Source organism: Mesobacillus sp. ABV4_180 (genome assembly GCF_056158485.1).
Genome location: NZ_JBSWTJ010000001.1, coordinates 2,102,869 through 2,159,599, shown reverse-complemented (window position 1 = coordinate 2,159,599; position 56,731 = coordinate 2,102,869). Strand labels below are relative to the sequence as shown.

Genomic DNA, 56,731 nt, shown 5'->3' with positions numbered 1-56,731 from the left:
GTGCGATTAGCTTTATTTCTGGTTTCTTTTTATCCAAAGTGTACCTCCATTAGTTACTGTTATTGATACTGTCGATTGCCTGTTTTACTGTGGCGAATGTATTGATGCTTGAAAAATCCACTCCGCCCTCTACTGCAGCCTGGGCAAGCTCCGGTCTCATGCCCGTTGCTATTGAATCAACTCCCAGCAAGCGTAATACATTGTGGATATCAAAAATATGTTTGGCAATCGTGGCATCGATGGTAACAATACCTGAAAAATCAATGATCAAACATTGGATTTTTTGTTTTGCGACAAGCGGTACAGCACGCTCCATTATTAATACTGCTCTATCGTGGTCCATTTTTCCAACCAGAGGCAGTACAGCGACATTTTCCTGGACAGGCACAACAGGTGCCGACAAAATATTCACTTCATCCTGTACTGCTTTCATTATTTGTTCATTATGCCTTTCGAAGGCAAAGACCGTTTCGTTTATGCTTATATCCAGCATATTGTTTACTCTTTTATTGATCCAGATTAAGTCTTCGGTACTAACTCCATGCTTTAGGCTGATTTCAGCCATTTTATCAATAAATACAAGCCTGGTTGGAGGATATCTCAGAATGATGTCAGAAATTCTTCCACCTTTTGCTGCTTCCCGCTCTCCATTATTCCTGCTCCAGGCCAGTAGCGCTTCTGGTGTTGAGTCATCCGCATTCTTGATGGAATCCCCAAGAAAACCAAAATATTCAGTATAAACTTCAACAGCTTGATCAATTTCTTTCTGTGGTATTTCAACCCCGATTTTTTCAATTATTTTTTCTACCATTTCCTTCGCGATCGGATCGGAATTTTGTTGTAGTTCATCTGCAACCGCTAGAATTGAGTTCACCAAGGTCACTTCCTCTTCAGTCGTTGGATAGGTTAAGGGCATCTGCAGGTATCAAATATTCAACCTGCTAATTAGCACTCTTTGTAATTTTAGGATAAAAAAGTACTTACGATTAATATCATTATTTAACAATAGAATACACTTTATTTAAGATAAATTCCTCTGATAAGCTGTTAAGCTTTAGGGTTAATATGAAAATAATCAGGTTGGCCTAGGTAAATGATACTCATTTTAACTTGTGAAATGCAAATAGTAACAAAACAAAAAAATCCTCCTTAAGTTAATCAGGAGGATTGGATGGATGCCTAGTACTCTTTGGAGATTCTGGTCAATTCGAAGAACTCTCTTTCTGGCTTCATCCACTTTGTTCCTTTCTCAGATACAAGATAGATTCCTTTATCCAGTTCATAGTAGACCTCTACTTTGATTGTACCAAAATCCATGACGCTTTTCTCGGCATAAGGGACCTTGTCTTTGTTCCATTCAAATGCCTCATTCACCATGGCTGCCACCTGTTCAATTGATTCTTTATCAGACATTTTAAAACAATCGTCATTTCGGTCCGGCTGTTCATTGATACAAATTTCTGCAGGGGCGGTTTCAATCCACTTCTCCGCTGATAGCCTCCCGATTTTGTCAAAAATCACTTCAGTCTGATTACTATTTTTAAAGTAAGCAGCACCGATTGTAAGATCCCACTGCTGACCTTCTTTTTGCCATGTTGACATGAAACCTGCTCCATCACCCTCGGTCTCTGGCGAAAGTTGAATCATAACTTCAGACCATCCGTTTTCTGGCAATTCAGCCCTATAGAACGACAAAATGTCTTCCCAATGATTGCCTTCAATGATGTATTCCGGACTATCTGGCTCCAATCCCTTATAGAGAGGAACATCCTCTGATTTTTCAGGTACAAAGGTAAGTCCTGCGTATTTAGCTTCATGATTCAAATAATAAATAATATAGCTTCCTGCAATGACTAAAATAGCTAGAGATAATATAATGGAACGTCTAATTTTCAAGCAAATCCCTCTTACCCTTTTTGTTTCATCATAATACATAAACTGGTAAGATTCTATACCGTTAAATCTCACAATTCCCTTTTATGAAAAAAAAGTTTATAATTGATGTACCAAAATTTAGTTCAGGAGGACTGTATGACAAACGAAAATGAAATCCCAAAAAAGAAAATGAGCCTTCAGGATGCTATTAAACAGCAATTAGAAAACAAGAAAAAGAATGCTGCGGGCGGCAAAGGTGCCATGAATCAGCAGGATACAACGAAGAAGATGAAAAGCCAGCAGACGAAAAAGGTAAGCAACCAGCGTCGAAAGATGGGAGTTTAATGAACGGTCAGAATCGCAATGAAATATCTCCCGGCCAAAAAGTGAATATTGTCCTTAAAAACGACCAGAGGACTGGGAAGCTTACAACCGGAGTGGTAAAGGACATCCTTACCAATTCAAGCAGACATCCACATGGGATCAAAGTCAGGCTTGAAGACGGTCAGGTTGGCAGGGTAAAGGAAATTCTAGAAAGATAAAAGCATGAAAGGAAAACCCCTTTCATGCTTTTTTTTACCCAGTTTTCTCCCTGACCTTATCAATAATTAATTTATTCAGGCGTGGAGCCAACTGAAAAAGGATGGTCCCTATGAACGCAATGACCAATATATAAACACTCGCAAACATCTTTAATTCGCCTGACGCAAGGGCGGCAATGATAACCGAAAATTCTCCTCTTTGTGTCAAGGATAGTCCTGCTTTCAGCGAATAGCTTCTTGGAAGGCCATACCATTGACCGCCAAAATAACCAACAATCAGTTTATGGATCAGCGACCACAGAACAAGGACGACTAACAATCCTAAATAAGGGATTTCATCAGACAGCTCAATATGAAGCCCAAAGTTGAGGAAAAAGAAAGGAAGAAATATATTTCTTACTGGCAATGCGACTTTTTCTACCTTGTCTTTGATTGTCAGCTCTGAAAGCATCATTCCAGCCAGGAAAGCGCCAATCACCTCTGAAAGTCCAAGAAGCATCGCGATACCGCCGTAGGTCAGAGCGATACCGGTTATTAATACGATAAAAATATCATCTTGTTTAATATCTTTTAAAATAGATTCTGCCTTTTTGAAGACGATTCTCGCAAAGAATACGGCAACTCCGGCGAGCAAGGCAATTTTGAGAAGAATGAACAAAAAGTCTTTTACTGTAAACCCTTCCCCTGTTAATCCTATCAATACAGTTACAAGGATTGGTGCAATCAAATCTTCAAATACAAGTATGAGCAGCATGAATTCTGATTCTTTGTTTTCGGTCCTGTTTTTATCTTCGAGCAGCTTTGCTGTGATGGATGAGCTTGTGGCGTAGACAATCCCCCCTACTATTAACGAGGAAACCCAATCAAGTCCAAAAAGATAGCAGATTCCTGCGGTTACGAATATGCCTAGAACTGCATCCAGCAAACCGCCTTTCCAAACTTTTGCGCTATTTCTGATAAGCCTGCTTACCGGGAATTTCATTCCAAGGAGGAAAAACAATAAAACCAGGCCGATTTCCCCTGCGACCTCGATCACTTTGGACTCCTTAATAAATGCGGATATAAAGAGTCCCAGCAATATATATAATAATATATCTGGTATTTTTATCAGCTTGATTCCAATCATGCCTATGAAAAAAAGAACCAGTAAAAATAGCCCGATGGCTAAAGTCAAATTCAACCTGCAACAACACCTTTATTTATTTTTTAAAGTGTTCTATCTTATCTACTACCCAATTTATACGGCACCAACACTGACAAATGAAAATGTCTCAGGTCTTTATTTTCCGTCAAATCTGGAATAATATGATAAAATTATTTAAACAGTATATATGGATTAACATTGTAAAGGGGGGAGTATATGAACAGCATTCCAGCAGCTGCTCTTGCTCAACAACAGCATAAAGGCATAACGAAAACAAAATTAGCAAAAAGGATTTTTTTCATCATTTTTGGTGCGATTTTGATGGGGGTCGGGATTGAGGAATTTCTCGTTCCAAATCGAATTCTTGACGGTGGAATCGTAGGTATTTCAATTATCCTCTCTCATTTGACTGGCTGGCGACTTGGCCTATTTATTTTCATCCTTAACATCCCATTCTTTTTCATCGGTTATAAGCAAATAGGTAAAACATTCGCATTATCGACCTTATTGGGTATCACGGTCTTGTCTTTAACCACTACTTTTCTTCATACTGTCCCTGTTTTTACAGAGGATTTACTCCTGGCTACTGTTTTTGGCGGCATTGTACTTGGAGCTGGTGTAGGCATTGTCATCAGGTATGGCGGCTCCCTTGACGGTACTGAGATTTTGGCCATACTTGCCAATAGGAAGCTTCCCTTCTCTGTTGGTGAAGTGATCATGTTTTTTAATATCTTTATTTTTGCTACTGCCGGTTTTGTTTTTGGCTGGGATCGGGCCATGTATTCAATACTTGCATATTTTATCGCGTTTAAAACAATAGATGTTGTCATTGCCGGTCTTGATGAATCAAAAGCGGCCTGGATCATCAGTGATCAGCATAAGGAAATAGGAGAAGCAATTCTTGCCCGCCTAGGGAGAGGAGTTACCTATTTAACTGGAGAAGGTGCATATACTGGCGATGACAAAAAGGTCATTTTTTGTGTCATTACACGTCTAGAAGAGGCAAAACTGAAGTCCATTGTGGAGGAATTGGATGAAACAGCTTTCCTCGCTGTTGGGAATATTGCAGAAGTCCGTGGAGGCAGATTCAAGAAACGGAATATTCACTAATGAAAATGAGGAAAGAGTCGCAGCTCTTTCCTCATTTTTTTATCAAGGCGTAAACATTGGTATCATACGAAACGTCATTTTGGATGATATAACTCCTCAAAATGCCTTCTTTTTGAAATCCTGACTTTAATAGCAACTCATTCGAAGCAAGATTGTCGCGGAATACAATTGCGCCAATTCGCATTAAGCCCATTTCTACCACTCCATACTCGACAGCTTTGCTGATTGCTTCCTTCGCATAACCGTGTCCCCAGTATGCCTGGTTAAGCTCATATCCTATCTCTGCTCTTTTATGTTTGATTGACAAAGCATGAAAACCAACTGAACCGATCAGCTTCCTGCTGCTTTTGATTTCAATCCCCCACCTTATTCCTTTATTCTCATCAAAGTTAACCTGAAAGGAATGAATTAAGGCTGTCGCTTCTTCTACATTTTCCATTTGTTCAGATCCGTAATGTTTCATGACCTCAGGGTTTGAGAAATTTATAAATAAATCATCTGCGTCCTCCTCATTGATTTTTCTGAGGATAAGCCGTTTTGTTTCCAAAATAGGGAATTCCATAAAGTCCTCCAAAGTAAAAAAGATTATCTTAGAGTAATTCTTTCTTAAAGGCATTTTTTCCTCCATAAAAAAACCGCCCTTAAAGGACGGCTTGAATTATTCTTCTGCTGGGGCTGCATCTACTGCAATTTGATAGGCATCAAGGAGATTCGATTTATCGAGTTCATTGTTCAATCCGACCAGGAATTGATCCCCTTCCTGTTCTTCTACTCGCATCAAAACTGTTCCCTCATCATTCCTTAACATTGCAAAGGACTCTCCATTCATCTCAAATAAAGCCTCTACTTCAAATTGTTTCTCACGGCCTTGGTCATCTGTAACTATAACCAGGTCCCGGATTGAATCATGATCCAAATGTATTCACCTCCGCTAATTACCCTTTTACTTTTCCCATCCGCTCGACTGTATATGACAAAAACAGATTTATTTCAAAGTTCACCTCAAATCTAAATTCTTAATTAATTTAAAATAAACTTTTAAATTTACTTCTTTTCTTTCATCTATATACTATTCCTAACACACTTGTTTTTTGGAGGAGTCATTGTGAAGGCAGCAGGAATTATTATCGGCTCAATAATCGTTTCATTTGCATTTAATTTTTTCTTAATACCGCATGGAATCATGAGCAGCGGAATCAGTGGCTTATCGATTATTTTCTCTATGCTCACTTCCATAAACACAGGCGTTTTTAATTTCTTGTTGAATTTCCCTTTATTGGTGCTTGGATATTTAAAATTAGGACGGAAATTCATCCTTTATACGATTCTGTCTGTTGTGGTGATCTCGATTACCCTTTATATCATTCCTGTATTTCAACTTGCGAAAAGCCCGATTCTTTCTTCGATTTTTGGCGGAGCGATCGCCGGTCTCGGAATTGGCATCATTTTTCGATCATCAGGTTCATCTGGAGGGTTTGACATAATTGGCATGTTGCTTACAAGACGCAAGGATTTTCCGATGGGAACCCTATTATTTGCAATGAATTCAGTCGTCATTTTATTATCTGGCTTCTTGTTCAGCTGGGATGCTGCGCTGAATACACTTGTTTCTATCTACGCACTTGGCAAAGTAATTGATAAGGTACATACTCATCATGTGAAGTTAACATTGATGATCATCACCAGAAAAGGTGAGGAAGTTAAACAGCATTTGTTACAAAATGTGTATCGTGGAGTCACGGTCATCGATTCTGTTGGAGGTTTTTCCAATGAAAAAAGCAATGTCATCATTACAGTCATTTCACGATATGAACTGACAGAAGTAAAAACGCTAATTGAAGAGATTGATCCTGACGCATTCGTCAATATAACGGAAACTTTGGAAGTCATGGGGCTATTTCATAGGAAACACCATTAAAGAAAAAAGGAGAGAGTTATTCAGCATTAACTTTCTCCTTTTTTATTATTTACAGGAAAATTTATCTTGAAATTTTGTGCCGTATGTCATATAATAATTGAGTCGCAACATTAATGTATATACTTGTCCCAGTAGCTCAGTACGCCCGAATAAACTTCCATGAAATTACTTCAGCGTACTCATCGAGTTGCATCTTGGTTAAGCTTTCTGAGATGAGGACGGGATATATCTGAATTGTGAACTTGCACGAAACTACATCATTATTTCTAATCTTGTCCCAGTAGCTCAGCAGGATAGAGCAACAGTTTCCTAAACTGTAGGTCGGGAGTTCGAATCTCTTCTGGGACGCTTAAAAACCTTGATTTTAATCAAGGTTTTATTTTTTTGCTCTTTTGCTTATTTTCGCACATTGCTTTCCTCCGTTCTGTTCTATCCATCCGTTTGCCACAAACCATTAAATACTTTAAAAAGTTAATTTTGCTAGTCCCTTGGAACTAAATCCCCTTTCATTACGTCTATATTTTTGTAAATGATGAATAGGAAATCCATTCCATTCCATTTGATTTTGGATTAAAAAAGAAAGATTGTGGTATTTAAGATTAAGAGTTTTTATGTAAAAGGAGATATTTAATGAAAGCTAAATTGAAAGAAACACCATATTTATTATTTTTGCTGGTGATGCCAGTATTAGGATTGATTTATAAAATATTGAATACCAATCCAAGAGAGGCGGTCATCCTGTCCACCGAATTTGATGGGTTTATACCGTTTCTTCCAGTTTTTATTTTGCCATATATCATCTGGTATGCGTTTATTTTGGGTTATTTGCTTTACTTTTGGTATAAAGATACACGTGTATATTTAAAAACGCTTAGTGTAATCGTAATCGGTGAATTAGTATGTTTTGTGATTTATTTTTTCTTTCAGACAACAGTACCAAGGCCAGATCTAGTTGGTAATGGAATACTAATCGATCTTGTAGGGATGATTTATAACCATGATCGACCGTATAATGCATTCCCCAGTATTCATGTTTTAACAACGTTTGCAATTCTGCTTGGCAATATAAATATTAAGAATAAGCATATTTTTCATTCCGTTTTTGTTCCTGTAATGGGAACGTTGATTATTATTTCGACCCTTTTTGTAAAACAGCATTATATTCTTGATATGCTAGGATCTATGTTTTTAACTTCATTTATCTATGGCATTGTTTTTGAGCTATATGAACTTAGAATCGCTGAAAAATCCAGCACAGTATATTTAAAGGATTAAATTACGCAAACAGGGTGTCCCAAAAGTAAAAAAACTTTTGGGCACCCTTTTTCTATTTAGTACGGCTTGAAAAAATGGTCCGTTGATTTCCGTTCCAATCAACTCAAGTTTCTAACTTCATTTTTTATCTCAAAATAAAAACAAGAAAATCCCTCTTTTGTAATTAAGTCAACACAACAAAACAAACAAAAGGAGAGATTTTTTTGAACAAGAATTATAACACAAACCAATTGCCTCTTTCCTGAAAATCCAGTTCCTCTCTGCTTCTTCACCATCTTTGGTGATTTGATCAATCCTAAAGACAAACACTCTTTTTGCTCAGTATATAATGTAGTAACCTCTTTCAGCTGTTCTTCACCCATATTTTTTTTTGCAAATATGCCGCGACCATGCTGATTGCGACAACAACAATAATGCTTACGAAGAATCCCATCCGGATACTTTTTTCCATGAGGGTTCCGCTGACTGCTGCAATAATCAGGAGAATCCCTGTGAATGCAATGAGTTTCCCCCACACTTTCAACTTTAATATTTTCATGGACGAAAGGATGATAAAGGCCCAGTTAAATAATATAAGAATTCCAGCGGCGGTTGTTATATACTCATAAATTTTTCCCGGCAAAAGTAATGCAGTTACAATTGATGCGATCAATCCTGTGATGGCAAGCGCAAGTGAAGGCAGTGGCAGCCCCTTCCATTTTTCAATTTTTCTTGAAAATACTTTTGGAGCATCTCCATCCTTGGCAAGTGTGACCAGCAATGTCGTTACTCCAAATAAAGATGCAGTCATAGTGGAGAAACCAGCTACAATGATTGCTGCATTAAATACATGGGGAAAGAACGCTAATTCATAATGATCCAGGGCTGTTACAAATGGGCTTTCCTGTTCATTAAAAGCACCATGAGCAGCCAAAATTACAGCGAATCCCAATGCCAGTACATAAATCACGACGAGTAAGACAAGCATGATTATACCTGCCTTAGGTGCATCTTCTTTATTTTTAAGCCTGGTTGCCATCAGGCCGATTACTTCTATACCTCCGTATGCATAAAAAGCGTAAATCAATGATGACCAAAACCCCTTGAATCCTTCAGGGAATAATTTTTGTGGTGATTTTGGTATCAACACTTCTTTCGTATCCAGGTTGAACAATCCAAAAAGAGCAGCAGCTGCAATCAAAATGAACATGATAATTGCAGCAGTCTTAATGACTGCAAGGAAATCCTCCACTCTGTCAAAGCCTTTATTCCCAGTAAGGACTACACCGATGGAAAGGATGGCATATCCCGTTGCAAAAATCCATAAAGGGATATCGGGAAACCAAAATTGAGAAAGGATAGAAAGAGCTGTTAGCTGGCTTCCCATGATCAGAATGTTGGAACTCCAGTAATTCCATCCGCAGCTAAAGCCGGCCCACTGTCCATATGCTTTCTTCGCGTAATAACAGAAGGACCCATCCTGAGGATCATCAGCAGTCATTTTTGCCAGCAAATTATAAACCACATATGTACCGATTGCTGCAAGGAGGAAAGATAATACAATAGATGGCCCTGTGATTTTTATCCCGATTGAAGAACCAAGGAAAAATCCTGTGCCAATGGTACATCCCACACCAATCAAAGACAATTGCCACCATTTTAAGTCCCCTTCAGATGTATCGTTCCCGTTGCATGATTTTCCAGATGGAAGAAAAAAGTCCATGCCTCTGCCTCCTTCTTTAACACATATTATCATTCGAGAAATGACACTGATTTATGTACCAGCAAAATTTTGCATATCTCAAAATAAACCCATTAAAAAAAGCCGAATCAATTAGATTGGCTTTTATAAACAGTTATTTTTTATTTTTTTCAGACTCTGCGTCATTTTTCAGTCCTGTCATCGTTCGATACATCTGGGTATACATACTGCCCTGAACAATGTTTTCGAGGAAGAATTCGCCGATCAATTTCTTGTATTCTTCGTCCTCAAACATCTTTTTGTTTTGCAGTTCCATTTCCGCAAGTCCCTCATAAGTAGAGATCAAGGCATATTTGTGATCTTCACCTGATATCGGAGACAATAATTCTACCCTGTGATCATATTGTTCGTTCCGGAAGTTTTGCATTAACCGCAAATTCTTGATCCCATCTGGAAATTTATCTTGCTTGATTTCAAATGTTTGTATAACGATTACAGACATGTCCTATCCCCCTGAGTAAAGTTCGATAGGATTAGATTTTTCCAATGGCAGAGAATCTATGCATTTTTCATGATCCACCGTTTGCAAACATAATTATTTATATTTGTTTTTCAAAGAGGGTATTGCGATCATTGTACTTTGTCATCAACCTAAGGAGGATGAAGTTCAGAATCAGGATTACAACTCCAATTAAAACAAGCAGGAGCGGATTGATGATCAGGAATCCCGTCGCCTGTCCTATGAAGAGTCCCATGATTGGAAGGATAAGAATTCCCCCCAGCTGCTGTGCTTCCTGGAACCCTTTTGACCTTGCAGAAACGAAAACATTTACAAGGATTGTCAGGATGGTGATCACTGGTACAACCCAAAGCATTAGAATGATCCAGTTTGTGTTGGGAAAGATCATGAAGCCAAACATGTTATAGGTCAAACTAATTGTGATAATACCAAAAAGAAAAAAGCTTATCCATGTTATGGCGATTGCCGGAATAAATGCCGCTAGAACCTTGCCGGTGAATAATTCTTTTACTGAAATTGGAGAAAACAATAAAGATTCCATTGTTCGTCTTTCTTTTTCTCCAACAAAACTATGCAGGGATATCATCATGGCATTTAAAGTTGGAATCAGTAAAAAAATAGACCCGAGCAGATAATTTACTACTACATAAATGATTTGATGTTTTATACTTGGCAGGCTGCTGATTAATTCCCCGCTTTTCGTTTCCTTCAGCCCTCTCATAACGTTATTAACTAATTCAACCAACTCAGGTGACGACAGTGAGATTTTATTTATTAAAACGATAAAGGCAAGGGGGAAAATAACTGAAAAAATCAAGGGCAATAATACAAGGCCAAGCCAAACCTGAGTGGAACTCGTTATTCCCTTGATATCTTTTTCAGCAATCAGCCAGATTAACTTTCTATTCACTGCTTTCCCCCCCTAATCTTGAAGTATAAGGATTCTAAATCATTATTTTCAATCTCGACATGGTGAACCCATGAATCTTTAAGGATTTTTTCCAGAAGTGGTGAAATATGTGCCGTGGAAGGCAACGTGAATTGCAATGAATTCTGATCTTTAATGAACACGGGATATCCCTCCCATTGGGACCCTTTCGGAACCAGGCCGGTCTTTACTTTTAGTTTGATTTGTTTCACATGCTTCTGCTGCAATTCTCTCATCGTTCCAGAATCGATAATTTTACCTCCGTTGAGGAAAAAATAGCGTTTACATACATCCTCTAATTGATGCAAAATATGTGAACACAAAAAAATCGTCGTACCTTCACGTTTATTTAGATCTTTGATAAATTTCAACACCAATTTAATACCTTCAGGATCCAAACCATTTGTTGGCTCGTCAAGGAAAAGCAGCTTTGGTTTGTGAATGATTGCCTTGATGATACCGAGTCTTCGCTTCATCCCGGTGCTGTATGTACCCACTTTTTTATTCTGGTGCTCTGCAAGGTCGAATTCTGCAAGAAGATTAACAATCTGTTTTTTATCATAATGTCCGTAAAGCTTTGAGAAGAAAACCAGATTGTCATAACCAGACATTTCATGATACAAACCAGCATTTTCTGTAAGAATGCCACTTGCTTGACGAACTGCATCTCCCTGTTTCTGGGGGTCCATTCCGAGAACCGTTATTTTACCTCCTGTTGGATTTATAACTCCATTCATAAGGCGGATCATCGTCGTTTTCCCTGAACCGTTTGGGCCAAGAAGGCCTATGATTTCCCCCTCCCCAACGGTCATCGAGACATCATTAAGTACTTTTTGTTGTGCAAATTGCTTCGATACTTTATCCAGTTCGATCATTTTATTTGCCATTTACTGCCCTCCCGATAAAATCATTCTATAATATGACGGTGGATATCTAATAATCGTTCAAGAATATCTAAAATGATTTTAGCAACAATACTTGTTAGTGAATAGGAAATTCTTCATATAAAGGTAAAAATAAACAAGAACCAGTCTGATGGCTGGTTCTTGTTATGACTTTAAACTTCTCTTCTCATTGCCTGTAGTACATCGACCTTAGTCGCTCTTTGTGCAGGACGCAGGCCAGACAGAATGGTTACGAGGTAACAGATTAAAAAACTTATGATTGGCAATGTGAAAGGTATATAACTGAACATTAATCCTTCGGGGGGTTCTTCTCCAAAAGCCTGTTTAATGATCAGTGGCAGGCCAAAATTGACGATAAAACTGATTGCATAGGCTACAATCGTTCCAATCGCAGCACCTATGAATCCAATATAACTGCTTTCAAGCAGGAATATCTTCTTAATGGTTTTGGGGTTTGCTCCAATCGCTTTCATGATCCCGATATCAGGTGCCCTCTCGGTTACTGCCATGGTCATTGTATTGTATATACCGATGGACGCAATCAAAATGGCGATCGTGCCGATAAAGATCAAACCTGCCTTTACGATGGTAAACATCATATTCACATCTTTTAATTCATTGATGACAGAATAGGAAGGGTAATTGTTGGCTTCTAATTCCTTGGTGATCGCTTCTACCGATTCCATATTCCTGGCATATAGTTTCACCTGGTCGTATTGATCGTTTGAAATGGCTGGAAGATCCATATCAGGATTATTCGGGTCCTTCACAATGCCTCTTGGAGTACCTGTGAATTCTTCAACCTGTTTGAGAATACCTTCTGACACAAATACCACACTGTCATAAACCCAATCCTTCGTTGGCTGTTTACGGATTCCAACGATCTTTACTTCCAATGGTTGCTTTACCTCTTTTCCATCTTCAAATTTTATGACATTCATAGTAATTGTCTTGCCGATCAAGTCTCCTTTAAAACGGAATTCTTCTTTTATATGGCCGCGCTCGTCATAGATTTCCTCCTGCTTTGCTGTCTTTGGTTGGAGATCCTGTACGAAATGATAGCCAACAATCACTTCATTATCCTCTTTTGGCAGACGTCCTTCCGCTAATTCAAGCCCAGCCTTCGTCTCTGATGGCATATGAGCAACAACAGCATGAGACGATACCTGATGGTCGCCAATTTCAAACAAATAATCTTGAAGACTTTTCCGCCTTGTTACAGCTTTAACATCCTTGATTTCCTCGAAGTATGAAATGTCCTGGTCCGTTAGCTGCCTGAACCCCCCTTCAGCATCTTCTTTTCCTGGGACTTCAATCTCTGTAACGATCCGTCTTTCCAGAGTGTCTTTTACTATGGATTTATGAAGTCCGAACCCTACAGACGCCAGTACAATTAAAAAGGCTACGCTCATGGCAGTCGCGAGAATGGTCATAAATAGCCTCGTTCTGTTTTTCTTCATGTTCTGCCTTACAAAGCGAAACTGATCTTTAAGCCTCATGTGAATATACCTCCTCTAAAACACGGCCATCTCTTAGTTCAATTGTTCGGTTTCCTATTCGGGCAACCTTTTCATCATGAGTAATGATGAGGAATGTTATTCCCAGCTCTTTATTTAGCTTTTGAATGAACTTCAGCAATTCTTCTTCTGTTTCTGAATCCAGGCTGCCTGTAGGTTCATCTGCAAGTATGATGGGCGGATTTACTATTAACGCCCTTGCTATACTTACCCGCTGCTGTTGCCCGCCTGATAACTCTCCTGGATAGTGGTCCATGTAATCAGATAAACCTGCCATTTTCAACAACTCATTAGTCCTGATTTTTCTTTCCGATTCTTTTATTCCCTTTAAAATGAGGGGAAGCTCAATATTTTGATAGGCTGTCATACTTGGGATCAGTTGAAAGCTCTGAAAAATGAATCCAAGGTGCTCGATCCTGAAGTCAGCAAATTTCGTTTCATTGAGTGTCGAAGTGTTTATCCCATTAATGATGATTTCACCTGACTTTGGCCGTATGAATCCGCTGACTAAATTTAGGAGTGTCGATTTCCCAGAACCGCTGCGTCCGACGATCGTAACAATCTCACCCGCCTTCACTTCTAAAGATACATTTTTTAAAACTGGTATGATTGTTTTATTCCCTTTTTTTCCCATCTCAAATTGATGGCTAACATCATTGATACTAATCATTGTGACACCTCTAATTTCTATTTAATTCTATTAATTGAATATTTTACCATTATTTTTTTTGAAAAAAGGAGGCGATTAGGTCACTAACCGCCATAACGCATCTTAGGCTGAATATTTTTCTATCATAACTTTTCTTAACTGTTTTCTTGCCCGATGCAGTCTTGTTTTGACTGTTCCGGATTTAATGTTCAACTTGCAGGCAATCTCATCTTCTTTTAATCCATACTGAAGCCGTAATACTAATACCTGCTGATATTCTTGCGTCAGCATGAACAATACATGCTGGATTTCTTCTTTGAAAAGGATGATTTCTACTTCTTTCTCAATCGAATGTTCGGTGTCATGCTCGCTGAAAATCTGTTCCATAACGCTTTGGTCCGAAGGCAGCCATTTCCTTCTTTTTTCAGCACGCAAGTAATCGATTGCAGTTCTGCCGGCAATAGCCGCCAGCCATGCTCCTATTTTATGAGTGTCTTCGATTGTTTCTATTTTTCTATAAGCCTTGATAAATGTTTCCTGGACAACATCTTCAGCCAGATGCCTGTCTTTTGTAATGCTATATGCGATATGACAAAGCTTTTTCTCGTGTGTTTTATACAGCTCGTCAAAATCAATGTAGGCCATGTTCCATCCCCCTTGACACCCGTACATGCTTTTTTAATAAAAAGTTTTATCTTTTTTCTTTTGAATTCAGAATTTGTTACTCTTTAACAGATCAGGAATTCATCGGCTTTATTTAAAGGTTCTGTTAAAGTTGAATTGTTGATTTTCGTTCCAGGCGCTTCGCTTTCCGCGGGGCTGGCGCTGAGCCTCCTCGTCGCAAGCTCCTGCGGGGTCTCATCTGACCAGCTGCGCCCGCAGGAGTCTGCGCGCCTTCCACTACAATCAACAGAGTATAAAAAACAACATCCTTGTTTAACAGGGCCTATTTAAAATGCTCTTTCACAAAATCCGGTACATGTTGTTCATTGAAGGTGCGAATTTCGTGTTGCCTTCCTGATTTATAAACAAAGATCGCAGTATAAGGTTCTTCATTGAACCAGCCATAGCCGGCGGTTTCAATGGCTTCTCGAAGTTGACTGACCTCTGTCACTTTAAGGGCATTTTTATCGTTCTTGATTTTGTTGATGATTTCCTCCTCAGGATACTCCTTGAACTGTTCTTCTTCGATCGTTTCATTCGTGACAAGGATATACTCCAGATCGTCAGGTACGACAATGGCTTCACTTAGCATGTCGTTATCCTCAAGCCATTTTAAAAAGCCTGAATAAGATTGTTTCAAGTCTAAATTGGTAAAACTGTTGGCTCCTGCAATAATTTCGATTGATGCTTGATTACCTATTGGATAATCATTGATTTTAAATGGAGCCTTTTCGACTTCATGTTTTAAAAGCTTCATAGCTTCTTTAATTTTCACTTGTTCTGTTATAGCAAGTGTACTTCCTTTGCTATAATTCATGATTCTAATGGAAGTTACATCATTTGAATGGATTTTAAAAATTGGTTCGCTGGCATGCTTGTATTCAAGAGATTCGTATATTTTTTTCAAACGGGTTTTATAGTCAACACGGTCGATCTTATATTGACGAACCATCCTTTTCCCATTCTCTAATTCATAGATAAAGAGTGCGAATTCTTGCGACTTCATTTCCTCTTCATTGACCTTGGCGTTTCTTATGATTTCTTCATGGAGGTCACGGACAGCTTCAATATTTTCCTGCTCGTACAATGCTTTTGATGTAAGTTGCTTATCTGTTTCAGTGAAAATTGTATTTGCATAAGTTACACTCTTTATTTCATCGAGTTCAGGAACTCGTTTTTCATAAGGTGCAAATGTTTGGATAATCAGAATCAGCAGAACCATAACGCCCGCGTAAATTCCAAGGCCGCGAATCCTTCCGAACACTCTCCATGTTTTCTGCAGCACCATTTCGGCTGCAAAGTAGCCAAGTGTCCCGCCTGCAGCATAGCCAAATAACATCCAGGCAAATTTATTCTGCATAGCATCGAAGTACATGCCTCCGAGCAGCATTACACAAAAAGTAACTCCATATTTGAAAATGTGTTTTAAACTATTAAACGCAATTGCCTCTGATGCCGCTTCAATATTTCTTTTCTTGTAAATGAATAAAGAGATAAAGTAAAAGCCAAAGACAAAAAGAATATAGAAAAGACTTGATTTTGCAGATATATCTCGACTTTCTATTAACGTCAAATGGGAAATGGGAGATAAATATTCTATATTCCTGATCTGAAAATAGTCACTCGGAAAACCATACAACATCATTCCAAGATTATAGATGACCAAAAGGGTAAAGCCAGCCGGAAATAATAGCATAATGTAAGTCAATACTCCCTGGACCACTGAAATACCGGTAACCATGGCGACAAACACACCAGCTATGAAAAAGACCGCATTGTATAGAATGACAACTCCAGCCCAATTGAAGATGTCCGATAGCTGAAAATAAAGATTCAAATCGTATACACTATGGATAAATATTGTAACAATCGCAATCAAGATGATTGGCACGATTAAAAACACAAATCCTGTTAGGGTATAAAAATGGTAGATATGATCCCTTTTCAATGGGAGACTGTGCATCATGTCTGCTGCCTGCCTAACATGCAGGAATCTGTAGAGAAAGATTGAGAGAACAATCGGTACTGTAATGTACATGATGAACTGGATAGCGAACTCGAAATCAAACAAATTTTGTACTGGCATAAAATCCCGATAATTATCACCAGAGTAGACCATCATGATCCTTAACGGGATGGCGAAAAACATAACGAGAAAATAAATTACTGAGATCCACCCAATGCTTCTTCCTACCTGGAGAATCATATCTTTGTTAAACAATGATATTTTTGATGGCATATCCGATATCCCCCATTTCATAAATGAATATTTCCTCTAATGTCAATGGGAGCAGATCAAAGATAACTGGCTCGCTCTTACGGATTTTTTCTTCAATCTCTTCTTCTTTCCCTTTAATGATGCAAAGCATCACACTGCCTCTTTTTTCGCAATGAAGCATATTCAAACTCTCTTCAAAATGATTTGGAGGCTCACCTTTATACGCTACCTGTACCTTATGAATATCAGATTTCAAATCATCAAGGTCTTTTTCCATGAGAAGGGAACCGTTATGCAGAATTCCGATATGGTCACAAATATCCTCGATCTCACGTAAATTATGTGAAGATATTAAGATGGTCATCTCTCGATCCGCTACATCCTGTATAAGCAGGTTTTTAACTTTTTTCCTTGCCACTGGATCGAGGCCATCCATCGGTTCATCAAGGATCAGAATTTCCGGCATAGTTGACAAAGCCAGCCAAAAGGCAGCCTGTCTCTGGATTCCTTTTGAAAAAGTATGTAGTTTCTTATTCATGCTGAATTCAAAAACTTCAGCTAATTTAAGGAATCTATTTTCATTCCATGATGGATATATACTTTTATAGAACTGTGCCATTTGCTTTACCGTATATTGCGGAAAAAAATACGGCTGGTCGGATATATAGAATAGCTTTTCTTTTAAAGCCTGATTTTCATATATTGCAGTCCCATCGATAAGGACTTGGCCATTATCATGCTTATAAATGCCAGCAAGCAATTTAATGATTGTCGTTTTACCAGCACCATTGGAACCAATTAATCCATATATCGACCCTTTGTCGATTGTCATATTGACTTTTTTTAGCGCCGTATGCTTTTCAAATGTTTTATTTATCTCTATCATTTGAATCATTTTGCCCGCTTCCCCCTTTCGAAGCATCTAGATTTCTTATTAGTTCATGAAGATCTTCGGCAGTTATGCCGAGGTACAATGCTTCCTGCAGCAGTTTTTCAAGATCTAGTTTCATCTGCATGATTATATCTGAATCCTTACGAGGGTCCGTTGGATTGACAAAGCTGCCCTTCCCTTTTAACGAATAAATGAATCCCTGTAATTCAAGCTCCCTGTATGCTTTCTGGATCGTATTCGGGTTAATAGTCAATTGCTGTGCCAGCTGACGGACCGAAGGCAATTGTTCATCAGGTTTGAGCACATTATTGATGATCAGTTCTTTCATCTTATCGACCAGCTGTTCGTATATTGGTTTTCGGCTTCTCAGGTCAAGCTCAAACATAATGACCCCCTATCTGTACTAAGTGTACTATTGTTGTTAATACAGTTAAATTATATGCCAGTCTCTACCATAAAGATAGATGTTATTTTCTTAATATTTTCTTAAGAAAAATTAAGAAATACATCATGATTCGAATATGGGGATAAAACTTAAAAATACAAACTGAAAAAATATATAAGCAGTTAATAAAAGTGGATAAAAAAAGCCTTTTAGATTTACCTTGGTCAAGATCATTCCAAGAGTAACTCCCGTTAATGCCCCAATAAATCCGTCAGTGAATGCAATCGGAATCAATAATACCTCTTTAATGGAAAGGAACTGATCAGAGAATTCATCGAATACAAGCGCAGGGATGAGATGCAGCAAATCTACAGAAAGAAGTTCTGGATCATGATTTAATGGCCAAACTTTCACTGAATTGATGATGATGGAACACAGCAAATAAATCCAAAAACCTTTAAATATATACTTTTTCATATCGATCCCCCGATTGGATAAAATATCTATTTAGTGTAAATTTACACAAATTATAACATATAGTTTTCAGAAAACAATGATTTTATGACATTAAATGGTTTTACAATGAAAAAAAGCACTCTAAATATCTAGAGTGCTTTGTTAATTGAAATTAGAACATAAGGCTAAAGTGTTAATCTATAATGAACAAAACCATCCTGGTCTGTGTACACTTTATCAAAAAGACATTTTTCTAAAACTTTTTGGGAAGGAATATTAGAAATCGTTGTTTTTGCCTGGAGTTCTTGCAGGCTCAATCGCCTGGCCTCTGCTATAACCAATTTAAGTCCTCTTGCGGCAGCTCCCCTCCCGCCGTATTGCTCACCAATCCGATATCCGACTTCTACTGTCTTGGATTCCCAGTCGACATCTACCAGGTTCATCCGACCGATTATTTCCCCATTATCGTTTTTAATTAAAAAGAAGAAGGATTTCTTATTTTCCTGTTCATCGACTAACTCTTCAAGAATTGAAAGAAAAGGTTCAAATTCAAAATATGAATCAGGTCTGGGAGGTACAAACCTTTTAAAAAAATCCTTGTTCTCCTTTTCGAATAAAAACAACGCATTTGCATCGTCCATTGTAAGTAATGATAAAGAAATATTCATTTTTTTAACCCTTTCAAAATAACTTTTGTACATTTCTTAATACTTATTCTTCAGAAGTTTATTAACTCCTTTATATTCTTCCAATAATCACCATCTATTTCATAGTACATGAATCCCCCTCAGCTTATCCATAATAAAACGGGAGGTGAAAATCTTGAGGATTTTACTTATACTTGGACTGATCATATCAGCCAATTCTGCTGGTTATGATGATGAGATTTCGATTACATTGAATGACGAACCTGTTGCAGAGGTTCACCGCTCTGATTTTTCCATTCCATGGTTCGGTTACCCGATTCTAAATCAAACGATGTTGGAGAGCTTGAATAAGCAGCTCTTTCTACAAATAAAGAAAGATCCTTCAAATGCGGGTCTGGATGATTTGGGCAGGATTATACCTGAGGATGTCGGTTACATTCTCGACCAAAGAAAATTCAAGGAAAATTTCACAGCAAGTTTTTTTGAAAACCAGCATTCCAGGCTTGAACTGCCAACCTTGCCTGTTTATCCAAAGGTAGACAGTGAAATCATCGCCAATATCCGTACTAAGCTGATTGGTCATTACATAACATACTTTAATAGCCACAATAAAGAACGGTCTCATAATATTTCTCTGGCAGCAGAAGCGATCAATAATTATGTTGTCTTCCCAGGAGAAACGTTCTCCTTTAACAAGGTGGTTGGAAAGAGGACTGCATCCCGGGGCTATCAGCCCGCCCCTATAATTGTCCGTGGGGAATTATCCGAAGGAATTGGAGGAGGCATTTGCCAGGTATCCTCCACCCTTTACAATGCTGCTGACCGTTCAGGCATGAAAATCCTGGAACGATATTCTCACAGTAAACAAGTCCCTTATGTTCCTCCTGGTCGGGATGCCACTGTCAGCTGGTATGGACCAGATTTCACCTTTAAAAACAGGTACAATCAGCCTATACTAATCCGGGCAAAGTCCTATCATGGAAAAATGGTTGTTATGATTTATTCATCTGATGAAATCAATCTGGAAAAAAGAAAAGTTCCAAGTACTGACAGCAGCACGAATATTCCAGAAGAAGCCTTATGAGGTAAAAAGGAATCCTGTAGATGAATGGATTCCTTTTTATTTTCCAGGAAAACCTTTACATCTCATACAAATATTACGTACACTTATGGTAATAGTTGGTTTTTTATTCTATCTATTTACACATTATTTTGCTAATAATATTTTCATAGGATGTGAGAATTTTGCCCAAAAAGAAAAATACTACTCCTCTTAGGGTCAATATCCTTTTCTTTTCGGTATTTGTCCTTTTTTCACTTTTAGTGCTCAGACTTGGGATTGTCCAGATTGTCCATGGAGAGGACTATAAACGTGAAATAAACAGAAAAGAAGATGTAACGGTCAATAACCCGGTACCCCGCGGAAAAATGCTCGACAGGAACCTTAAGGTGATCGTCGATAATAAGCCACTCAATGCCATCACTTACACTAATGAAGGCGCATCTCAGAAGGAAATGCTAGAGGTAGCCGCTAAATTGGCAAAAATCATCAACCAGAAGACGGATAAGGTTCGCGAACGGGATAAGAAAGATTTTTGGATCATTAAACATCCGGAAGAAGCAAAGAAACTGATTAAAGAAAATGAAATGGCCCTCTTCAATGAAAAAAAGCTTAAGAACAAAGATTTATATAAATTGCAGCTTAAGAGAATCACAGATAAGCATCTTGCACAGTTGTCTGAGCAGGATATTGAGGAACTGGCCATTTTCAGGATCATGAACAGCGGCTATAAATTCACCCCGCAGATTATTAAGAATGAAAATGTCACACGAGAAGAATTTGCATTTGTTAACGAGAATCTTGACTTGCTGCCGGGTGTGAATGCAACTACTGACTGGGAAAGAGAATATAAATTTGAAGAAACCTTCAAACCGGTTTTAGGCAAAGTAACCACCAGCAGTGAAGGACTGCCTGCAGAACGAATCGATTATTTCATGTCCCGAGGCTACACTCGTAATGACCGTGTAGGTAAAAGTTATCTAGAATTAGAATATGAGGATGTCCTCCAAGGGAATAAAGAAAAAGTCGTCAATGTGACTGATAAAGCTGGAGAGCTAATTGAAAAAGAACTAGTATCAGAAGGACAAAGAGGCAAGGATTTGATTTTAAGCATCGATATGGACTTGCAAAAAGCTGTTGAGGAAATCATCCAGAAGGAATTATTGGCAGCGAAAAAATCTTCAGGAACTGGTTTGCTTGATCGTGCGTATGTAGTGCTTATGGATCCCAACACTGGTGAAATTTTGACAATGGCTGGAAAAAGAATCGTGAAGGATCAGAAAACAAACGAAGTCTATTTAGAAGATGACGCTCTCGGTAACATTCTGAATACTTTTAATGTAGGCTCCGTCGTAAAGGGAGCGACTGTTTTAACAGGATATAAAACTGGGGCAATCCATCCTGGACAATCATTCGACGACCGGGGATTAAAGTTTAAGGACACCCCTCTCAAAAAGTCTTATAGTTATTTAGGTAGTCCTAACGACATTACCGCTTTGAAATTATCTTCTAACGTCTACATGTTCCATACTGCGATTAAGATTGGCAACGGTGTCTACCGGTATGAAGATACATTGAACTTGAATCCTCAGGTTTGGGAAAAGATTCGCAATTCTTTCGCTTCATTTGGACTTGGTATTCGTACTGGCATTGACCTGCCAAACGAACAAACTGGAGCAAAAGGAGCCAATCAACCAATGGGTAAAGTACTCGACTTGGTAATCGGGCAGTATGATACGTATTCAACGATGCAGCTGGCACAATATATTTCAACGATTGCAAATGGCGGATACAGGATGCAGCCAAGAATCGTTAAGGAAATCCGCGAACCAGCAGTGAATGGTGATCAGCTTGGGGCGGTTTATATGTCCTATCCCCCTACTGTTCTCAATGAGATTGGCATGGAGAAACAATGGCTTGACCGTGTACATACTGGTTTTAAGAAAGTTATGCAGGAGCCAGGCGGTACGGCTTACCGTTACTTTGGGAATGCATCTTATTCCCCTGCTGGAAAAACAGGTACGGCAGAAGCATTTTATGATGGTCCGCTAAGAAAAAAAGGTGATCCAATAGTTCAGACAATGAATTTGAGTCTTGTTGGCTATGCCCCTTCAGAAAATCCTGAAATTGCGATGGCTGTCATGGTTCCATGGGCATATCAGGGCAGTGTTGATCATGGGGCAAATAAAAAGATTGGCCGTGCAGTGATGGATGCTTATTTCAATCTAAAGTACCAGACTTCTGGCGATAAAAAGGTAGAAAATGAGCAACCCGAATAAGAAAAGCTGTGCCAATGGCACAGCTTTTTCTTTTGTGGATTATAGTTCTTTTGATAATAAAGGTTTGTTCATTTCAAGGCTTTCAAATGCAGCTCCTAGCTTTTCTTCGCCTTTTGCGAATGTTTCATTAGCAGCATCTAATGATGGAGCATCTTTCTTCAACTCTTCAGACTTGGCTTTGTAAGAATCAGCGATGTCCTTCAATGCAGCTTCAATGTCAGCCTTTTGATCCTTCAAATCTGCAGGAACTTCAAGACCTTCTACCTTTGTGGCAACTGCAGCTGCAGATTCACTGGCTGCTGCTTTTAATTCAGCCTGTGCCTTAGGGTCTTCTTCTCCTTCGTATGCATTAAGGTCAGCATCAGCCTCGTTGATTGTTCTTACAAGGCTCATGTAGAATTTGTACATAACGCTCTTAGGATTAGCCGCTGGTTCTGCAGCCTCTTCTGTTTCCTTCTTTTCAGGTTCTGCCTCTTTTTCTGCTGAACATGCTGTCAGACCGATTGCGAATGTGATCGCTGAAAGTAAAATCCAAAACTTTTTCATCTTATTTCTCCCCTTCTATCTATATATATCGCTGGATGTGAAACTTGAATTTCACACAGCTTTTTCATTATATAGGGATTATTTAACAATTTCAAATTATTTAGTAAGGAAATTGAAAAAAAGTCCCCCCATGCAATAAAGCAACAACGCTTTACACTTTCATCACTTTAACATGGTAATAAATGTATATAGTCCGTTAGCAAACTCAAAATCCTTTTCGAAACCCACATTCTCATACAATGTAATCGCGCGTTTGTTAAAAGCTGCAACAGTTAATCTGAATTTTGTATCCGTTAAAGAATTTTGCAATTCTTTTAGAACAAAGGAAAAGAATTTTAACCCATTACCCTTCCCTGTTAAATCGGGCTTCATGCCGATGCCTACATCGACAGCATCCTCATTATATGCACCCTTCTGCCTTCCCGCTGGCACTTGCGCAGAAATCCCGCTGCAATAAAAACCTATTAGTTTGCCTGCCTGATCAAACACGCCCATGTAGTTTTCTTCAAGAAGTTCATTTATAGAATCATTGTTCATTTCGTTGTTATAAAGGTCATACGGCGGATCATACTTCCAGGACAAAATTTCCATAGCTTGTTCTTTGGTTAATTTTTCACTCTTTAATTCCATTAGGTTTCCTCCAGAAATAAATTGTACATTTGTGTATTAGTTCTTCTTTTAAAGAAAGAATCCTTTAAATTCGCTAGTGGAAAGTGATTTATTAATTTATTTGTCATTTTTCTGTAATAACATGTTTAGTAGTTTTAGATACGGGAATAATAGAAGTAACAAAAATAAATGACAGGAGCGATTACATAATGATTACAACATTTGCATTATTAGGTGGGGCTTTCGCAATCGCCGCTGGACTGAATTTCTTCGCAGTGAATGAAAATGCTTTTATGGATGATGAAGCAATTAATTAATGGGACACTGAGTGCAGTGTCTCTTTTCTTTTTGTCTATTTTTTGTATTTTTTAGGTAACGCAGGAAATACTAGAATAGAAGAGAATTATAAATGCATAAGATTCTAACCTCATTTTAAAAGGGAGGTACGGAAAATGCAGACACCTGAAATACTTGAAGGTGAACTTGTCCAATTATGCAAGTTAAAAGAAGAAGATTTAGATTTATGGTGGGGGCTGATCCACAATGATGAACATCCAGAATGGAAGAAATGGGATGCTCCATATTACCCTCTTAAACACATTGAGCTTGAAAAATTCAAGGAACAGATGACGAATCTCATTCATCAGGGATATGACAGAAAATATCTCATTAAAGTAGATGAGGAAATTATCGGAATGGTAACGTACTATTGGGAGCATGAATCCTCTCAATGGCTAGAGATTGGGGTAGTCATTTATCTGCCGGAATTTTGGAATGGAGGTTTTGGAACCGATGCCCTTAAGGTATGGATCGAACATCTTTTTAAAACCTTTCCAATTCCGAGAATCGGCTTTACCACCTGGTCTGGGAATTCCAGGATGCTCACTGTCGGAAAAAAACTGGGTATGGTCGAAGAAGCCCGCATCAGGAAATGCCGGCTCTACAACGGAAAATATTATGATTCCATTAAAATGGGACTGTTAAGAGAAGAATGGGAAGTTCAAAATATTTAATATTGAGCAGAATCCTTTTTATTTCAATTGCAATCCTGCAGTAATTTTATATCAAAAGGAGTTTTGTCCGCTGCAAAGGCTCTGCTGACAGAACTCCTTACCGGAGAGATCCTTCAATGATCTTAGACATATAAAATTCATTCATATAGTGACCATTGATTAACAAGGAATTTTTCTTGGTCCCTTCTATTTCAAAACCCATTTTTTTATATAATCCAAGGCCTGCATGGTTGTCAGCTACTACGGTCAATTCAAGTCTGTGGAGCTCTGCTGCTTCAGCCCATTTACATAGTTCTTCAAAAAGGTTCGTTCCGACTCCCCTTCCGCGATTCCCTTCCTTTATTCCGATCACAAGATAAGCTGAATGCTTATTTCTCTTCGCATTTCCACCCTTTGCGATTAAATAGCCGATTAAATCCCCTTCATCTTCAGCAAGGAAGATGGTTGAATTGCTTTCATTTTTAATAGCTTGGATCATCTTTCTTTGTCCACTGGGATTAAACGATCTTTCTCCTGGACCAAAAAGCATATATTTCGAGTTGTTTTCTACCTCTTTAATTAAAACAGCAAATTTTTCTGCATCCTCTTCTATTGCTTGACGAATAATCATTTTAAAACTCCTTGTTATTTTCTGAATGTTCTACTTCTTCCCATTATATATTACTCATAAAAAAACAGAGGAAAAAACCTCTGTTTTAGGAAAAAATATTCTTTATGCTATCGAACAATTCTTTAAAGAAGTTTGAAACTGATTGAAGGAAACCTTTATCACCAACCGCTTCTTCGATTCTTTTCTGGATATCATTCGATAAATTTTCTAACTGGGATTGAACATTGTCAAAGTTGATATTCAGGTCCCGCATTTTATTGAATAAATCCACAAGCAGCTGTCTGTCTTCAGGACTTAGCTGAATATCCAGGGCCTTTAACTTTTCATCAATGATTTTCTCGATTTCTTCTTTTGTTGCAGGGTTTTGTTCCGCGATTTCTTTTTTTATTTCAGTTAACAGTTCACTAACTTTATCCTGATCCAGCCCTTCTTTTTTTGCCAGGTTCGTTGCCAGATTCAATTCTTGGTTCGCCACTTCAGTACGGTCCTTATTAAGTGCAGTTCCGTCACCCTCATCATAAGCTTTGTAAATTCCAACAAGAGCAGAGTGGCCGGTAACCTTGACAGGTGAAGCAACATCCACAATTGCATCCTCAATACCCGCAGTTAATAATGCGTTAGCATACATCTCATCTGTTACTTCTGTTATATTCTCTGGAGTGACCTGGTTGATCACCAGGCCTTCTCCAGTATCCTTTCTTGTGATCTTTGCAGATGAATACATATTGGAATGTTCATCTCCGTCAATATAGGTGACAAGGTCTTTGCCCGTGACGATGATCTCTTTTACTTTCGCAGGGTCATTAACACCTAATAACTCCCTGACTTCCTCCTTCTGTTTTTCGGAAAGAGCTTCCCCATAAACGATAATTGGCGGGCCATATTTCTCGTTTATGGCATCATCATCGTTGCCATTTGAAGCGAATGCAGGAAAAGCTGCACTGCCCACAGCAATGGCAAGCAAGCTGAACACTGCAGCAAGTTTCATTAGTCGGTTTAAAATCATGTTGGTTTCTCCTTTTTAAAAGTACGATTGTTAAATTACAATACCCGTTTTCGTGTTGATTCAACACATGAAAAATCATAGTGGAATTTCAAATATGTCACTAATTAAACATTATTAATTAGAATCAGCTGCATCCATTTTTTCTGCTTTCTTTTCAAGGTTTCGGACCCGATGCATTAAGTTGAAGATTAAGGTCGTGATGAAGCTTAACTGAATGAACAGGAAGATTCCTATAAAAAATGCTGAATCGATATTAGTACCTGAGAAAAGAAACATTAATAAATAGAATGCAAGAATTCCTCCAATGATGTTAGCAATAAAAATAAACAGCCAATTATCCATAATACCCCGCCTTTGTGAATGTACAATAATATATACGACCATTTTTCTATAAAGGTTTCAACAAACAATGATTAATCCTCATCCAATTCCTGCTTATCTACATACATGATATGGTCAATCAAAGAATCTCCTGTTCCAAATCCGTTATTTTCTTTCGGATATGGTGGATAATCATCATTTCCTTCCTTTGACATAGAGCGCCAACCAAAATGATATTGAGGCGGCGGGAAAAAATCAGTAAACATTTGATTTTGAACTGTAGAGGAAATCAGTTTTTCTTCGGACAGCATAAAAGCACGCCATTGTTCAGGAATCTTAGAGTGACCGTATGACGATTCTTCCTCAATATCCACTTGGAAATCCATTTGAATTTTCGGCTGATAGTGATGCTTTCCATCTGAAATCGAATAGCCGCGGTCTTTCATTAAATAAAATGTTAGATATTCCAAATGATTGTCAGGATGAAAATTCCAAACGATAAAATGAGAATTTGGATTTTTGGGGTCGATTCTCCAGATTCTTGGAGTGGTGCCCGTATCAATACTTACAAATTGCCATTCATGCTTCTGCCATTGCCAAAAGCTTAATCCGTAACCCTCTGTATTTGTAATAAACGGGACATAAACATGTTTTTGATCAAGAAAGACTACCTTTTGAATTTCTTTAATGTTGGCTTCAGGAAATGTCTTCATCATTTTGTTGATTGCTTCGTGCTTGTCAGGAAACTTTTCAGCCGGAGCAAAATAGTACCACCAGCCTATCGCTCCAAATGCTATGATCACCATGCCCGCAAAGACAAGGAACTTCTTTTTCAACAACAAGCTACTTCCCCCCTTTTAAAAATGATTTCTCCGAACGGAAGTAAAATTGCTCGTTGGCAGCCGAAATTAGAATTCCTTTGCCATCACGTTCCACATAAATCAATGGGTGAATACCGCTTCCCCATCTAGGTTTAACTCCTGCAAGCTGATATGGAAATCTTTCATCCATCTTCGAATGTTCCTCTGCCGTCTCAAAAGTTTCTTGATACCATTGATCACTGTATATCGGATTTTTTTTCATGTTGTCTATCTGATTCCGAAGTGATTTTTGATCTAAAGTTGTCTCGCCAGCAGATGGATGGGTCTTAATAAGATACGTATCCGAGATATCAGATATATAAGTTGTTAATTCATCTTTCGGATAGATGCCAGAATGGATGATTGGGATGATCAGCGACATTGCGAGGAAAAAGTAATTTAAAGAAAATCCAAACCAGGCAAATTTCCTGTATTTCTCCCAGCTCATGCCTTCATTCTTCTTAGAATAAATTCCATATAAAATCCAGACTCCAAGAGGCAGGATCGCCAATTTGATTTGCTGGTCCATATATGGAAGATGGATAGAGAAAGAAAACAAGCCTATAAAAATGATGATGATGAGCTTCCTTATTTTCGGTTTCAGATCCTGCTTTTGATAAAAATGGCGTGTCAAAATCAAGATCACTGCCCACGTCAGGATATTTAAAACTACCTCTGGAGCACTCATGACAATCCACCTCTTTTTTTAAACAGTTTACTATCAAAAAGCACTAATAATATAATATTTCGTCAAGGCAAGGTATTCCCTTGTATAGGACTTGAATACTGCCTGAATCGGGGTTTTAGCAGGTAATCCCCTTAAATCCAGCAACTCGTTATTGGCAATCATCTTTGCACGGAAAAGATGAAAATCATTCGTCACCAGTAAGCCTGTTTTAGCATCTTTAGGGATTAACTTTTTAGAGAATCTGATATTTTCATATGTGTCTGTTGATTGATCTTCCAGAAGTATTCTTGACTCCTCGATACCATATGCCATCAGTTCGCTTTTGATCGACTCAGCTTCGGATATATCTTCACCTGGGCCCTTGCCTCCAGATGCGATGGCGATTGTCTTTGGATTTTGTATTAAATATTCTGCAGCATGGTCGATTCTGAATTGGAGAGCCAAGGAAGGTACTGTACCTTTGACACGAGCGCCAAGCACAATCATATAATCAGCATTCTTTGGAACATCCATTTTCGCATGCTTGATTATATTGTAATGAAGAAACCCTACATAAATCATGGATATTAAAACACCTAGAATCATTATCTTTTTAATCATGATTTTTAAGTCCATATTACGCACCTCTTTGTTTACTACAATAATCTTACCATCCATTTCCATAAAAGGTTTCAAATTTTCAAAAAAATATTTTTAGTATCTATTCCTTTACTACAAAATTCGAGATTTTTTTTGTTAAAATTCTACGTTTCTTGAACGCAGCTTTTTTTTCAGGAAATCCTGTTGCTTATTCACTTTCTTTGCCGAAAACAGACTAGTTTTGTCATCGAGAGAGGAAAAAATGATTTATGGGCGAAAATTGATAATAATTAAGGAGGGATCATGATGAATACTAGCGCAGTGGCAAAGATGCTTGGAGTATCACCCAGCACAATTCAACGCTGGGTTAAGCAGGCGAACCTTCAAATGGAACGGACAGAATTGGGGCATTATCAGTTTTCTGAGGAAAGTATCTTGATACTGAAAGACATTCAAGAACAGCTAAATAAAGGTGTCTTATTGCAGGATTTGAAAATTAAGGGGAAAAAGCAACGAATAGCAACAGTATCACCACGAAAGCCGGATGGGGCAATGGAAAAACTGATGGAACGCATGAATGAATTAGAAAATAAACTCAACAGAAAGGCAGATGAAGTAGTTTCTTATCAAATTCTTCAGCATCGAAGAGAGATCGAAGACTTGCAGAATGAGGTTGCAAGACTGAATGAAGTAATTTCCAGTCTGCAGGAAGCCGCTGTTCAGCAGGAACAAGAGAACCTAAAGGATAATAAATCGATGTTATCACCAGTATCAACCTTAAGGAAGTTCAAAAAGAGAAACATAATTGGTTCCTTTTTTGGCTTTTAAAATCGCACATCATGGATGTGTTTTTTTTTCGCAAAAAAACAGACCCAAATCTTGAGTCTGTTTTAGGTATCCTTAGTTTAGGCTTTCTGTACGTTTGTCGCTTGCGGGCCACGCTGGCCTTGTTCAACATCAAATGTAACTTCCTGTCCTTCATCTAAAGATTTGTAGCCTTCGCCCTGGATTGCTGAGAAGTGTACGAATACATCTTCGCCGCCTTCACGTTCGATGAATCCAAAGCCTTTTTCACTGTTAAACCATTTTACCTTACCACGTTCCACAATTGTTGCCTCCTAGCGATTTAAAAAAATTGCAATATTACCTTGCGTGATTATTATATCCTTCCAAAAAAATTTTAAACTTGGGAAGGGATATTTTTAACAAAAGTTCAGCCGATAATTTTATTAAGGGTTGCTTCATCACAAATGACAAACATTTTGGCACCTTCTGGAATTTGTTCATTATGCCTTCTTGCAACATCGAGGGCATGGCCATCAGAAATGAGTGTCGCTCCTAAATCGAATAGCTCCATAGCGGCATCCTTATAGGTAATCCAATGATCTTTTTTCTCGATTTCATATAAATTCTCGCCTTCCATATTGCTGAGAAGCTGTTTGAACAGCCTGCTTGAACCTGGATAAATTGCTGCATGTGCCATTAATTTAGAAACAGATTCATTGGAAAGAATAAATTCGTCCACGTTTGCGTGTTCAAACAGCGCAATATGCTTTTCCTTCATTATTTCGGCGATCGTATAAATGTTTTTTTGATGATGTTTTGAAATATGTTCTACTCGTGAGGCAATCAGCAATGTTTTGCCATCAGCATATTCCGGCAGGTCAATTTTGTCATCAGTAAATACTGCTACGGACTTAGATGAAAGAATATTTGCCTGCATCAGGATTTCCTCTTCTGCAGGATTGCCACTGACGAAATGAACCCGGTCGTGATTGATCGGTGACTCGTTGCTATGGTCAACAATTACGATGTCGCATTTTTTATTTGAATTCAGAATTTCATCGACGACATTGGTTAATTTATCTTTGGAGGAGCCTATAAGTATATAATGGTCTTTTCCTTTATAAGCCAACTTCCCTTCCTCCTTCATCTTTTTATATAAAGTCAAACCCTCAAAGATTTTTCCGATGATTATCCCCATTGCCCCAATCCCCACAGTGTAGAGCAAAAGCATGGTAAATAACCTGCCCAGGTCGCTGCTTGGATAATAATCACCATATCCGACTGTTACAACCGTGGTCATGGTCCACCAAATAGCGTCCAGGTATCTTGGAAACGTTTCTGGCTCAAGAGTCTTAATAACCAGACTGCTGAACAGAATCACAGCAATGACAATCAAAATGATTTTCCAAAGGCTGAACTTCATCATTTTGGAAAAAAACTTTTGTAATACCCACATGTAGATCCCCCCTTACTTTCCAGCTAACCCAACAGGCAAATAACATGAAAGGTTGTTGGTGATTTCTCCTCCTACACGAAACCCGATTGCAGCTGGATTGCCATTAATCAGGAAACTTCCAATCAGTTTATGTCCAATCTGGTACCCTTTTGCAGACTTGTACTTAACGAGGGGAAGTTTTTCGAATTTCTGGTAGATGGCTGGGACCGTTTCGTAGTTCTTTTGTTTTTCTTCTAGGAATAGCTCCCCATTCGATCCATAAATCTGGACTGTATCTCCCTCTCTTCCAAAAATCGGCTTTTTTACATAGGGAATTTGATGCTCAATAAAAGGCTCTGGCTCCAAATAGGTCGGCAGGAAGTATTGTTCAATCCAGTTGTGTTCTTCCTCCGTGAAAAATGAATCCTTTCTTTCATGCAATCCCCAAATCACAGCCTGTAAGGACTTGTTTTGCAACAAAAATGCTGAAGGAGGATTGATTATGGCAAGTTTCTTTTTCTCAATCAGATCGATTAGCTGTAAACCAATTTTATTCCCAAGTTCATCCTCATCCAAGATCAGACTTTCTATCGGAAAAGTTTGTCTGTACAGAACATCTATTTTTCTGCCTTTATCATCAAAAAGACCTTCTTGTGGCTTAATTCTCAGCAGATGCAGTGGGATGAATTTCGAAGGGAGTCCGTAAAGTTCCTGCAGATATATTACCGTACTGCGGTCTTCAATATTGTCTTCATGGGCCGTGAAAACCACATACGGTTCAATTTCTTTGATGCGGAAAGCTGACTCAGTAACACTGGCTCTGATCTCTTTCGCCAGCATGCTTTCCATACCTTTATTTGGATCTTCCAATCCAAACTCTTCAGCCACCAGTTTATTAACGAAAAACAGCTCTTTGATAAAAGTTGGAGTGTCTGAATTAATTTCAATGCATTTATATGTATTTTCGGTTTTAACTAAATCCAGCCTTGCGATTACACTTTCTGTTTTTAACGTCTTAAGTCGCAGGAAAGTGAGGGTTTCTTTTGGAAACCCCATGTCTATTAGCGTATGATCATCCACGTTCCTTAACAGTTCACATATTTTGAAGAAAATCAGTCCTGCCCTTTCGGTACAATGTCTTATATCCTCAACTTCCTTTTGCTCCACACTAGATACATCATACAGGGCATATTCTTCTCCATATAGATCAGCCCAAAAATTTATGATCTTGCTGTAAAATTTCCCTCTTTTACAGGAATAGTTCTCCATGTGCTGCCTCCTATTCCTTGCCTGTTTCTTCAAGTTCTTTTACATAAAGAACATATACTCCACGGTCTTCATCAATTTCAGTTGATGTTACAGTCATTTGGCCATACCCCGGTACATCGGTGATATCTTTTAACAGAAAGCGAATGACATCCAAATGGGTACCGCATGGAACAGCTGTAAGAAGCTTATAATTTTCACTTTCTTGATATCTCCTGAATTCTACATGAATTCCCAACCCTCTGTAGCTCTTTTCATCCAGTACGGCGTTATTCCTGCCCCGTGCTTCAAGGACTAGGATTTCTTCATCCCCGTTCATTTCATTAGATACCAGTTCGTATTGGCTGCCTTTTAAAATAAAATAGGTGCAAAGTTGTCGGGAATAAAATTCGTCTGCTCCAACATTGGAGATGGAATACTCATAAAAAGGATTGTAATTTCCTTTGCCATCATGTATATAATAAGTGAGCTTTTTCATTTAGCTTGTTCCCTCCTAATACGAAAGGCTCTTTGCGACAATCCAGCCAACAGACAAGGAAAGCGAGAAGAGAATGACACCGACAGAACGGTTATCTTCTTCAATCGCTTTTTGAAGACTGTACCGTACAGTCATGATTTCAGCAAGGAAGAACACAATGATTTGTGTTAAGATTCCAATGGATCCCCAAATAGCCATATCAAGCAGTGACACTGAATATTCCGCTGCTGCTCCCAGGACAATTGCCAGGCCAAGCATCTTCCCTCCGAGAGAAAGAGCGGCCGTCACATTCTTTTTGCCAATTAATTCGAATTCCTTGATTTTTGGTGTCGCCAGAACAAATAAACCTACCCCAGCAGTTAATAAAATCAATCCTAATCCCAGATAAGCAGCAAAGTTCAAATACAGATTCATGAGTCAGCCTCTCCTTTTATCCGCCAGTCGTGCTTCTGGAACCGCTCCCGAATCCAGAACTGCCACTTGGCGTTGTGTTTTTATATTTGCTGTCAAGCCTTGCTCCTTTGAATGAAGGGCTCTTTTTGTAATTCATATAATCACTGCTTTTATAGAGAAGCGAGCGGTTTGCAAAGAACATACCTGCGAAAAAATAGTGACCAAAATATGGAGAATTCGTATCTTCGCATTCCCACACTCCATCCTCTGCATCCCATTCCCATTCAGAACAGTTAGTGCCTTCTGGGATTGGGGGAATATCCTGTTCATCGCTTGCGCTCCATTCCTGCTCATCAAGCTCTGAACCCTCCTGATCCCATTCGGATTCCGGATAACCCTGCTGGTTGTTGCAACCTGCAATGCCCATCATCAATGCAGTAGCTGATATCCCTGCCATAACCTTTTTCGTTTTGTTCATATGTTTCACCTCTTTCGTTTTAACAATAGTATGTACGGGAGTGAAAGGAAAAAGTTTCAATTATATTCAATATTCCCCCCTCTACAAACAATAGTATTCGTCTTCTTGAATCACTTTCCTCTTTTATTTTTGATGTTCCTTCGGTATCTGTGTAGGCAGCGGATTTTAATTCCAAATTTATGACGACCATTTCCGGACTGGTCTCCTGCTGGTTTTTTTATTAAACCTTTGGTACCCTAATATAAAAATTGCTGCCTTTTTACAGGCAGCGATCATTAGTTTGCTCAGGATTTTTCATTTTTCTTCAAGTCGAAGAAGTCTTCAAAATTAAATTCTTCGTTATTTCCTTGGATCAAAGCAATTTTTGCTAAAATGATTTCAACTAGACATAATCCTGCAAGTGTGGCTATTCCTGAGACCATATTGGATCACTCCTTTTTTCGTTACACATACCATAATTTGTGAAACGCGTTTCAGGTCAAGTCTTTTAATACAAAGAGTGAGGTTTTTTGAAAATGGCCAATATACGAGAAATTGCCCGTCTGGCAGGCGTATCGGTCTCCACCGTCTCAAGGGTGCTCAATGAACACCCATATGTAAGTCCAGAAAAAAGAGACATCGTCCTTAAAACAATTGAAAAATTGGACTATAGCCGCAATATTAACGCTGTTCATTTATCGAAAGGCAAGACAAATATGATGGGGATTGTCCTGCCAACGATCAATCACCCTTATTTTTCAAGTCTCCTTGAAGGTATGGCTGAGGAGGCGATGAAAAAGGATGTTCAGTTAGTCCTTTTTCAAACTGACTATAATCCCCTAAAGGAAATGGAAGCATTGGACCAACTGCGCGGGCATCTAATCGATGGTGTGATTTTCTGTTCACGCGCCATTCAATTTGATCTGTTATTGAAATATAAAGAATTCGGGCCAATTATTTTATGCGAAGATGCTGACCAGGAGCACTTCCCATCCGTTTCAATTATGCATGATGCAGCATTTGAACTTGGGCTCGACTATTTAATTTCTAAGGGTCATGAAAAGATTGCCATTTGCTTAGGGAGACTGGAGGGAACCAACAGCCATAAGCGAAAAAAAGCATATGAAAAGAAATTGGCATCGATCGGCCAAAAAGTGTTAAGTGAATGGGTTCTTGACCAATGTTTGATAATTGATGATGGCAGAAGAGTAATTAATGAATATTGTGGATGGAACGAAAAACCGACAGCATTCCTTGTCGGTAATGACCAGGTGGCAGCTGGGATGATGACTGAAGCGAAGAACAAAGGACTTGATGTTCCTGGTGACATAGCTATAGTGGGCTTTGACAATCATCCTGTTTCCGAAATCCTGGGAATCACCACAATTGGGATTCCTACGAAGCAATTAGGTGCTTCTGCTTTTGATGCATTTATTTTGAAATCCCAAAACGTAAATTACTCAAGGAAGGTTGTACTTCCTTTCCAATTAGTCGCAAGGAACTCTGTATAAAATTATCATTTTTGACAGAGAAATAGCATCCAGCAAGGATGCTATTTCTGCAATAGTTTTAGTTGCGTCGGATTCAATACTTTTTGACTTTACGATCTATTGGATCAATTCGCTCATCCGTCATATAAAAATCATGGCATTCCAATAAGATTTCCTTTAATGATTGAGGCACCCTGTTGGCGTCATAACAGCAAATAGTAACCAATTTTGTAGCCTGAAGCATTTTGTCAGCTTCTGTTTCGTACTCACCTAATGTCTGGAAAATTTCTTTCTGTTCACGCCACTCGACATGTGCCCAAGTTTGGATAGGAATATTGTTTTGCAAAAATGGAGTAATCATTTTATCTAAATAACTCAGTATCGTTTCTTTATGGAAATTACCGCGATAGCAATAAAAATCATAATTGTTGATTGTATGGACCATTTCCATTTGTTCCGGTTTGAGCTCATTTGCAATTCGTTGATTTATATCTATCAAAAGACGATCATTCTCTATGATCATTACATGGTTTCCTAGCTGGATTGCCGAAGAGACATAGTCTAAAAGGTTATTTACATATTTCTCTTGATCCTCAAAAGAATAAAAGATATGTGCTCCTTTATCTTTAACTTCGCTGATCAATTTTTGAAGTTCTTTTTCCATCTTTATCAGTCTCCTTTGGAATCCAAGGAAAACAGACAATGAATTCTCATAATTAGTAATGGGTCTAATGATAGCACACAAAGCAAAATTATTCGATTTATGTTGTTTCCAATTGTACTTTCTGATCCTATATATATACGTCTTAGTTGAAAATAAATTCCATAAGTGAAAAAATGCTTGCAATTAATAACCTATTAATATTTAAAAAAACATCGGACATATAGAGGTCCGATGAAGGGTGAAATCAACTTTTTGTACAGAAATCTACTATTTCAGTCATTTAAAAAGAGTTCTTTATTCCCTTTTGTATATGAGCTCGACCATTATGGGCATTTAAATGCATCTATATAATGCCTGCTACTTGATTGTCAGGCTATTTAATTTCTGTGCCTGGCTGTTTAAGTTTGCTAAAGCCTCTTTATATTCTGATTCCAATCGACTGATGATTTCAGCAGCGGATTCTATTTTCTGAATTGCTCCTACACCCTGCCCGGCGGACCAAATGTCTTTCCAGGCTTTTGCATTCGTTTCTTTTTGCATTGAATCAAAATTGACGATTTCTTTTTTGGACAGTTTCTCAGGGTCAAGTCCTGCCTTCCTGATGCTTGGTTTCAGCATATTTGCTTTCACTCCCGAAAAAGCATCAGTCAGGATGAGGTCGTCCTGAGTAGCATCCACGACCATCTGTCTGTAATCATCGGTTGCCATGCTTTCCTTTGCAACGATGAAACTTGTTCCCATATATGCGAGGTCGGCTCCAGCCGCTTGAGCTGCCAATATGGACTTTCCTGTTGTAATTGAACCTGCAAGAACAATAATACCGTCCCAGAAAGCCCTTACTGAATCAACAAATGCAAAGCTGTTAAGTTCTCCTGCGTGGCCTCCTGCTCCGCTGGCAACTAATATTAGACCGTCAACACCAGTTTCAGCGGCTTTCTTGGCAAACTTAACATCACTTACATCGGAAAACACAAGGCCCCCGTAATCATGTACAATCTCTACAACTTTTTTTGGACTTCCCAATGATGTAATGACTAGTTGCGGCTTGTGTTTTTTTAATAATTCCAGTTCATCATCAAGCCTGCTGTATGAGCTATGCACCACCATATTCATGGCCCAGGGAGCAATTTTCTGATCTGGATCCATCATTCGTGCAGCCTCAAGGTCTGCATTCAGTTTTCCCATCCATTCATCCAGAACCTCAATTGGGCGTGCATTAGGAGCAGGGAACGAACCAATCACACCATTCAGGCAGCAAGCGCTTACAAGTTCAGGTCCTGAAACAAGGAACATTGGTGCAGAGATAGCTGGAATTTTAAGCTGATTCCACCAGTTTTCCGGTATAACTTTATTCATGTTAACATCCCTTCTTTTACATTTCTAAATTTTCTGAATATCTTACTCTATAATAAGTTAACACCTTCAATTTTTCAATAAAGAAGAAAGTTAATTATATTAAAAAAGAATCCGACACATTATAGTGAAGGATTCTTTCTAAGTTTTTGTGTTGCTTTTTTTAGAGCATTCAACAACCGGGAAAAACTAGTATTCTTTTTATCCTCCGGATTTTTTAAGTAACTTCGCCATAAAAATTGGCTCAATTCTTCAATTAAGAGTAAAACGGCTATAGGGAGAAGTATAAGCGAAACCCAGGTCCACATTGTACCGGCTCCTTTCGAAAGGATATATTATCCTATTCAATGCTTTACCTCAAAATGTGCTGTTTATAAACATTCTCTTATTAATTTGGATCCTTATAGGTCATTGCCCTTTCGCTATCATTATATCCTTTTGTGGTAGGATCCTGTACGATTCCAAGCATTGATAAAATCATGAAGACTCCGTTAACCAGCATTAATATTTCATTTTGGACTTGTTCAGTTAACCTGAAATCTGTCCAGCCAAGCATATTCATACCTTCTAAGACTATTTGTGCAACAATCATTAATTGCGAAACGAACGCAATGACCCAGGCTTTATTCTTGAATCTGACACTCCAGTTTATCAACAAAACCATTCCTTCCATTGAGATTTCTGCTTTCTTTATCATATGCCGCAAGGAAGGAGGGTTGTCAGCGTTCGTCTTGTATGTTCTATTTTTTTGTTTTTTTACTTAATCTTTCAATGATATCTTCCCGGTGGACAAAGATGATCATGATCACTAAAATCCCAGCAATTACAGCTGACAAGGCAGAGTGTCCCAAATAATAGATGGAAAAAGGAATAAATAGGAATGCGCCAAGACCTGCAAAGGTAAAACTTTTAACAAAAGGAAATAGCAAAATGAAGCCCGCAACCATTACTCCAGCCAAAATGGGGTCATAAGCCAGGATGCCGCCGATAAATGTAGATATTCCCATCCCGCCTTTGAATTTTAAAGTAATAGGTTTTAGGTGGCCAAGAATCGTGAATCCTAATGCCACTAAAACGATTTCAGGAGTAAATTCAAAATATCTGCCAGCGAATATGATAATTGCCCCTTTGAATGCATCACCAAGGAAGGTCAGCACAAATGACGTCCTCCCATGGACCCGCCCTGCGTTCCGGGCCCCCACATTGCCACTGCCTTCCTTTCGAATATCCTTATTCCCAAGAAATTTAACTACTATATAACCCGCCATTAAACTTCCAATCACATATGAAAGAATAAAATAAAGAAAAAGGTTCAAAATTGACACAACCTGTCTTATAGTATTTTCTAAAATTTATTCGGTAATAAGCCTGTAAATTCCTCTAATTCATCGGAGTATATATAAGGTTAAAGTACGTGAAAAAGCCGGCCTAGTAATAGACCGGCATAGTATTAGCTTCTTCCAATTTTGATTGCTTGTTCAAGTAACTTCTGATCTACATCTTTTTCAAGCAATTCGATGTTTTTTCTGAGATGTTCAAGGTTTTTTGTACCAATTAACACAGAACTGATTCCTGTATTTTCATATAGGAAGTTCAAGGCGAGGGATGATAATAAATCACCATCATTGTTGACCAGGTCGAGCATCTTTTTCAGTTTTGCTGGTTTCATCTCTGCCTGCAAAGCCCTGGAAGTCAGTAAACCCCGTCCTAATCCAGTTCGAATGAATACGCCCAGACCTTTTTCTTCACATAGCTTGATATTTTGCTCATTCTCCTGGTTCAGTAAATGGTATTCCATCTGCATGACATCAAAATCACCAGATAATATGCATTGCCTTGCGAGTTCGCCGTCAATTGATGCGCCGAGAAATCGGATTTTCCCTTCTTTCTGTGCATCCTTCATGGCACGTACAGTTTCACCGTCAGAAATGACTTTCTCTGGTTCGGGGCCAAAGTGGATTTGCATTAAATCAATTACGTCTGCCTTTAAAAGCGTTAAGCTCCTGTCAATCGATTCTTTAACTGCTTTATAGGAAAAATCATAATATGTGGAAGGTTCGTCATTATGTTCTCCGCACTTTGAAGCAAGAATATATTCACCTCGCCTTGCCGAAATCGATTTTCCGATCCGGTCCTCGCTGCGGTGGTAAGCACTTGCAGTGTCAACAAGATTTATACCAAGATCCAGAACTGCATTTAAGACTTTTCCTGCTTCTTCTTCATCAGGCCTTTTTTTATCAGACAATCCCCAGTCCCGGCCAATGGACAATGCTCCAAACCCAATAAAAGTTACGTCTTCATTCATGCTGTGGATTCTTCGTTTTTCGAAGGCTTTCGTCATATGGCAACACTCCAATTATGTATTTCAATGCTGATGTGATTCATTATAGCATTAAAAGATCTTGTTAAAAAAAGAACTGCACCTCTTATTAGGAGGTGCATTCATGAAATATATTCATTTAGGTTCTAGGGACAGCTACTTTTCTGTTGGCGATAAATTGTTTTTTCATATAAAAGAAGAACAACAGGAAAACTCCTCCGCTGACTAGTCGTAATACAGAAGCAATATTCATCAATGTTTCTATTGAGCTGTACTGAAGCAAGTATACGCCTGCTTGAGGAGCAACAAAGCCAATGATCGCAAGCAGGATATTGTATTGTGCAATGCAGCTTCCCCTATTTTCTTCTTTCGTCACTTCCAGTAGTTGATTAAATAGTAATAACACCGTACCTGAAACGAAGAGTCCTGATGTAAAGTTGACGAATGTTAAATAATACATATTGGTCGACAAAATCGTCATGAATGGTGCGCTTGCCATCCCAACCGCTGTCACTGCGAGCATCCGGGAATTGCTGTGCCTGTCAGCCATCCTTCCCCACCACTTATAGCTGATGATCTGTCCAATTTGGTTTGCAACAGTGATGATACTGATCCAAAAACCTGTCATATGCGCTACTTTGATATTGTAAATATTGAAAAGCGGCCAGGCCAGCTGCCAGGCGAAGTTGAAAAACAGCCCGCATATCAGAAAATAAATGAAAGGTCTATGTTTGTATGCATCCCAGCCCAAGTTAAACTTTTTCGCTTCAGCCAAGTTTTCCTTCTTTGGCTCTATATGTTTATTTAAATAGTAAACTTCAACTATTCCAAATGCGAATGCAAAAAGAAACAGAACCTGATAAGGCAGCGGGTTGCTTTTATCAAACCAATGGAGTGCCACGCCAATAATGAAAGTTGTAATCATGCCGGCAATGGTCAATATCCGGTTCCTTTCACTGAAAAAGCTGCTTCTACGGCGATCGGAAACAAGGTCCCCAATAAAGGATTGCCAGCTGAGCATCGCAAATGAACCAGGGAGATTCATCAAACCAATGAGAATGACAAATATCCAGGCACTATACCCTTCTGGCAAGTAAATGACAAAGAACATACCCAGGAGGAATAATCGGGTAAACAGAATCGATAAGCCAGTGAACTTCTTTTTCTCTTGGAGCCTGCTCATGATTACCGTTCCTAAAATCATTGCGAACATCCCAACGATTTGCGGCAATGAACTGATCAGGCCTACCTGATAATTCGTCGCTCCCAGAACTCCAATTGCAAACAGAGCAAAATAGTTACTGCTCATGCTCATGACAATAGTTGAAGCCACTCCATTTATGATACTATTCTTCTCATTTAACTTAGTAATTTCAGAAGGAGATTGCATACAGACCTCTTCTTTCGTTAGGCTTCATAAGCCTTAGGGAGTGTGAAATTATTTTGTATTTCGAAATTTCCACCTAATTTTACTCCTTCTGGTTTTTGCTGGCAATAGGAATTTATACTGTGAATGAAACAAAAAATATTCTGTAAATTAATCGGAGTTCAGAATCAGAAAAAGCAATTTTTCAAAAAACAAAAAAAGGAGCATTGAGAGCTCCTTTCGTCCTTATTCTATACATTTCTTAATACTAAATATAATTGGTTATTGCGTTCACTTTTTTCCTCATCTGATGCGAGGTCGTATTTTTTCAGTAAGTGGAAAACTTCATTCAAGATATCCTGAGTATGACTTTCCTGGAAAAATTGTGCGAATAGTGGCTGCATATCCTCCGGCAAAAATTCCATTTGCGATTCGAATTTCTTTTTTACATCATCATGTGTATGATCAATTTTACATTCTCCCATTGCAATCACTCCTTTATGTATATATTTAGAATACCAGACTCTTTTAACCTTTACCCAAAGTTAATGTTTCTTAGCTAATAGAAAGAATTTATTCCCCCAATACCTGCTTCCAATTGTCCCAGGCAGTAATATATGCAGGGAAATCCTCGGGATGATGTTTTATACAGGTAGCGAGTCTTAAGTAAAGGCCAATCAGGACTTCTTCATATATCTTTTCACAGGTAAAGTTCAGTTGCCTTGCCGCCGAATCCAAAACTTCCCTTGTCAATTCATTTGGTGAAGAACAAAACGCATAGATAAAATCGTAAATAGGTGGGCCAACCACTGGTGTTGGATCAATAACTCCACAAAGCTCTCCACTTTCAAAAATGAAATTATGGATACCACAATCACCATGAAGCAAATATGGCTGCACCAATGAATATCTGCCGTCTTTGTCAATCAGTGAGAAAACGGATTGATGATCATTTTCGTTAAGATGGCTTTTAATTATGGTTTTAGCTTCGGTGGCTCTTGTGAACATGAAATCTCTCCAAGAATCTGTTGGATCGTCAACCCAACCCCATTTCCCTTCAATTGGAGATGGTTTGTAGTGATTCAATAGATTGTGGATTAATTTACTTAACATAGTGTATTTATCCTTAGAATTTCCTATATTCCCTTCTATGTAGGTGTAGACAAGGTAGTCCTTGCTTAAATGCGTATATAATAAATTTGGCAAGATAGTTAATTCTTCATAAAACTTAAGGTAAAAGGTTTCTGCTTCAACGATTTGCGGTTCATTGCGCTTTACAACAATATTAGGCTCAATCAAAAATAAATCACTTACCGTTCCCCCGCTTAGCTTTTTGAAGCCAGCATCTTCATTATTGATCAAACCCTGTTTTGTGAGATCCTTTAATATCTGATAAATAATCATCTTTGCAGTCCTCCAGGCCTTAAGTTTGAAAATAGTATGGTACAGATGAGCTTTGCAAAGACTCTACTCCACTTTGATAGTATGGCATTAATTTATTTGCTTCTTTTGTATCGATCCACATTACTTGTGAAATCTCGGATTCATCTCTGGTGAAAATTTCTCCATTGGTGATCTTGGCTTTGAATGTAATGAAAAAAACATGAACTCCAAGGTCTTCCCTGAACCTCTCATTCACAGCGACAATGCTGCCGGCCTCAATGGTAAGGCCCATTTCTTCCAAAGTTTCTCTGACTGCAGCATCTTTTAATGTTTCTCCTTTGTTTACTTCTCCCCCAGGAAGTGACCAGCCTCCACCAACATTATTAACCATTAAAACCTTCTTCTTTTGATCATCAAATAGTAATGAGTACACGACGTCCACTCTTCTCAATACAAATTCCCCTATCCTTAAGGACTCTTAAACCAACCGAAAGATCCTCTCGCTTTTAACTAAAAGTATATATTCTTTAGTTAATGCGTATTTCCTTCTTCTGAAAAAATAAGAATGAATTTAGAAAAACGAACCAAAATAAGGAGGTCGAATTGAATTAAAAGGAGAAGATATCAATGGGAAAACTTTTACAAAAGATTGTACTAATACTTTTGATGTTAAGTGTAGCGATGCCTCATATGGAAATTGCAGCACAAGGCAAAAATCATGATCGCCAGCATTGTAATTGGCATGAGGTTATCAAACTGAAAAATGACATGAGAAAATTATGGATCGATCATGTTGTCTGGACAAGAGAGTATATTAAAAGTAATGTGGGCGGTCTTGAGGATCAGGAAGCTGTACTAGCGAGGCTTTTAAAAAATCAGAAGGATATTGGAAATGCTATTAAGCCATATTACGGAGAGGAAGCAGGTAATCAATTAGCAGCATTGCTGACGGACCATATTGTAATTGCAGGTAAATTAGTAGAGGCCGCAAAAACGAATGATCAAGAAAATTTTAATAAACTGAATAAAGATTGGTACAAAAATGCTGATGATATCGCTATATTTCTAAGTAAAGCCAATCCAAAACTGAATGAGAAAGAACTTAAAGACTTCCTCCATATGCATTTAAAACTAGTCACGGACGAAGTGACAACCAGATTAAATAAAGAATGGGAAGCAAATATCCTAGCATTTGATCAAGGAAAAGAACATATGATCATGTTTGCGGATATACTTTCTAAAGGAATAAAAAAACAGTTTCCTGAAAAATTCCGGTGCAGCCGAAAAAAATGAAGCTCGCAATTTGCGAGCTTCATTTCTTGTGTAACCAATCTTTAGACAAAAGAATTTATGTCTTTTTAAACCGAACCTTCAGGAGCTACTAATTCTACCTTTATTCTGTCAGGATCCTCACAAAATAATGCATAGTAGTTTTTCCCTCCTGCAAAGGGATACCTGTCCTGATATAGTAACGGCACACCCCTAGCTGACAGCTTCGAAACCATTTGATCAACATGGTCCTTTGAATGTGCGAAAAATGCAAGATGATTTAAACCAGTTTGAGAACGGTGATATCGATTTTGTATAAACCTTTCCTCTGTTTGGACAAATACTAAATATGTATTTTCAAATTTCCAGCTGATTCCCTTCTCCCATTCTTGATATATTTCATAATTCAAATCAGTTAAAAACCAATCCCAAAAATCCCTTGTCTTTTTCAAATCCGAAACATTAATTTCTACGTGATGGATCATGTTTGCACCCCTTCATCTGACAGAAATTCGTATTGAATTTTCCTTTAGTGGAAATAATAACTTAAAATCCAAAAGGAAGTCATAATATGTATTTATTTATGGTTGTAGCCGTTTACATAATTTTTGGATATTTTTTTGTGGACTGGAAACGCTGGAAGGAATACTATCCAACAGTCCAGTTCTATGTAATTTGCAATCTTCTTTATAACTTCATTTTCTATAATCATACCTTATGGGCTTACAAACCGAAATCTTCATGGCTGAATCATACTTTCATTGACTTATCTTTCAGCTTTATCATCATCCCAATTGTGTTAATGATTTTTTTAAGATACTATCCTAAAACATTCAATAAACGGTTGATCTACATAACCATATGGGTTGTTTATTTTACCTTCATTGAACTCCTGTTCCAAAAAAAAGGTCTGTTTATTTATGACAATGGCTGGGGGTTGCTCAATTCTGCATTTTTCAATGTCATAATGTTTACAATTCTAGGCCTTCATTATAAGCGTCCATTACTTGCAATCCTGGTGTCGATCCCTATCGTGGCAATTTTGCTCTACTTCCACCACCCTTCTTTCGCTGATTTAAAATGACTTGAAACCGGAAGGAATTCCAATCAATGCCTAATACCCTCAGCACACCTTTGTTTATTATACTTCTTTTCACATCATATTTATTGATGTTCCTTTATTTATATCGCAAGAAATGATTAGTCAACTGCAATGAGGTCAGGCTTCTGCTTTGCTTCATCTCGTTCACTGAGAATATAATAGATTAAAAAGATTTATGGGAGAACAAATGATACGTACTATTTCTGTTCATTCAACAGGACAAATTCTAAAGGGAAAAAGTATTCCTGATTTAATTACTAATGATGATCACTGGTATTGGATTGATTTTACATCACCTACCAATGAAGAAATTGAGCTGCTTAAGAATCCACTCAAATTTCACCCATTATCGATAGAGGATTGTATTCACACACTGCAAAGACCGAAGCTGGATTATTATGATGATTATCATTTTTTTGTTTTTCAGGCGCTGGACGCTGATACAATGCAAAAAGAAGAAGTGGATGTTTTTTTAGGACCAAATTATATTGTAACATTTCATAACACCGAGAACCGGGAAATTGATGATGTCTGGCAGCGGCTGGAGCTTGCGAAAATGCCTGTGAATTGGAACCCTTCAATTGTCCTTTATCATGTTTTGGATAAAATCGTGGATAATTATTTCCCTCATGTTTATAAAATCGAAGATGTATTGAATGATATCGATGAAAACTCTGCTGGCCGTTCAATGGAAGAATTGCTTGAGGATCTGTTTGATACAAGGCATGAACTTCTCTCGTTGAGACATACCATTACTCCAATGAGGGATCTCGTATATCGCATGATCAATTCTCATCGATTAGCTGGAATCTTAGCCCAGAAGGAATACTTTGCAGATATTCATGATCACCTGCTGAGACTTGGTGAAAAGGTTGAGGCCAGCCGTGAATTGACAACAGATATCAGGGATAGCTATCTCTCGATGAATGCACACGAAACAAATCGGGTTATGAAGGTACTGACTGTTATCACGACAATCTTTATGCCTCTAACTTTCATAGCAGGTATTTACGGGATGAACTTCGAAAATATGCCAGAGCTAAATTGGAGGTTTGGCTACTACGGAGCTTTATTTACCATGTTATTCATTGGCATAACAATGTTTTTCTGGTTCAGGAAAAAGGGCTGGTTTAAATGACGAAGACAACTAAAAACCATTGAAGCTACGCTTCAATGGTTCCTTTCATTCTGATTTTCAATTTTCTCTTGTTCCTCCAGATGATCCTCTATCAAACACTTACTGACAATAATTAACCCAGTAAAAAAGAAAGCGAATGTAACGGCCAAGGTCAAATAATAGTAAGCAAGCAAAGAAGCTGCGCATGTCCAAAGGAGCCATAGGTATTTTTCGCGGTGATTAGCCATTTACCTCCTCCGCCTTCCAGTAGATTTGGCTGATCGCTTCTGCTAAAGCTTCGACGGTATTTTTCAGTTCCTTCATATTGTTATCAACCCCACCCACTTCAACGACCAGCGAGTTACCATGTAAATCCTGATTGTAAATCCCGTCCACAAGTTCCCCCTTTTTTGGAAGCACACCTTTACTGATTCCAGGATAATTTTTATTAAGCATTTGGTGAAGTTCATTTGCGAATTTCAGATTCTTTTGGAAGTTTTTATTTTCCTCGCCAATGACGAAAACCAGCTTTGCATAAGGTTCGTTGTTAATGATAGCTGTGGTCGAATCCTTCCTAACAGAGTCACGGTGCAGGTCGATGAAATAGTCCAATTTTTTGTTGCCAGCCATGGCACTTTGCACCAACGAGCGGGATATGTTGTATGATTGTGGATAGAACCACCCTTTCTTTTCCAACTCCTTACCAATATTGGTTTTGTCTACGCGGGCTCCAATGCCTCGATTCTCTAATTCTTTCCCTAGCAGCTCGCCTACTATTGTTATATTGGTTTTACCATCTACAGCCTCGTCAACATTCTCTGCTCCCTCTAATCCAAGCAAAGGCAAATAGGATTCCCAGCTATGTGTATGGTATATGAATACCGATTTTTCAGTTGGGGAAGCTCCAGACGAAATGTTGCCGCTGTTCAACTCCTTCAATTCGTTTGCTGCCATATTCCTCTCCTGCAGCAACACTTCAAGTGGCGGCGCCGATTCAATCGGGATATCCGTAAAATCGACACCTTCCTCAGCAATCAGGAAATTGGAATCAAAGGCCATGAAACCAGGGATTTCACTTCTAATCAGGCTCCTGATATCATTCATTTCAATATTCGTAATTAATTTAAACCCTGTAGACAGTACTGAAATTTCTGCGTTCGATCCGGTTAATGCATGTCCAATCAAAGGGTTTTCATAGCTGATGATTCTGAGAAACATTTCAGCTCCAATATCCCCGTTCACTTTAAACTTAAAAAAGCTAATATTGGACGATGATATAAAACCTGCCACCAGGAACAAACTTAATGTACAGACCAGCACCATCAAAATCATCATGAATTTTCTATATGCATTGTTCAACATTTCGATCATTCCATCACCCTTTTGCTTTTCATCTCTTAAAATGAATTTTTCTGGATTGATACCCTCTATTTATTCAATAAGTATGTAAAACTAGCGTTATTTAGACTAAAAAACGCCTGGACAATGTCCAGACGTTAACTTTGTAAAAATCATAAAATTCACTTCGAGAAATGTCCAGCTCCAGCGCCTAGCCCCTCGAGACGCTTCGATCCTGCCAATGAAGTCAAAGAACGACTTCACCTTCATGCCCTCCAGCGCTTGTCGGGGCTGACCAAGGCGCTAACGCTTTTCTTTTTAAAAATATTTCTTTTTCCAGAATATGAAGGCAGTCAGCCCTGCCAGCAAGACAGCCATGCTCATAGCTAGGAAAAACGCAAAGGGATTGTGCTGGAATGGCAAGTCTACGTTCATTCCATAAAAGCTTGCGACCATTGTAGGAAACGATAGTATGATGGTGATGGAGGTAAGGAATTTCATCACCATGTTAAGATTGTTTGAAATGATCGATGCAAAGGCATCCATCATCCCGCTTAAAATCGAACTGTATGTTTCAGCCATCTCGATTGCCTGAGTGTTTTCAATGATAACATCCTCCAGCAAGTCCTTGTCTTCTTCATACATTTTTAAATAGTTAAAACGCATGATTTTCGCAAGTACGACTTTATTGGATTTTAAGGAAGTCGTAAAATACACCAAACTTTTCTCGAGTGCAAGGAATGCATATAATTCCTTATTCTTCATGGACTGATGAAGTTCGCGTTCGATTTCATTCGTTTTTTTATTGATTTGCTTCAGATACCGTAAATAATAAATAGAGATGACATAAAGGATTTGCAAGGCAAATCTTGTTTTTTTGAAAGTATAGAATTCTTTGACTCTGTTTGTTTTAAATTCATTTAGAACAGGTGTCTCTTTTAAGGACACCGTTACAATGCAATTTTCAGTCTGGATGATTCCTACTGGAATGGTCTCATAGATGGGAAAACCAGAATCATCATGAGTAATGTAAGGATAGTCGACAATAATGTATACGATGCCGTCTTCCTTTTCAATTCTTGGGCGCTCTTCATCGTCGAGGGCATCCTTGATAAAATCAATGGCAATTCCCGTTTCACTGGCAACTCTCATGATTTCATCCTCTGAAGGATGGACCATATTGATCCAGCAGCCTTTTGAAATTTCCTCAACACTTTTCAGCTGTCGTTCTTCATTGCTTTTAAAGATTTCCAGCATTTAACCAACCTCCTCATGAGTTATTGAGGAAGCCAACTACCTTTTTTCAGAGTTGATCGCCTTGAAGCATTCAATTGTATCAAATCTAATAGATCATCGACTTCCCCGCGCCTATCGGGATCAGGTTCTATTGAATAACCCAAAGATACCAACTCCTCTCTTTTTTCACCTCTTACATCTTACTCCTGACTATGGAAAAGTACAATGAAATTTTTTATTTTATGGCTCTGTTAAAATAGGCTGTTGATTTCCGTTCCAGGCGCTTCGCTTTCCGCGGGGCTGGCGCTGAGCCTCCTCGTCGCAGGCTCCTGCGGGGTCTCACCTGTCCAGCTGATCCCACAGGAGTCTGCGCGCCTTCCACTGCAATCAACAGGGTTTAAAAAACCAATTGCTATATAACAGAGCCAACAACCAAAAAAACAACCAAAAATTGGCTGCTTTTATTTAGTATTAGGGAGATGCTATTATTTAAAAAAATTATGAATTAATTACTAAAACTCATCTTTTAATATAGAGTACATTTTCAAATCGCGATGCTCACCTTTGATCATCATTCCTTTACGGATGATACCCTCGAAAGACATACCGGCCTTTTCCATGACTCGGAATGATCCTATGTTTTCTGGAAAACATTTAGCTTGAATTCTGACCAGTTCCATATGGTTAAATCCGAATCTGATCAATTCCTTTGCTGCTTCTGTTGCGATTCCCTTCCCCCAATAATCCTTAGAAATGACATAACCAATCTCAGCAAAATTATGCCTTGGATTCCATGAAACAAAATCTATTGTTCCGATTAACTTCCCAGTTACTTTATCTTCAATACCCCATGGTGAAAGATTCTTATTCTCATATTGTTTAAGAACAAAGTTGATAAAATCTTTTGTATCAGATAAGCTCTCATGCCTGTTCCAAGTGACGTATGCAGCTACATCCTCGTTTGATCCGTAGGAATACATATCTTCAGCGTCATCCATGGTTATTTTCCTAAGGGTCAACCGTGGTGTTTCTAAAATAGGCAGATTGCCAAATATATCTTCGATTTCCATTTTAGGACCTCCAATTTTGGTTTTTGGAAAATTTATACATGATTATATCATCTCTTTCAATAGGTTGATACAAGTTCATTTAAAGCAATCTGTAATCTAATCATCTTCATCCATAATGAAAAAAGTTAACATAACATTATTATTAACAACAAAAAACAAGGCATCCACATCAGGATACCTTGCTTTGTATTTATTGGATTGGCATAAAATTAACCTTCCAGACCCCGTCAGGATCCATGCTCATACTGAATCCCTGCATCCCATTTTTGTTCTCAAACTTGATATAACCCTCTTCATCATTGTTTTTTACAAATTTTCCTGTCTGGAGACCCTGGAATGCGGTCAAGATTTCTTCCTTTGAAGATTGGTATTTCTTTGATTCCTTAATATGTTCTTCCTTTGACCACATGATCCTTTCTGAGCGAGTGGTGTAGAGAGCATATTGGGTCTCAGGATCATCATCCAATTGAGCTTGAATATATAATTTCGAGATACTCAATGGTGGAAGATTCTTTAAATGTTTAGTCGCCTTATCATTTTTAAATAGATCATAGACAGCCTTTTCTTTTTCATCAAGTGTAAACGGAGTTGAATCAAGTATGATTTCTCCAGTCTTTTGCACTTCTTCAACGACACTTCCATCTGCTCTCAACAATGTTGCGTTGACTTTCCCGTTTAAAGTATAGAACATCGACATTCTCATCACTTTATTGTCGGATGACCATCCAATCCAGAATTGTATCCCGATATTCTGGTTGACCAGGTTTTCATAGTCAACGATGCTTTTGTTCGGGACATTGCTCGAAGTTCCTTTTTCCATAAAGAACTGATATCGCCAATCTTTAATTGAACCATCTTCCGCATCAGAATCAACGAATTCTTCATAATCGTTTCCAAAAATTTGCAGTACTTCTTTTTCGGTCATTCCCAATTTGAAATTCTCTTTTAAAAATGCTGCTTTTTCTCGAACCATATCATCTTTATTGGCATTGATTGAGGCTGGTAGAATAGCATCAAAAACCTTAATATGTTTTCCATCTGATAGATCAAGGAGCAGACGCCTTTTGATTCGATCATTCTTCTCCTTGTCGTGAAAAGAATATGTCACCATTGAGCGACCATTTTGTAATGACTCGACCATTTCTATTTCAATTGTTGAGAAATCTGCAGATTGGTAATACTCAATCACTTCCTGGAGTTTATTATCATAGTATTCAAACAGTAACACGTCACGGATGTATTGTTCATCCCCTTTTTCCAATGCATCAAGGTAATAAACAAGCTCGCGCGCTGCAGTTTGGGAACCAGTAGATTTGGCCACTGACCGGTATACTTGCTCGAACGCATCATTACTTGCAGTGATTTTGTATATATCTCTCTCTACGCCATCCTCTTTATCTGCTTGATCTTTGTCTGTGACTACCAGTTTGGCGGATTCGCTTTGATTCCTTTCAGCATCCGTGCCGAGGAAAGAAGCGGTCAATACGGAAAATAATAAACCTGCCAGCGCCATCGGAATCAAAATTGGCCAGCGCCACTGTTTCTTCACTAAATTTGCGTTGTTGCCATTTGTGATTTCTGAACGGAGCTTCTCAATGAATTTTTCATCAGGCTCAAGTCCTGGTCTGTTTTTCAAAGGAGAAAGGAACCGTTGATCAAAAGACTCTTGCTTACGATTGTCCATTTTCAAGTCCCCACCCTTCCTCATTAGATAATACCTGTTTTTTCAAGAGCTGGAGTGCCCTGTGATAATCGACTCTCACTTTTGCCTCGGTGCATCCAAGCACTTCTGCTGTTTCTTTGATACTCAGTTCCTTCAATCCCCGTAAAATAACAACCGTCCTGTACTGCTGTTTTAATTTCAGCAAAGCACTTTGCAGTTCTGCCCATTCTCCTTTTTTGATCAGTCTGTCTTCAGGAGTTGAATGATCTTTCTCCTTATCGAAAACCCAGTCCGGAAACAAATGGATAAATTTCTTTTTGCGGTGTAAATCCATTGCAGTATTCTTTGTAATTGATAAAATCCATGTTTTCAGCTTGCCTGTTTCCTTCAAACCTCCAATTGATTTCATTACCTTAATGAATGTTTCTTGTGTGATGTCCTCAGCCTCTTCTTTGTTATTTGTAAAATAAAGCGCGAAATGATAGACATCGCGATAATATAGATCGTAAATTTCATTTATATCAAGCCGCTTATCATCCACTTATCACTCCCCCATTCCCTAATAAGTCGCTTGAATGCAATTTTTGTTTCAGCTTTTTACAAATAATTTTAAATTTAATGAAATACTAAGAGTACTGGTCAAAAGGGCTTCTGCTTTTCCGAAACCGAATAAATCATTTATAATGAAAGTTAAATTAGGTTGCTACCCTAATTTTACCAGCATGGACCTATACTAAGAAGCTTCATCTTTAAAAAGGAGAAATTGTATGCAATTGTTGCAACGACTATGGGAGGCTGTTGTCCGATTTTGGAAGAAACGCCACCTTACCCAAATTATGTTATTGGTATTATTAGTTTTCATATTGTTGTCGATCCTGTGGTTCGCCTTCATCGCAAGCAGGGCGAATGTACAGACTCTTAAGGATGGTTTAAACCAAGCCACAACCATTTATGATCAAAATGGTGAAGAAGCAAGCAGACTTGCAACAAACAGGACAGGCGGTGTTTCGATAAAAGAAATCCCGGAGCATGTACCGAATGCCGTAATCGCTATCGAAGATGAACGCTTTTACGAGCATAACGGCTTCGACATCAAGGGAATTGCACGTGCTTTCTTTGGAAATCTCTTGGCTGGAGGCATTACCGGGGGCGGAAGTACCCTAACCCAGCAGCTGACGAAAAATGCCTTATTGTCATCTGAAAGAACTTATAAACGTAAAGTAGAAGAGTTGTTTTTGGCAGTTGAGCTCGAGAAGGTCTATGAAAAAGACGAAATCATAGAAATGTACCTTAACCAGGTCTATTTCGGCAGCGGTGCGTTTGGGATCAACAACGCAAGCAAAAAGTACTTTGCGAAGGATATTCAAAATGTGACAATCAGTGAAGCCGCCTTGCTTGCTGGCTTGCTCAAGGCACCCTCTGCTCTTGATCCTTATAACAATTACGAAGCAGCGATCAAGCGAAGAAATGTCGTTCTAGCAAAAATGAACGAACACGGGATGATTACCGATTCTGAATACAAAAAAGCCAAATCTGAAGAAATCAAGCTTGAAGACGGTGGAGGCAGTCTGGCTGACCGAAAATATCCCTCATATGTCGATGCCGTTCTGGACGAAGCAACAAGCAAATATGGCCTGACCCAGGATGAAATCATGACAAGAGGATACCGAATCCATACAGAATTGAATCAGGATCTTCAATCCGGCCTTGAAAAAGTCTACCGTCAGGATTACCTTTTCCCTGATCGGGCACGGGATGTATTAGTCCAGAGCGGCTCTGTCCTTCTCGACCCGACTAATGGCGGCGTCCGTGCATTGGTCGGCGGCCGGGGTGATAAGGTGTTTAGGGGATTCAACAGGGCGACTCACTTAAAAGCTCAGCCGGGTTCAACCATGAAACCTCTGGCAGTGTACACTCCAGCTTTGGAGGAAGGCTATGAGTTCGATTCTAAGCTTGTTGACAAGAAGATGTCATTCAAAAATTACAGTCCAAAAAACTTCTCAGACACATATCAGGGCGAGGTTCCAATGTATGAGGCCATCGAGAAATCAATCAACCTGCCAGCGGTATGGCTGTTGAATGAGATTGGTTTGAATAAAGGAATTGATGCAGTTAGAAGATTTGGGATCAAGGTTGAAAAAGAAGACCAGAACCTGGCATTAGCATTAGGAGGCATGCATAACGGGGTTTCCCCACTGCAAATGGCTGAAGCATATTCTGTATTTCCAAATGGCGGCAAACGTCATGATTCACATTTAATTACAAAAATAGTTGGTCCAACAGGTAAAGTTATCGCTGAACACGACGGCTCGACAACACGAGTCACCTCAAAAACGGTAACAAATGAAATGACATCCATGCTGTTGAATGTCGTTGAAACTGGAACTGGTAAAGGTACCAAGTTCGAAGATGTTCAAATCGCTGGTAAAACCGGTTCCACCCAGCTGCCATATGCAGATATTAATGGAACGAAAGATCAATGGTTTGTCGGATATACCCCAAACATTGTCGGTGCAGTTTGGCTTGGATATGATAAGACCGACCGGGAGCATTATCTGTCCAGCAGCAGCTCGAAGGATGTCGTACCAATCTTCCGGGCAATCATGCAGGAATCCCTGCCGCATATTGAAACGGAAAAATTCGCGGTCCAATCGGTAAACGACCGATTAGCCGGCAAGACAATTGATTACGAAGAAACCGAAAAAGCAATCAGGGATAAAGCAGATGAACTCGAAAAAGAATTGAAAGAAAGAGCTGGCCAAGTCGAAGAAAAACTTAAAGAGGAAGCACCTAAGTGGAAGAAAGTATTAGATCAGATGCAGGAAGACGCCACTAAAGCTGGCGACAAAGTAATCGATAAACTTCGTGAATGGCAGGGTCAATAAATTTAGTCAAGAGCAGCCTGTGGCTGCTCTTTTCTGATGTTCGAGTCTTATTGATGCGATAATTATACCCCAGAGGGATTCTCTTATGAAATATCTCTTCTACTGTTGATTTTGTAACGTGAAAGAAATAAAAAAATCCACACTTCTTGCTAAGAAGAAGTGCAAAGAAAGATAAAATGTCCGAAGACGTGTTCCCTTTAGACAAAATTCCAGTGAGGACACGCAGAAATGTCCGAAGCCGTGTCCCCTTTGGACAAAAAACCAGACAGTTTACGGGGAAATGTCCGAAGTCATCTCCTTTTCGGACAAAACTCCAGAGATGAAGCTAAGAATTGTCCGAACTGGGTCCTGCTTAGAAAATATTGAAAACAGAATGTTTAATAATCAATGAGTATCTTTAGTAAAGCCAATTTTAGAAGACCTTTGAATAAATACAAGTATCCCTTAACTCACCGTCAACTGATACGGAATCGTTCCTTAAGATTCCATCCAAATTGAATCCGAGGCGCTCTGGTATCGCTTTGCTTTTTGTATTCAGTGAGTCACAGCGGATTTCAATTCTCCTGGCCTTTAATTCGCGGACTGCGAAATCTGTGATTCCCTGTACAGCTTCGGTCATATATCCTTTGCCGCTGTACCGTGTATCAATCCAGTATCCGATTTCAAATTTTGGCACTTCCCAATTGATTCGGTGCAGACCTGATGAAGCGACAAATTCTCCGGTGTCTTTTTTAAATACAAGCAGGCGCAAGTCTGTCCTATTTAAAAAATTCAAATATCCTTGGCGGATCACAATTTCAGTTTCCTCAGCATCTTGCTCTTTTTGGGCAAATGGCATCCACGGCTTCAGTTCTTTTAAAGAAGCATTGATTGATTCGCACGTCACTGCCCCGTCCCCTGGCAGAGGCATCCTGATTAATAGCCTGTCTGTTTCAAATTCTGTTGGGAATTCCAATAATAAAGGGTTCATTTCCCTCTCCCTTTCTTTTTCAATAATTAAAAAGAGCGGCCATTGCCGCTCTTTCATAAATTCTTCTTAAATACTGATATCCCTCTTCTGGAAGAAGAAAAATGTGACCATCATGAATATTGCATAGTATACTGCGAGGATCGACAATGAAACCGGCAGGGTGATGTCTTCAAGAATCCTTTCCTGAAGCGCGTATACCGTTAAATCCAAATGAGGGAAGATAAGAAACTTCGCCCACGTATACTTGTCTGCAAGCATCAGAATGATGCCGCCTAGTGTTGATGAAAAGAAGAGTACAAAGATGCCGATCCCGACCGCAAGCGCCTGACTCTTGAACAGAGTGGAAAGCATGAAGGCAATCGTCATGACGATCAACAGGCTTGGTATAAAGTAAAGCATTTTCAGGAAGAACTGAACACCGACGATTGCTTCTTTTCTTCCTTCCAGTGTGATTTCAAAAATCTTCATGTTGAAATCTCCGCTGCCAAAAAGGATCAAACCGATCAAATATCCAGATACAATCAGTGTTAATACCATTAGCACGGCATAGATAATGACCGCAATGTACTTGGACAGCAAAATGCTCCATCTTCTGTGAGGGCGGATCAATAGCTGTTTGATTGTACCATCAGAAAATTCAGCAGCCACATTCGCACTGCCCACCACTACAACAAATAAGGTAACGAGAGAACTGACTCCTATCACTACATCATTCATGAAATGCCAGTTCGTCTTTGCTGTTGGATTAATATCCTTGTCCAAGTATTCCTGTGTCTGATCGATTTGCGTTTGAATCATTTCCTTTTCCTCGACAGGGGCAGACTCAAGTTGGTTTTGAAGCATGTTGATCTCTGTCTGAGTATCTTCACGCCAATTTGGATTCGGATCCCCGCTGAATTTGGCATAAATGATGCCGGCAATCAGGACGGCCAATACAACTACGACCAAATAAATCCAGCTTGCCATTTTTCCGAATATCTTCATTAATTCGTTTTGGATTAATGCGATCATGCCATCTGCTCCTTCTTATCTTTATTTGTAATTTCAAGGAAGCGATCTTCCAACGTTGCTTTCACATTCAGTATTTCATATACATCAATATCATTTTGTACAAATAGTTTATTGATCATTGGAATGGCTTCCTTCTCAACGGTTAAAGTCAATCGAGAGTCCTTGACAGACGTTACCTTGATTTCAGGCATTTTTTCGGCCAAAAGCTTCTTCGCTGTTGCTGAGTTTGAGACCTCCACCTCAATGGTACGCTTTGGTGTAACATCTGAAGATTCAGTTTCATCTATTGTAGAAATATGTATTAGTTTGCCTTGCTCAATGATGGCGAAACGGTCGCACATAAGCTGCATTTCTGACAATAGATGTGATGAAACTAAAACCGATGTCCCCTGGCTTGCGAGCAACCGTAAATAATCACGGAACTCTCTAATTCCTTGTGGATCAAGCCCATTTGTAGGCTCATCGAGAATCAGGATGGACGGCTTATGTAAAATTGCCTGTGCGACACCAAGTCGCTGGCGCATGCCAAGAGAATATGTACGGACTTTATCATGAATCGCCTTCTCTAAGCCAACCAGTTCCGTAACCTCTTCAATCCGCTCCTCAGTAACTTCGCTCAATGCCATGCGTGCGTAATGGCGAAGATTCTTATACCCGCTTAGATACTTATAAAATTCAGGATTCTCTACGATCGCGCCTAACTCATTCATCGCTTCCGTAAAAGAATCGTCCAGATCATGTCCATTGACTAACACTGTTCCGCCTGTTCGATTAATCAGGCTG

At 38.7% G+C, this 56,731-nt stretch carries 66 protein-coding genes and 1 tRNA gene (2 of these 67 running past the window's edge); 15 read left to right on the top strand and 52 right to left on the bottom strand.

The window, feature by feature from the left end; translation table 11 throughout:
- The 3 genes from ACXAEA_RS11090 to ACXAEA_RS11080 form a co-directional block, all read right to left on the bottom strand.
- Positions 1–37: the start of a Cof-type HAD-IIB family hydrolase gene (locus ACXAEA_RS11090; RefSeq protein WP_475095936.1), read on the bottom strand. Its footprint begins 710 nt before the window's first position; the window shows 37 of its 747 coding nt (coding positions 1–37); the start codon lies at positions 35–37; its stop codon lies beyond the left edge, outside the window.
- 12 nt (positions 38–49) lie between these two features.
- On the bottom strand, positions 50–874 hold the full coding sequence (locus tag ACXAEA_RS11085; RefSeq protein WP_475095935.1) for an STAS domain-containing protein: 825 nt from the start codon (positions 872–874) through the stop codon (positions 50–52).
- A gap of 305 nt (positions 875–1,179) precedes the next feature.
- Positions 1,180–1,896 (bottom strand): hypothetical protein, encoded by a 717-nt coding sequence (locus tag ACXAEA_RS11080; protein WP_475095934.1) that lies wholly within the window; start codon positions 1,894–1,896, stop codon positions 1,180–1,182.
- Positions 1,897–2,031: 135 nt separating this feature from the next.
- Between ACXAEA_RS11080 and ACXAEA_RS11075 the strand changes: the two genes are divergently transcribed.
- The gene (locus tag ACXAEA_RS11075) at positions 2,032–2,220 is read left to right on the top strand and encodes a hypothetical protein (RefSeq protein WP_475095933.1); all 189 of its coding nucleotides are present in this window, start codon (positions 2,032–2,034) and stop codon (positions 2,218–2,220) included.
- On the top strand, positions 2,220–2,417 hold the full coding sequence (locus ACXAEA_RS11070) for a YwbE family protein (RefSeq protein ID WP_475095932.1): 198 nt from the start codon (positions 2,220–2,222) through the stop codon (positions 2,415–2,417). Before ACXAEA_RS11075 ends, ACXAEA_RS11070 begins: the two co-directional genes overlap by 1 nt.
- 34 nt (positions 2,418–2,451) lie before the next feature.
- Here ACXAEA_RS11070 and ACXAEA_RS11065 read toward each other — a convergent pair whose 3' ends face one another.
- A complete protein-coding gene (locus tag ACXAEA_RS11065) occupies positions 2,452–3,597 on the bottom strand; it encodes a cation:proton antiporter (RefSeq protein WP_475095931.1) in 1,146 nt (381 codons plus the stop codon).
- Positions 3,598–3,777: 180 nt separating this feature from the next.
- On the opposite strand from ACXAEA_RS11065, the gene ACXAEA_RS11060 reads away from it, so the two are divergent.
- Complete coding sequence (locus tag ACXAEA_RS11060) at positions 3,778–4,671, top strand: YitT family protein (protein WP_475095930.1); 894 nt, start codon at positions 3,778–3,780, stop codon at positions 4,669–4,671.
- Between the two features lie 31 nt (positions 4,672–4,702).
- Here ACXAEA_RS11060 and ACXAEA_RS11055 read toward each other — a convergent pair whose 3' ends face one another.
- Positions 4,703–5,233, bottom strand: a complete 531-nt coding sequence (locus ACXAEA_RS11055; protein WP_475095929.1) for a GNAT family N-acetyltransferase — start codon at positions 5,231–5,233, stop codon at positions 4,703–4,705.
- Positions 5,234–5,329: 96 nt separating this feature from the next.
- Positions 5,330–5,587 carry a DUF1292 domain-containing protein gene (locus tag ACXAEA_RS11050; protein ID WP_475095928.1) on the bottom strand — a complete coding sequence of 86 codons (258 nt, stop codon included), beginning with the start codon at positions 5,585–5,587 and terminating at the stop codon, positions 5,330–5,332.
- A 186-nt stretch (positions 5,588–5,773) separates the two neighbouring features.
- On the opposite strand from ACXAEA_RS11050, the gene ACXAEA_RS11045 reads away from it, so the two are divergent.
- The 3 genes from ACXAEA_RS11045 (at position 5,774) to ACXAEA_RS11035 (ending at position 7,864) form a co-directional block, all read left to right on the top strand.
- Positions 5,774–6,589 (top strand): YitT family protein, encoded by an 816-nt coding sequence (locus ACXAEA_RS11045; RefSeq protein WP_475098119.1) that lies wholly within the window; start codon positions 5,774–5,776, stop codon positions 6,587–6,589.
- Positions 6,590–6,863: 274 nt separating this feature from the next.
- Positions 6,864–6,937 (top strand) — tRNA-Arg (locus ACXAEA_RS11040).
- Positions 6,938–7,219: 282 nt separating this feature from the next.
- Entirely contained in the window at positions 7,220–7,864 is a 645-nt protein-coding gene (locus tag ACXAEA_RS11035) for a phosphatase PAP2 family protein (RefSeq protein ID WP_475095927.1), read from the top strand.
- A 343-nt stretch (positions 7,865–8,207) separates the two neighbouring features.
- Here the strand turns inward: ACXAEA_RS11035 and ACXAEA_RS11030 are convergent, their stop codons facing one another.
- The 12 genes from ACXAEA_RS11030 to ACXAEA_RS10975 form a co-directional block, all read right to left on the bottom strand.
- Complete coding sequence (locus ACXAEA_RS11030) at positions 8,208–9,566, bottom strand: amino acid permease (RefSeq protein WP_475095926.1); 1,359 nt, start codon at positions 9,564–9,566, stop codon at positions 8,208–8,210.
- Between the two features lie 133 nt (positions 9,567–9,699).
- Positions 9,700–10,047: a hypothetical protein gene (locus ACXAEA_RS11025; RefSeq protein ID WP_475095925.1), complete on the bottom strand. Its 348-nt coding sequence runs from the start codon at positions 10,045–10,047 to the stop codon at positions 9,700–9,702.
- 97 nt (positions 10,048–10,144) lie between these two features.
- On the bottom strand, positions 10,145–10,975 hold the full coding sequence (locus tag ACXAEA_RS11020; protein WP_475095924.1) for an ABC transporter permease subunit: 831 nt from the start codon (positions 10,973–10,975) through the stop codon (positions 10,145–10,147).
- On the bottom strand, positions 10,972–11,880 hold the full coding sequence (locus tag ACXAEA_RS11015; RefSeq protein ID WP_475095923.1) for an ABC transporter ATP-binding protein: 909 nt from the start codon (positions 11,878–11,880) through the stop codon (positions 10,972–10,974). Before ACXAEA_RS11015 ends, ACXAEA_RS11020 begins: the two co-directional genes overlap by 4 nt.
- 170 nt (positions 11,881–12,050) lie before the next feature.
- Entirely contained in the window at positions 12,051–13,397 is a 1,347-nt protein-coding gene (locus tag ACXAEA_RS11010) for an ABC transporter permease (protein WP_475095922.1), read from the bottom strand.
- Positions 13,387–14,085: an ABC transporter ATP-binding protein gene (locus ACXAEA_RS11005; RefSeq protein WP_475095921.1), complete on the bottom strand. Its 699-nt coding sequence runs from the start codon at positions 14,083–14,085 to the stop codon at positions 13,387–13,389. The genes ACXAEA_RS11010 and ACXAEA_RS11005 overlap by 11 nt, the downstream gene beginning before the upstream one ends.
- A gap of 102 nt (positions 14,086–14,187) precedes the next feature.
- The gene (locus ACXAEA_RS11000) at positions 14,188–14,709 is read right to left on the bottom strand and encodes an RNA polymerase sigma factor (RefSeq protein ID WP_475095920.1); all 522 of its coding nucleotides are present in this window, start codon (positions 14,707–14,709) and stop codon (positions 14,188–14,190) included.
- A 301-nt stretch (positions 14,710–15,010) separates the two neighbouring features.
- Positions 15,011–16,966, bottom strand: coding sequence for a DUF6449 domain-containing protein (locus tag ACXAEA_RS10995; protein WP_475095919.1), 1,956 nt, complete (start codon positions 16,964–16,966; stop codon positions 15,011–15,013).
- On the bottom strand, positions 16,941–17,840 hold the full coding sequence (locus tag ACXAEA_RS10990; protein WP_475095918.1) for an ABC transporter ATP-binding protein: 900 nt from the start codon (positions 17,838–17,840) through the stop codon (positions 16,941–16,943). Before ACXAEA_RS10990 ends, ACXAEA_RS10995 begins: the two co-directional genes overlap by 26 nt.
- On the bottom strand, positions 17,815–18,222 hold the full coding sequence (locus ACXAEA_RS10985; RefSeq protein ID WP_475095917.1) for a GntR family transcriptional regulator: 408 nt from the start codon (positions 18,220–18,222) through the stop codon (positions 17,815–17,817). Before ACXAEA_RS10985 ends, ACXAEA_RS10990 begins: the two co-directional genes overlap by 26 nt.
- Positions 18,223–18,345: 123 nt before the next feature.
- The gene (locus tag ACXAEA_RS10980) at positions 18,346–18,699 is read right to left on the bottom strand and encodes a hypothetical protein (protein WP_475095916.1); all 354 of its coding nucleotides are present in this window, start codon (positions 18,697–18,699) and stop codon (positions 18,346–18,348) included.
- 164 nt (positions 18,700–18,863) lie between these two features.
- Positions 18,864–19,346: a GNAT family N-acetyltransferase gene (locus ACXAEA_RS10975; RefSeq protein WP_475095915.1), complete on the bottom strand. Its 483-nt coding sequence runs from the start codon at positions 19,344–19,346 to the stop codon at positions 18,864–18,866.
- 154 nt (positions 19,347–19,500) lie between these two features.
- On the opposite strand from ACXAEA_RS10975, the gene ACXAEA_RS10970 reads away from it, so the two are divergent.
- On the top strand, positions 19,501–20,409 hold the full coding sequence (locus ACXAEA_RS10970) for a VanW family protein (RefSeq protein ID WP_475095914.1): 909 nt from the start codon (positions 19,501–19,503) through the stop codon (positions 20,407–20,409).
- 161 nt (positions 20,410–20,570) lie between these two features.
- Complete coding sequence (locus tag ACXAEA_RS10965; protein ID WP_475095913.1) at positions 20,571–22,664, top strand: peptidoglycan D,D-transpeptidase FtsI family protein; 2,094 nt, start codon at positions 20,571–20,573, stop codon at positions 22,662–22,664.
- A gap of 39 nt (positions 22,665–22,703) precedes the next feature.
- Here ACXAEA_RS10965 and ACXAEA_RS10960 read toward each other — a convergent pair whose 3' ends face one another.
- Both ACXAEA_RS10960 and ACXAEA_RS10955 read right to left on the bottom strand, forming a co-directional pair.
- Complete coding sequence (locus ACXAEA_RS10960; RefSeq protein ID WP_475095912.1) at positions 22,704–23,210, bottom strand: hypothetical protein; 507 nt, start codon at positions 23,208–23,210, stop codon at positions 22,704–22,706.
- A gap of 162 nt (positions 23,211–23,372) precedes the next feature.
- Positions 23,373–23,840 (bottom strand): GNAT family N-acetyltransferase, encoded by a 468-nt coding sequence (locus ACXAEA_RS10955; RefSeq protein WP_475095911.1) that lies wholly within the window; start codon positions 23,838–23,840, stop codon positions 23,373–23,375.
- Positions 23,841–24,271: 431 nt separating this feature from the next.
- On the opposite strand from ACXAEA_RS10955, the gene ACXAEA_RS10950 reads away from it, so the two are divergent.
- Positions 24,272–24,832 (top strand): GNAT family N-acetyltransferase, encoded by a 561-nt coding sequence (locus tag ACXAEA_RS10950; RefSeq protein ID WP_475095910.1) that lies wholly within the window; start codon positions 24,272–24,274, stop codon positions 24,830–24,832.
- 97 nt (positions 24,833–24,929) lie between these two features.
- Here the strand turns inward: ACXAEA_RS10950 and ACXAEA_RS10945 are convergent, their stop codons facing one another.
- From ACXAEA_RS10945 to ACXAEA_RS10920, 6 genes are all read right to left on the bottom strand, one after another.
- Positions 24,930–25,442: an N-acetyltransferase family protein gene (locus tag ACXAEA_RS10945; RefSeq protein WP_475095909.1), complete on the bottom strand. Its 513-nt coding sequence runs from the start codon at positions 25,440–25,442 to the stop codon at positions 24,930–24,932.
- Positions 25,443–25,527: 85 nt separating this feature from the next.
- A complete protein-coding gene (locus ACXAEA_RS10940; RefSeq protein ID WP_475095908.1) occupies positions 25,528–26,448 on the bottom strand; it encodes a DUF1002 domain-containing protein in 921 nt (306 codons plus the stop codon).
- 114 nt (positions 26,449–26,562) lie between these two features.
- A complete protein-coding gene (locus tag ACXAEA_RS10935; protein ID WP_475095907.1) occupies positions 26,563–26,790 on the bottom strand; it encodes a hypothetical protein in 228 nt (75 codons plus the stop codon).
- Between the two features lie 71 nt (positions 26,791–26,861).
- On the bottom strand, positions 26,862–27,611 hold the full coding sequence (locus tag ACXAEA_RS10930) for a hypothetical protein (protein WP_475095906.1): 750 nt from the start codon (positions 27,609–27,611) through the stop codon (positions 26,862–26,864).
- 1 nt (position 27,612) lies between these two features.
- Positions 27,613–28,317, bottom strand: coding sequence for a hypothetical protein (locus tag ACXAEA_RS10925; protein WP_475095905.1), 705 nt, complete (start codon positions 28,315–28,317; stop codon positions 27,613–27,615).
- A gap of 33 nt (positions 28,318–28,350) precedes the next feature.
- The gene (locus ACXAEA_RS10920) at positions 28,351–28,932 is read right to left on the bottom strand and encodes a YdcF family protein (RefSeq protein WP_475095904.1); all 582 of its coding nucleotides are present in this window, start codon (positions 28,930–28,932) and stop codon (positions 28,351–28,353) included.
- A gap of 267 nt (positions 28,933–29,199) precedes the next feature.
- Here ACXAEA_RS10920 and ACXAEA_RS10915 point away from each other — a divergent pair, with 267 nt between their 5' ends.
- Positions 29,200–29,724 carry a MerR family transcriptional regulator gene (locus ACXAEA_RS10915; protein WP_475095903.1) on the top strand — a complete coding sequence of 175 codons (525 nt, stop codon included), beginning with the start codon at positions 29,200–29,202 and terminating at the stop codon, positions 29,722–29,724.
- Between the two features lie 77 nt (positions 29,725–29,801).
- Here ACXAEA_RS10915 and ACXAEA_RS10910 read toward each other — a convergent pair whose 3' ends face one another.
- From ACXAEA_RS10910 to ACXAEA_RS10880, 7 genes are all read right to left on the bottom strand, one after another.
- Positions 29,802–30,002: a cold-shock protein gene (locus ACXAEA_RS10910; protein WP_204545079.1), complete on the bottom strand. Its 201-nt coding sequence runs from the start codon at positions 30,000–30,002 to the stop codon at positions 29,802–29,804.
- Between the two features lie 107 nt (positions 30,003–30,109).
- The gene (locus ACXAEA_RS10905) at positions 30,110–31,138 is read right to left on the bottom strand and encodes an ion channel (RefSeq protein WP_475095902.1); all 1,029 of its coding nucleotides are present in this window, start codon (positions 31,136–31,138) and stop codon (positions 30,110–30,112) included.
- Positions 31,139–31,150: 12 nt separating this feature from the next.
- Entirely contained in the window at positions 31,151–32,386 is a 1,236-nt protein-coding gene (locus tag ACXAEA_RS10900) for a glutathionylspermidine synthase family protein (protein ID WP_475095901.1), read from the bottom strand.
- Between the two features lie 10 nt (positions 32,387–32,396).
- Positions 32,397–32,861: an RNA helicase gene (locus ACXAEA_RS10895; protein ID WP_475095900.1), complete on the bottom strand. Its 465-nt coding sequence runs from the start codon at positions 32,859–32,861 to the stop codon at positions 32,397–32,399.
- 15 nt (positions 32,862–32,876) lie between these two features.
- Positions 32,877–33,275, bottom strand: a complete 399-nt coding sequence (locus ACXAEA_RS10890) for a DUF350 domain-containing protein (protein ID WP_475095899.1) — start codon at positions 33,273–33,275, stop codon at positions 32,877–32,879.
- Between the two features lie 16 nt (positions 33,276–33,291).
- A complete protein-coding gene (locus ACXAEA_RS10885) occupies positions 33,292–33,732 on the bottom strand; it encodes an aminotransferase yhxA (protein ID WP_475095898.1) in 441 nt (146 codons plus the stop codon).
- Between the two features lie 284 nt (positions 33,733–34,016).
- A complete protein-coding gene (locus ACXAEA_RS10880) occupies positions 34,017–34,154 on the bottom strand; it encodes a hypothetical protein (RefSeq protein WP_475095897.1) in 138 nt (45 codons plus the stop codon).
- Between the two features lie 93 nt (positions 34,155–34,247).
- Between ACXAEA_RS10880 and ACXAEA_RS10875 the strand changes: the two genes are divergently transcribed.
- Positions 34,248–35,222 carry a LacI family DNA-binding transcriptional regulator gene (locus tag ACXAEA_RS10875; RefSeq protein WP_475095896.1) on the top strand — a complete coding sequence of 325 codons (975 nt, stop codon included), beginning with the start codon at positions 34,248–34,250 and terminating at the stop codon, positions 35,220–35,222.
- 73 nt (positions 35,223–35,295) lie between these two features.
- On the opposite strand, the gene ACXAEA_RS10870 is transcribed toward ACXAEA_RS10875, so the two are convergent.
- From ACXAEA_RS10870 to ACXAEA_RS10830, 9 genes are all read right to left on the bottom strand, one after another.
- A complete protein-coding gene (locus tag ACXAEA_RS10870) occupies positions 35,296–35,865 on the bottom strand; it encodes an MEDS domain-containing protein (RefSeq protein ID WP_475095895.1) in 570 nt (189 codons plus the stop codon).
- 357 nt (positions 35,866–36,222) lie between these two features.
- Positions 36,223–37,221, bottom strand: a complete 999-nt coding sequence (locus ACXAEA_RS10865) for an NAD(P)H-dependent flavin oxidoreductase (RefSeq protein ID WP_475095894.1) — start codon at positions 37,219–37,221, stop codon at positions 36,223–36,225.
- Positions 37,222–37,606: 385 nt separating this feature from the next.
- Positions 37,607–37,891 carry a phage holin gene (locus ACXAEA_RS10860; protein ID WP_475095893.1) on the bottom strand — a complete coding sequence of 95 codons (285 nt, stop codon included), beginning with the start codon at positions 37,889–37,891 and terminating at the stop codon, positions 37,607–37,609.
- Positions 37,892–37,958: 67 nt separating this feature from the next.
- Complete coding sequence (locus ACXAEA_RS10855) at positions 37,959–38,501, bottom strand: glycerol-3-phosphate acyltransferase (RefSeq protein WP_475098118.1); 543 nt, start codon at positions 38,499–38,501, stop codon at positions 37,959–37,961.
- 167 nt (positions 38,502–38,668) lie between these two features.
- On the bottom strand, positions 38,669–39,559 hold the full coding sequence (locus tag ACXAEA_RS10850) for an aldo/keto reductase (RefSeq protein ID WP_475095892.1): 891 nt from the start codon (positions 39,557–39,559) through the stop codon (positions 38,669–38,671).
- A gap of 118 nt (positions 39,560–39,677) precedes the next feature.
- Positions 39,678–40,928 carry an MFS transporter gene (locus tag ACXAEA_RS10845; protein WP_475095891.1) on the bottom strand — a complete coding sequence of 417 codons (1,251 nt, stop codon included), beginning with the start codon at positions 40,926–40,928 and terminating at the stop codon, positions 39,678–39,680.
- A 227-nt stretch (positions 40,929–41,155) separates the two neighbouring features.
- On the bottom strand, positions 41,156–41,389 hold the full coding sequence (locus ACXAEA_RS10840; RefSeq protein ID WP_475095890.1) for a hypothetical protein: 234 nt from the start codon (positions 41,387–41,389) through the stop codon (positions 41,156–41,158).
- An 88-nt stretch (positions 41,390–41,477) separates the two neighbouring features.
- A complete protein-coding gene (locus ACXAEA_RS10835) occupies positions 41,478–42,308 on the bottom strand; it encodes a phosphotransferase (protein WP_475095889.1) in 831 nt (276 codons plus the stop codon).
- Between the two features lie 19 nt (positions 42,309–42,327).
- The gene (locus tag ACXAEA_RS10830; protein WP_475098117.1) at positions 42,328–42,729 is read right to left on the bottom strand and encodes an NUDIX hydrolase; all 402 of its coding nucleotides are present in this window, start codon (positions 42,727–42,729) and stop codon (positions 42,328–42,330) included.
- Positions 42,730–42,914: 185 nt separating this feature from the next.
- On the opposite strand from ACXAEA_RS10830, the gene ACXAEA_RS10825 reads away from it, so the two are divergent.
- Positions 42,915–43,580, top strand: coding sequence for a glycosyltransferase (locus tag ACXAEA_RS10825; RefSeq protein ID WP_475095888.1), 666 nt, complete (start codon positions 42,915–42,917; stop codon positions 43,578–43,580).
- 65 nt (positions 43,581–43,645) lie between these two features.
- Here ACXAEA_RS10825 and ACXAEA_RS10820 read toward each other — a convergent pair whose 3' ends face one another.
- The gene (locus tag ACXAEA_RS10820) at positions 43,646–44,041 is read right to left on the bottom strand and encodes a VOC family protein (RefSeq protein WP_475095887.1); all 396 of its coding nucleotides are present in this window, start codon (positions 44,039–44,041) and stop codon (positions 43,646–43,648) included.
- 86 nt (positions 44,042–44,127) lie between these two features.
- On the opposite strand from ACXAEA_RS10820, the gene ACXAEA_RS10815 reads away from it, so the two are divergent.
- Together ACXAEA_RS10815 and corA are read left to right on the top strand one after the other, a co-directional pair.
- Complete coding sequence (locus tag ACXAEA_RS10815) at positions 44,128–44,640, top strand: CBO0543 family protein (protein WP_475095886.1); 513 nt, start codon at positions 44,128–44,130, stop codon at positions 44,638–44,640.
- 205 nt (positions 44,641–44,845) lie between these two features.
- Positions 44,846–45,796: a magnesium/cobalt transporter CorA gene (corA, locus tag ACXAEA_RS10810; RefSeq protein WP_475095885.1), complete on the top strand. Its 951-nt coding sequence runs from the start codon at positions 44,846–44,848 to the stop codon at positions 45,794–45,796.
- A 32-nt stretch (positions 45,797–45,828) separates the two neighbouring features.
- Here the strand turns inward: corA and ACXAEA_RS10805 are convergent, their stop codons facing one another.
- The 6 genes from ACXAEA_RS10805 to ACXAEA_RS10780 form a co-directional block, all read right to left on the bottom strand.
- Entirely contained in the window at positions 45,829–46,023 is a 195-nt protein-coding gene (locus ACXAEA_RS10805) for a hypothetical protein (protein ID WP_475095884.1), read from the bottom strand.
- Positions 46,016–47,146, bottom strand: a complete 1,131-nt coding sequence (gene spoIIP, locus ACXAEA_RS10800) for a stage II sporulation protein P (RefSeq protein ID WP_475095883.1) — start codon at positions 47,144–47,146, stop codon at positions 46,016–46,018. Before spoIIP ends, ACXAEA_RS10805 begins: the two co-directional genes overlap by 8 nt.
- Before the next feature lie 285 nt (positions 47,147–47,431).
- A complete protein-coding gene (locus tag ACXAEA_RS10795; protein WP_475095882.1) occupies positions 47,432–48,370 on the bottom strand; it encodes a magnesium transporter CorA family protein in 939 nt (312 codons plus the stop codon).
- A 491-nt stretch (positions 48,371–48,861) separates the two neighbouring features.
- Complete coding sequence (locus ACXAEA_RS10790) at positions 48,862–49,419, bottom strand: GNAT family N-acetyltransferase (protein ID WP_475095881.1); 558 nt, start codon at positions 49,417–49,419, stop codon at positions 48,862–48,864.
- A gap of 190 nt (positions 49,420–49,609) precedes the next feature.
- The gene (locus ACXAEA_RS10785; protein WP_475095880.1) at positions 49,610–51,103 is read right to left on the bottom strand and encodes a hypothetical protein; all 1,494 of its coding nucleotides are present in this window, start codon (positions 51,101–51,103) and stop codon (positions 49,610–49,612) included.
- The gene (locus ACXAEA_RS10780) at positions 51,090–51,623 is read right to left on the bottom strand and encodes an RNA polymerase sigma factor (RefSeq protein WP_475095879.1); all 534 of its coding nucleotides are present in this window, start codon (positions 51,621–51,623) and stop codon (positions 51,090–51,092) included. Before ACXAEA_RS10780 ends, ACXAEA_RS10785 begins: the two co-directional genes overlap by 14 nt.
- 226 nt (positions 51,624–51,849) lie before the next feature.
- Between ACXAEA_RS10780 and ACXAEA_RS10775 the strand changes: the two genes are divergently transcribed.
- A complete protein-coding gene (locus tag ACXAEA_RS10775; RefSeq protein WP_475095878.1) occupies positions 51,850–53,967 on the top strand; it encodes a PBP1A family penicillin-binding protein in 2,118 nt (705 codons plus the stop codon).
- 412 nt (positions 53,968–54,379) lie between these two features.
- On the opposite strand, the gene ACXAEA_RS10770 is transcribed toward ACXAEA_RS10775, so the two are convergent.
- From ACXAEA_RS10770 to ACXAEA_RS10760, 3 genes are all read right to left on the bottom strand, one after another.
- Positions 54,380–54,937, bottom strand: coding sequence for a GNAT family N-acetyltransferase (locus tag ACXAEA_RS10770; protein WP_475095877.1), 558 nt, complete (start codon positions 54,935–54,937; stop codon positions 54,380–54,382).
- Positions 54,938–55,003: 66 nt separating this feature from the next.
- Positions 55,004–55,948: an ABC transporter permease gene (locus tag ACXAEA_RS10765; RefSeq protein WP_475095876.1), complete on the bottom strand. Its 945-nt coding sequence runs from the start codon at positions 55,946–55,948 to the stop codon at positions 55,004–55,006.
- On the bottom strand, positions 55,945–56,731 hold the 3' portion of the coding sequence (locus ACXAEA_RS10760) for an ABC transporter ATP-binding protein (protein ID WP_475095875.1). 155 nt of this gene lie beyond the right edge of the window; the window shows 787 of its 942 coding nt (coding positions 156–942); the start codon falls outside the window, past its right edge; its stop codon occupies positions 55,945–55,947. The genes ACXAEA_RS10765 and ACXAEA_RS10760 overlap by 4 nt, the downstream gene beginning before the upstream one ends.

Bases quoted from the DNA above. Each gene is read 5' to 3' on its own strand.
- ACXAEA_RS11075 (WP_475095933.1), top strand. From the start codon at position 2,032: ATGACAAACGAAAATGAAATCCCAAAAAAGAAAATGAGCCTTCAGGAT.
- ACXAEA_RS11070 (WP_475095932.1), top strand. From the start codon at position 2,220: ATGAACGGTCAGAATCGCAATGAAATATCTCCCGGCCAAAAAGTGAAT.
- ACXAEA_RS11060 (WP_475095930.1), top strand. From the start codon at position 3,778: ATGAACAGCATTCCAGCAGCTGCTCTTGCTCAACAACAGCATAAAGGC.
- ACXAEA_RS11055 (WP_475095929.1), bottom strand. From the start codon at position 5,233: ATGGAATTCCCTATTTTGGAAACAAAACGGCTTATCCTCAGAAAAATC.
- ACXAEA_RS11035 (WP_475095927.1), top strand. From the start codon at position 7,220: ATGAAAGCTAAATTGAAAGAAACACCATATTTATTATTTTTGCTGGTG.
- ACXAEA_RS11030 (WP_475095926.1), bottom strand. From the start codon at position 9,566: ATGGACTTTTTTCTTCCATCTGGAAAATCATGCAACGGGAACGATACA.
- ACXAEA_RS11025 (WP_475095925.1), bottom strand. From the start codon at position 10,047: ATGTCTGTAATCGTTATACAAACATTTGAAATCAAGCAAGATAAATTT.
- ACXAEA_RS11015 (WP_475095923.1), bottom strand. From the start codon at position 11,880: ATGGCAAATAAAATGATCGAACTGGATAAAGTATCGAAGCAATTTGCA.
- ACXAEA_RS11010 (WP_475095922.1), bottom strand. From the start codon at position 13,397: ATGAGGCTTAAAGATCAGTTTCGCTTTGTAAGGCAGAACATGAAGAAA.
- ACXAEA_RS11005 (WP_475095921.1), bottom strand. From the start codon at position 14,085: ATGATTAGTATCAATGATGTTAGCCATCAATTTGAGATGGGAAAAAAA.
- ACXAEA_RS11000 (WP_475095920.1), bottom strand. From the start codon at position 14,709: ATGGCCTACATTGATTTTGACGAGCTGTATAAAACACACGAGAAAAAG.
- ACXAEA_RS10995 (WP_475095919.1), bottom strand. From the start codon at position 16,966: ATGCCATCAAAAATATCATTGTTTAACAAAGATATGATTCTCCAGGTA.
- ACXAEA_RS10990 (WP_475095918.1), bottom strand. From the start codon at position 17,840: ATGATTCAAATGATAGAGATAAATAAAACATTTGAAAAGCATACGGCG.
- ACXAEA_RS10985 (WP_475095917.1), bottom strand. From the start codon at position 18,222: ATGTTTGAGCTTGACCTGAGAAGCCGAAAACCAATATACGAACAGCTG.
- ACXAEA_RS10980 (WP_475095916.1), bottom strand. From the start codon at position 18,699: ATGAAAAAGTATATATTTAAAGGTTTTTGGATTTATTTGCTGTGTTCC.
- ACXAEA_RS10975 (WP_475095915.1), bottom strand. From the start codon at position 19,346: ATGAATATTTCTTTATCATTACTTACAATGGACGATGCAAATGCGTTG.
- ACXAEA_RS10960 (WP_475095912.1), bottom strand. From the start codon at position 23,210: ATGAAAAAGTTTTGGATTTTACTTTCAGCGATCACATTCGCAATCGGT.
- ACXAEA_RS10955 (WP_475095911.1), bottom strand. From the start codon at position 23,840: ATGGAATTAAAGAGTGAAAAATTAACCAAAGAACAAGCTATGGAAATT.
- ACXAEA_RS10950 (WP_475095910.1), top strand. From the start codon at position 24,272: ATGCAGACACCTGAAATACTTGAAGGTGAACTTGTCCAATTATGCAAG.
- ACXAEA_RS10945 (WP_475095909.1), bottom strand. From the start codon at position 25,442: ATGATTATTCGTCAAGCAATAGAAGAGGATGCAGAAAAATTTGCTGTT.
- ACXAEA_RS10940 (WP_475095908.1), bottom strand. From the start codon at position 26,448: ATGATTTTAAACCGACTAATGAAACTTGCTGCAGTGTTCAGCTTGCTT.
- ACXAEA_RS10935 (WP_475095907.1), bottom strand. From the start codon at position 26,790: ATGGATAATTGGCTGTTTATTTTTATTGCTAACATCATTGGAGGAATT.
- ACXAEA_RS10925 (WP_475095905.1), bottom strand. From the start codon at position 28,317: ATGAGTGCTCCAGAGGTAGTTTTAAATATCCTGACGTGGGCAGTGATC.
- ACXAEA_RS10920 (WP_475095904.1), bottom strand. From the start codon at position 28,932: ATGGACTTAAAAATCATGATTAAAAAGATAATGATTCTAGGTGTTTTA.
- ACXAEA_RS10915 (WP_475095903.1), top strand. From the start codon at position 29,200: ATGATGAATACTAGCGCAGTGGCAAAGATGCTTGGAGTATCACCCAGC.
- ACXAEA_RS10905 (WP_475095902.1), bottom strand. From the start codon at position 31,138: ATGTGGGTATTACAAAAGTTTTTTTCCAAAATGATGAAGTTCAGCCTT.
- ACXAEA_RS10900 (WP_475095901.1), bottom strand. From the start codon at position 32,386: ATGGAGAACTATTCCTGTAAAAGAGGGAAATTTTACAGCAAGATCATA.
- ACXAEA_RS10895 (WP_475095900.1), bottom strand. From the start codon at position 32,861: ATGAAAAAGCTCACTTATTATATACATGATGGCAAAGGAAATTACAAT.
- ACXAEA_RS10890 (WP_475095899.1), bottom strand. From the start codon at position 33,275: ATGAATCTGTATTTGAACTTTGCTGCTTATCTGGGATTAGGATTGATT.
- ACXAEA_RS10885 (WP_475095898.1), bottom strand. From the start codon at position 33,732: ATGAACAAAACGAAAAAGGTTATGGCAGGGATATCAGCTACTGCATTG.
- ACXAEA_RS10880 (WP_475095897.1), bottom strand. From the start codon at position 34,154: ATGGTCTCAGGAATAGCCACACTTGCAGGATTATGTCTAGTTGAAATC.
- ACXAEA_RS10875 (WP_475095896.1), top strand. From the start codon at position 34,248: ATGGCCAATATACGAGAAATTGCCCGTCTGGCAGGCGTATCGGTCTCC.
- ACXAEA_RS10870 (WP_475095895.1), bottom strand. From the start codon at position 35,865: ATGGAAAAAGAACTTCAAAAATTGATCAGCGAAGTTAAAGATAAAGGA.
- ACXAEA_RS10865 (WP_475095894.1), bottom strand. From the start codon at position 37,221: ATGAATAAAGTTATACCGGAAAACTGGTGGAATCAGCTTAAAATTCCA.
- ACXAEA_RS10860 (WP_475095893.1), bottom strand. From the start codon at position 37,891: ATGGAAGGAATGGTTTTGTTGATAAACTGGAGTGTCAGATTCAAGAAT.
- ACXAEA_RS10850 (WP_475095892.1), bottom strand. From the start codon at position 39,559: ATGACGAAAGCCTTCGAAAAACGAAGAATCCACAGCATGAATGAAGAC.
- ACXAEA_RS10845 (WP_475095891.1), bottom strand. From the start codon at position 40,928: ATGCAATCTCCTTCTGAAATTACTAAGTTAAATGAGAAGAATAGTATC.
- ACXAEA_RS10840 (WP_475095890.1), bottom strand. From the start codon at position 41,389: ATGGGAGAATGTAAAATTGATCATACACATGATGATGTAAAAAAGAAA.
- ACXAEA_RS10835 (WP_475095889.1), bottom strand. From the start codon at position 42,308: ATGATTATTTATCAGATATTAAAGGATCTCACAAAACAGGGTTTGATC.
- ACXAEA_RS10825 (WP_475095888.1), top strand. From the start codon at position 42,915: ATGGGAAAACTTTTACAAAAGATTGTACTAATACTTTTGATGTTAAGT.
- ACXAEA_RS10820 (WP_475095887.1), bottom strand. From the start codon at position 44,041: ATGATCCATCACGTAGAAATTAATGTTTCGGATTTGAAAAAGACAAGG.
- ACXAEA_RS10815 (WP_475095886.1), top strand. From the start codon at position 44,128: ATGTATTTATTTATGGTTGTAGCCGTTTACATAATTTTTGGATATTTT.
- corA (WP_475095885.1), top strand. From the start codon at position 44,846: ATGATACGTACTATTTCTGTTCATTCAACAGGACAAATTCTAAAGGGA.
- ACXAEA_RS10805 (WP_475095884.1), bottom strand. From the start codon at position 46,023: ATGGCTAATCACCGCGAAAAATACCTATGGCTCCTTTGGACATGCGCA.
- spoIIP (WP_475095883.1), bottom strand. From the start codon at position 47,146: ATGATCGAAATGTTGAACAATGCATATAGAAAATTCATGATGATTTTG.
- ACXAEA_RS10795 (WP_475095882.1), bottom strand. From the start codon at position 48,370: ATGCTGGAAATCTTTAAAAGCAATGAAGAACGACAGCTGAAAAGTGTT.
- ACXAEA_RS10790 (WP_475095881.1), bottom strand. From the start codon at position 49,419: ATGGAAATCGAAGATATATTTGGCAATCTGCCTATTTTAGAAACACCA.
- ACXAEA_RS10785 (WP_475095880.1), bottom strand. From the start codon at position 51,103: ATGGACAATCGTAAGCAAGAGTCTTTTGATCAACGGTTCCTTTCTCCT.
- ACXAEA_RS10775 (WP_475095878.1), top strand. From the start codon at position 51,850: ATGCAATTGTTGCAACGACTATGGGAGGCTGTTGTCCGATTTTGGAAG.
- ACXAEA_RS10770 (WP_475095877.1), bottom strand. From the start codon at position 54,937: ATGAACCCTTTATTATTGGAATTCCCAACAGAATTTGAAACAGACAGG.
- ACXAEA_RS10765 (WP_475095876.1), bottom strand. From the start codon at position 55,948: ATGATCGCATTAATCCAAAACGAATTAATGAAGATATTCGGAAAAATG.